Annotated in this window: 60 protein-coding genes, 3 tRNA genes, 2 rRNA genes, 1 pseudogene and 1 other annotated feature (1 of these 67 only partly in view); of the genes and pseudogenes, 51 read left to right on the plus strand and 15 right to left on the minus strand. The window is 38.2% G+C overall.

Annotation, left to right across the window (positions count from 1 at the left end):
- The 4 genes from OZZ83_RS03540 to OZZ83_RS03555 form a co-directional block, all read left to right on the plus strand.
- Positions 1-99 (plus strand): 23S ribosomal RNA (locus OZZ83_RS03540); the annotation flags it as partial.
- 95 nt (positions 100-194) lie between these two features.
- Positions 195-310 (plus strand): 5S ribosomal RNA (gene rrf / locus OZZ83_RS03545).
- 9 nt (positions 311-319) lie between these two features.
- Positions 320-393: transfer RNA gene (locus OZZ83_RS03550), tRNA-Asn, on the plus strand.
- A gap of 126 nt (positions 394-519) precedes the next feature.
- Complete coding sequence (locus OZZ83_RS03555; protein ID WP_002310873.1) at positions 520-894, plus strand: iron-sulfur cluster biosynthesis family protein; 375 nt, start codon at positions 520-522, stop codon at positions 892-894.
- A gap of 143 nt (positions 895-1,037) precedes the next feature.
- Here OZZ83_RS03555 and OZZ83_RS03560 read toward each other — a convergent pair.
- Together OZZ83_RS03560 and OZZ83_RS03565 are read right to left on the minus strand one after the other, a co-directional pair.
- A pseudogene (locus tag OZZ83_RS03560) lies at positions 1,038-1,373 on the minus strand (alpha/beta fold hydrolase); the annotation flags it as partial.
- Between the two features lie 325 nt (positions 1,374-1,698).
- On the minus strand, positions 1,699-1,929 hold the full coding sequence (locus OZZ83_RS03565; protein ID WP_002310198.1) for a hypothetical protein: 231 nt from the start codon (positions 1,927-1,929) through the stop codon (positions 1,699-1,701).
- A gap of 292 nt (positions 1,930-2,221) precedes the next feature.
- On the opposite strand from OZZ83_RS03565, the gene OZZ83_RS14720 reads away from it, so the two are divergent.
- Positions 2,222-2,461 carry a DUF5626 family protein gene (locus OZZ83_RS14720; RefSeq protein ID WP_160298796.1) on the plus strand — a complete coding sequence of 80 codons (240 nt, stop codon included), beginning with the start codon at positions 2,222-2,224 and terminating at the stop codon, positions 2,459-2,461.
- A 267-nt stretch (positions 2,462-2,728) separates the two neighbouring features.
- On the opposite strand, the gene OZZ83_RS03570 is transcribed toward OZZ83_RS14720, so the two are convergent.
- Positions 2,729-2,801 (minus strand) — tRNA-Thr (locus tag OZZ83_RS03570).
- Between the two features lie 215 nt (positions 2,802-3,016).
- Between OZZ83_RS03570 and OZZ83_RS03575 the strand changes: the two genes are divergently transcribed.
- A tRNA-Asn gene (locus OZZ83_RS03575) sits at positions 3,017-3,090 on the plus strand.
- Positions 3,091-3,227: 137 nt separating this feature from the next.
- Here the strand turns inward: OZZ83_RS03575 and OZZ83_RS03580 are convergent.
- Positions 3,228-3,392 carry a hypothetical protein gene (locus OZZ83_RS03580; RefSeq protein WP_002320198.1) on the minus strand — a complete coding sequence of 55 codons (165 nt, stop codon included), beginning with the start codon at positions 3,390-3,392 and terminating at the stop codon, positions 3,228-3,230.
- Between the two features lie 295 nt (positions 3,393-3,687).
- On the opposite strand from OZZ83_RS03580, the gene OZZ83_RS03585 reads away from it, so the two are divergent.
- From OZZ83_RS03585 to OZZ83_RS03595, 3 genes are all read left to right on the plus strand, one after another.
- The gene (locus OZZ83_RS03585) at positions 3,688-5,016 is read left to right on the plus strand and encodes an aminopeptidase C (protein WP_002310204.1); all 1,329 of its coding nucleotides are present in this window, start codon (positions 3,688-3,690) and stop codon (positions 5,014-5,016) included.
- Positions 5,017-5,219: 203 nt separating this feature from the next.
- Positions 5,220-6,053, plus strand: coding sequence for a fructosamine kinase family protein (locus OZZ83_RS03590; RefSeq protein WP_325066010.1), 834 nt, complete (start codon positions 5,220-5,222; stop codon positions 6,051-6,053).
- Positions 6,054-6,068: 15 nt separating this feature from the next.
- Entirely contained in the window at positions 6,069-6,806 is a 738-nt protein-coding gene (locus tag OZZ83_RS03595; RefSeq protein WP_002310206.1) for an acyl-ACP thioesterase domain-containing protein, read from the plus strand.
- Positions 6,807-6,960: 154 nt separating this feature from the next.
- Here OZZ83_RS03595 and OZZ83_RS03600 read toward each other — a convergent pair whose 3' ends face one another.
- Entirely contained in the window at positions 6,961-7,929 is a 969-nt protein-coding gene (locus OZZ83_RS03600; protein WP_002314249.1) for an asparaginase, read from the minus strand.
- A 230-nt stretch (positions 7,930-8,159) separates the two neighbouring features.
- On the opposite strand from OZZ83_RS03600, the gene OZZ83_RS03605 reads away from it, so the two are divergent.
- From OZZ83_RS03605 to OZZ83_RS03660, 12 genes are all read left to right on the plus strand, one after another.
- On the plus strand, positions 8,160-8,993 hold the full coding sequence (locus OZZ83_RS03605) for a DUF72 domain-containing protein (RefSeq protein WP_002310208.1): 834 nt from the start codon (positions 8,160-8,162) through the stop codon (positions 8,991-8,993).
- A 33-nt stretch (positions 8,994-9,026) separates the two neighbouring features.
- Complete coding sequence (locus tag OZZ83_RS03610) at positions 9,027-9,866, plus strand: Cof-type HAD-IIB family hydrolase (RefSeq protein WP_002310209.1); 840 nt, start codon at positions 9,027-9,029, stop codon at positions 9,864-9,866.
- Positions 9,867-9,891: 25 nt separating this feature from the next.
- The gene (locus OZZ83_RS03615; RefSeq protein WP_002310210.1) at positions 9,892-10,452 is read left to right on the plus strand and encodes a haloacid dehalogenase; all 561 of its coding nucleotides are present in this window, start codon (positions 9,892-9,894) and stop codon (positions 10,450-10,452) included.
- Positions 10,453-10,650: 198 nt separating this feature from the next.
- The gene (locus OZZ83_RS03620; protein WP_002310211.1) at positions 10,651-12,372 is read left to right on the plus strand and encodes a septation ring formation regulator EzrA; all 1,722 of its coding nucleotides are present in this window, start codon (positions 10,651-10,653) and stop codon (positions 12,370-12,372) included.
- Between the two features lie 166 nt (positions 12,373-12,538).
- Positions 12,539-13,681: a cysteine desulfurase family protein gene (locus tag OZZ83_RS03625; protein ID WP_002314246.1), complete on the plus strand. Its 1,143-nt coding sequence runs from the start codon at positions 12,539-12,541 to the stop codon at positions 13,679-13,681.
- A 15-nt stretch (positions 13,682-13,696) separates the two neighbouring features.
- Entirely contained in the window at positions 13,697-14,908 is a 1,212-nt protein-coding gene (gene thiI, locus OZZ83_RS03630; RefSeq protein ID WP_002310213.1) for a tRNA uracil 4-sulfurtransferase ThiI, read from the plus strand.
- A 205-nt stretch (positions 14,909-15,113) separates the two neighbouring features.
- Positions 15,114-15,761, plus strand: a complete 648-nt coding sequence (locus tag OZZ83_RS03635) for a redox-sensing transcriptional repressor Rex (protein WP_002287954.1) — start codon at positions 15,114-15,116, stop codon at positions 15,759-15,761.
- A gap of 128 nt (positions 15,762-15,889) precedes the next feature.
- Positions 15,890-16,106, plus strand: a binding site (T-box leader).
- Between the two features lie 47 nt (positions 16,107-16,153).
- On the plus strand, positions 16,154-18,799 hold the full coding sequence (locus OZZ83_RS03640; protein WP_002345562.1) for a valine--tRNA ligase: 2,646 nt from the start codon (positions 16,154-16,156) through the stop codon (positions 18,797-18,799).
- A 196-nt stretch (positions 18,800-18,995) separates the two neighbouring features.
- Positions 18,996-20,309 carry a bifunctional folylpolyglutamate synthase/dihydrofolate synthase gene (locus OZZ83_RS03645; protein ID WP_002320195.1) on the plus strand — a complete coding sequence of 438 codons (1,314 nt, stop codon included), beginning with the start codon at positions 18,996-18,998 and terminating at the stop codon, positions 20,307-20,309.
- On the plus strand, positions 20,299-20,952 hold the full coding sequence (locus OZZ83_RS03650; RefSeq protein ID WP_002310216.1) for an HAD family hydrolase: 654 nt from the start codon (positions 20,299-20,301) through the stop codon (positions 20,950-20,952). Before OZZ83_RS03645 ends, OZZ83_RS03650 begins: the two co-directional genes overlap by 11 nt.
- A 54-nt stretch (positions 20,953-21,006) precedes the next feature.
- The gene (gene radC / locus OZZ83_RS03655; protein ID WP_002314243.1) at positions 21,007-21,699 is read left to right on the plus strand and encodes a RadC family protein; all 693 of its coding nucleotides are present in this window, start codon (positions 21,007-21,009) and stop codon (positions 21,697-21,699) included.
- Between the two features lie 149 nt (positions 21,700-21,848).
- Entirely contained in the window at positions 21,849-22,049 is a 201-nt protein-coding gene (locus tag OZZ83_RS03660) for a cold-shock protein (RefSeq protein ID WP_002294067.1), read from the plus strand.
- A 256-nt stretch (positions 22,050-22,305) separates the two neighbouring features.
- On the opposite strand, the gene rnjA is transcribed toward OZZ83_RS03660, so the two are convergent.
- Both rnjA and OZZ83_RS03670 read right to left on the minus strand, forming a co-directional pair.
- Positions 22,306-23,985, minus strand: a complete 1,680-nt coding sequence (gene rnjA / locus OZZ83_RS03665; RefSeq protein ID WP_002310218.1) for a ribonuclease J1 — start codon at positions 23,983-23,985, stop codon at positions 22,306-22,308.
- A gap of 1 nt (position 23,986) precedes the next feature.
- On the minus strand, positions 23,987-24,199 hold the full coding sequence (locus OZZ83_RS03670) for a DNA-directed RNA polymerase subunit epsilon (protein ID WP_002287947.1): 213 nt from the start codon (positions 24,197-24,199) through the stop codon (positions 23,987-23,989).
- A 392-nt stretch (positions 24,200-24,591) separates the two neighbouring features.
- Between OZZ83_RS03670 and efrA the strand changes: the two genes are divergently transcribed.
- From efrA to OZZ83_RS03690, 4 genes are all read left to right on the plus strand, one after another.
- The gene (efrA, locus tag OZZ83_RS03675; RefSeq protein ID WP_002314241.1) at positions 24,592-26,322 is read left to right on the plus strand and encodes a multidrug efflux ABC transporter subunit EfrA; all 1,731 of its coding nucleotides are present in this window, start codon (positions 24,592-24,594) and stop codon (positions 26,320-26,322) included.
- Complete coding sequence (gene efrB / locus OZZ83_RS03680) at positions 26,319-28,079, plus strand: multidrug efflux ABC transporter subunit EfrB (RefSeq protein WP_002310221.1); 1,761 nt, start codon at positions 26,319-26,321, stop codon at positions 28,077-28,079. The genes efrA and efrB overlap by 4 nt, the downstream gene beginning before the upstream one ends.
- A gap of 93 nt (positions 28,080-28,172) precedes the next feature.
- Complete coding sequence (locus OZZ83_RS03685; protein ID WP_002310222.1) at positions 28,173-28,370, plus strand: hypothetical protein; 198 nt, start codon at positions 28,173-28,175, stop codon at positions 28,368-28,370.
- A 149-nt stretch (positions 28,371-28,519) separates the two neighbouring features.
- The gene (locus OZZ83_RS03690; protein WP_002310223.1) at positions 28,520-29,005 is read left to right on the plus strand and encodes a gamma carbonic anhydrase family protein; all 486 of its coding nucleotides are present in this window, start codon (positions 28,520-28,522) and stop codon (positions 29,003-29,005) included.
- Between the two features lie 101 nt (positions 29,006-29,106).
- Here OZZ83_RS03690 and clpP read toward each other — a convergent pair whose 3' ends face one another.
- On the minus strand, positions 29,107-29,700 hold the full coding sequence (gene clpP, locus OZZ83_RS03695; protein ID WP_002289402.1) for an ATP-dependent Clp endopeptidase proteolytic subunit ClpP: 594 nt from the start codon (positions 29,698-29,700) through the stop codon (positions 29,107-29,109).
- Between the two features lie 179 nt (positions 29,701-29,879).
- Between clpP and OZZ83_RS03700 the strand changes: the two genes are divergently transcribed.
- The 7 genes from OZZ83_RS03700 to OZZ83_RS03730 all read left to right on the plus strand — a co-directional run bounded on the left by OZZ83_RS03700 (position 29,880) and on the right by OZZ83_RS03730 (position 37,643).
- On the plus strand, positions 29,880-30,407 hold the full coding sequence (locus OZZ83_RS03700) for a hypothetical protein (RefSeq protein ID WP_002289403.1): 528 nt from the start codon (positions 29,880-29,882) through the stop codon (positions 30,405-30,407).
- Positions 30,408-30,497: 90 nt separating this feature from the next.
- Complete coding sequence (locus tag OZZ83_RS03705; RefSeq protein ID WP_002290344.1) at positions 30,498-31,235, plus strand: glycerophosphodiester phosphodiesterase; 738 nt, start codon at positions 30,498-30,500, stop codon at positions 31,233-31,235.
- A gap of 3 nt (positions 31,236-31,238) precedes the next feature.
- The gene (miaA, locus tag OZZ83_RS03710) at positions 31,239-32,156 is read left to right on the plus strand and encodes a tRNA (adenosine(37)-N6)-dimethylallyltransferase MiaA (protein ID WP_002310224.1); all 918 of its coding nucleotides are present in this window, start codon (positions 31,239-31,241) and stop codon (positions 32,154-32,156) included.
- Position 32,157: 1 nt separating this feature from the next.
- Entirely contained in the window at positions 32,158-33,387 is a 1,230-nt protein-coding gene (gene hflX, locus OZZ83_RS03715) for a GTPase HflX (RefSeq protein WP_123861053.1), read from the plus strand.
- A gap of 228 nt (positions 33,388-33,615) precedes the next feature.
- A complete protein-coding gene (locus tag OZZ83_RS03720; RefSeq protein WP_325066011.1) occupies positions 33,616-34,008 on the plus strand; it encodes a MerR family transcriptional regulator in 393 nt (130 codons plus the stop codon).
- 27 nt (positions 34,009-34,035) lie between these two features.
- Positions 34,036-35,376, plus strand: coding sequence for a type I glutamate--ammonia ligase (gene glnA / locus OZZ83_RS03725; RefSeq protein ID WP_002287001.1), 1,341 nt, complete (start codon positions 34,036-34,038; stop codon positions 35,374-35,376).
- Between the two features lie 656 nt (positions 35,377-36,032).
- On the plus strand, positions 36,033-37,643 hold the full coding sequence (locus OZZ83_RS03730) for a CTP synthase (RefSeq protein WP_002310226.1): 1,611 nt from the start codon (positions 36,033-36,035) through the stop codon (positions 37,641-37,643).
- Here OZZ83_RS03730 and OZZ83_RS03735 read toward each other — a convergent pair.
- Positions 37,620-37,832: a hypothetical protein gene (locus OZZ83_RS03735; protein WP_002316919.1), complete on the minus strand. Its 213-nt coding sequence runs from the start codon at positions 37,830-37,832 to the stop codon at positions 37,620-37,622. The two genes, OZZ83_RS03730 and OZZ83_RS03735, sit on opposite strands and share 24 nt — an antisense overlap.
- A 102-nt stretch (positions 37,833-37,934) precedes the next feature.
- Here OZZ83_RS03735 and OZZ83_RS03740 point away from each other — a divergent pair, with 102 nt between their 5' ends.
- From OZZ83_RS03740 to OZZ83_RS03755, 4 genes are all read left to right on the plus strand, one after another.
- Positions 37,935-38,804, plus strand: a complete 870-nt coding sequence (locus tag OZZ83_RS03740; protein WP_002290335.1) for a class II fructose-bisphosphate aldolase — start codon at positions 37,935-37,937, stop codon at positions 38,802-38,804.
- Positions 38,805-38,968: 164 nt separating this feature from the next.
- A complete protein-coding gene (locus OZZ83_RS03745) occupies positions 38,969-40,240 on the plus strand; it encodes a UDP-N-acetylglucosamine 1-carboxyvinyltransferase (protein ID WP_002290334.1) in 1,272 nt (423 codons plus the stop codon).
- Positions 40,237-41,532 (plus strand): transcription termination factor Rho, encoded by a 1,296-nt coding sequence (gene rho, locus OZZ83_RS03750; protein ID WP_002290332.1) that lies wholly within the window; start codon positions 40,237-40,239, stop codon positions 41,530-41,532. The genes OZZ83_RS03745 and rho overlap by 4 nt, the downstream gene beginning before the upstream one ends.
- A gap of 98 nt (positions 41,533-41,630) precedes the next feature.
- Positions 41,631-41,894: a type B 50S ribosomal protein L31 gene (locus tag OZZ83_RS03755; RefSeq protein WP_002290330.1), complete on the plus strand. Its 264-nt coding sequence runs from the start codon at positions 41,631-41,633 to the stop codon at positions 41,892-41,894.
- Positions 41,895-41,986: 92 nt separating this feature from the next.
- On the opposite strand, the gene OZZ83_RS03760 is transcribed toward OZZ83_RS03755, so the two are convergent.
- Positions 41,987-42,883, minus strand: coding sequence for a helix-turn-helix domain-containing protein (locus OZZ83_RS03760; RefSeq protein ID WP_252711160.1), 897 nt, complete (start codon positions 42,881-42,883; stop codon positions 41,987-41,989).
- A 377-nt stretch (positions 42,884-43,260) separates the two neighbouring features.
- Here OZZ83_RS03760 and OZZ83_RS03765 point away from each other — a divergent pair, with 377 nt between their 5' ends.
- The 7 genes from OZZ83_RS03765 to OZZ83_RS03795 all read left to right on the plus strand — a co-directional run bounded on the left by OZZ83_RS03765 (position 43,261) and on the right by OZZ83_RS03795 (position 46,406).
- Positions 43,261-43,575: a hypothetical protein gene (locus OZZ83_RS03765; RefSeq protein ID WP_002310229.1), complete on the plus strand. Its 315-nt coding sequence runs from the start codon at positions 43,261-43,263 to the stop codon at positions 43,573-43,575.
- A gap of 333 nt (positions 43,576-43,908) precedes the next feature.
- Positions 43,909-44,271, plus strand: a complete 363-nt coding sequence (locus OZZ83_RS03770) for a thioredoxin family protein (protein ID WP_278023455.1) — start codon at positions 43,909-43,911, stop codon at positions 44,269-44,271.
- Positions 44,272-44,437: 166 nt separating this feature from the next.
- Positions 44,438-44,764, plus strand: coding sequence for a hypothetical protein (locus OZZ83_RS03775; protein ID WP_002347886.1), 327 nt, complete (start codon positions 44,438-44,440; stop codon positions 44,762-44,764).
- Between the two features lie 138 nt (positions 44,765-44,902).
- Positions 44,903-45,151: a hypothetical protein gene (locus tag OZZ83_RS03780; RefSeq protein WP_002347887.1), complete on the plus strand. Its 249-nt coding sequence runs from the start codon at positions 44,903-44,905 to the stop codon at positions 45,149-45,151.
- 21 nt (positions 45,152-45,172) lie between these two features.
- On the plus strand, positions 45,173-45,574 hold the full coding sequence (locus OZZ83_RS03785) for a hypothetical protein (protein ID WP_002320697.1): 402 nt from the start codon (positions 45,173-45,175) through the stop codon (positions 45,572-45,574).
- A gap of 54 nt (positions 45,575-45,628) precedes the next feature.
- Complete coding sequence (locus OZZ83_RS03790; protein ID WP_325066016.1) at positions 45,629-45,874, plus strand: hypothetical protein; 246 nt, start codon at positions 45,629-45,631, stop codon at positions 45,872-45,874.
- Between the two features lie 166 nt (positions 45,875-46,040).
- Positions 46,041-46,406, plus strand: a complete 366-nt coding sequence (locus OZZ83_RS03795; protein ID WP_002289228.1) for a DUF2512 family protein — start codon at positions 46,041-46,043, stop codon at positions 46,404-46,406.
- Positions 46,407-46,552: 146 nt separating this feature from the next.
- Here OZZ83_RS03795 and OZZ83_RS03800 read toward each other — a convergent pair whose 3' ends face one another.
- On the minus strand, positions 46,553-47,761 hold the full coding sequence (locus OZZ83_RS03800) for an MFS transporter (protein ID WP_002290321.1): 1,209 nt from the start codon (positions 47,759-47,761) through the stop codon (positions 46,553-46,555).
- A gap of 18 nt (positions 47,762-47,779) precedes the next feature.
- Complete coding sequence (locus OZZ83_RS03805) at positions 47,780-48,058, minus strand: hypothetical protein (protein ID WP_002289230.1); 279 nt, start codon at positions 48,056-48,058, stop codon at positions 47,780-47,782.
- A 192-nt stretch (positions 48,059-48,250) separates the two neighbouring features.
- On the opposite strand from OZZ83_RS03805, the gene OZZ83_RS03810 reads away from it, so the two are divergent.
- A complete protein-coding gene (locus OZZ83_RS03810; protein ID WP_002289231.1) occupies positions 48,251-48,907 on the plus strand; it encodes a Crp/Fnr family transcriptional regulator in 657 nt (218 codons plus the stop codon).
- Between the two features lie 383 nt (positions 48,908-49,290).
- Here the strand turns inward: OZZ83_RS03810 and OZZ83_RS03815 are convergent, their stop codons facing one another.
- From OZZ83_RS03815 to OZZ83_RS03825, 3 genes are read right to left on the minus strand one after another with little or no spacing between them, the layout of a single operon-like run.
- The gene (locus OZZ83_RS03815; protein ID WP_002292333.1) at positions 49,291-50,088 is read right to left on the minus strand and encodes a TPM domain-containing protein; all 798 of its coding nucleotides are present in this window, start codon (positions 50,086-50,088) and stop codon (positions 49,291-49,293) included.
- Positions 50,085-51,269, minus strand: coding sequence for a hypothetical protein (locus tag OZZ83_RS03820; RefSeq protein WP_002292334.1), 1,185 nt, complete (start codon positions 51,267-51,269; stop codon positions 50,085-50,087). Before OZZ83_RS03820 ends, OZZ83_RS03815 begins: the two co-directional genes overlap by 4 nt.
- Positions 51,270-51,293: 24 nt before the next feature.
- Positions 51,294-52,541, minus strand: coding sequence for an SPFH domain-containing protein (locus OZZ83_RS03825; protein WP_002315432.1), 1,248 nt, complete (start codon positions 52,539-52,541; stop codon positions 51,294-51,296).
- Between the two features lie 214 nt (positions 52,542-52,755).
- Between OZZ83_RS03825 and dnaX the strand changes: the two genes are divergently transcribed.
- The 7 genes from dnaX to OZZ83_RS03860 all read left to right on the plus strand — a co-directional run.
- Positions 52,756-54,501: a DNA polymerase III subunit gamma/tau gene (gene dnaX / locus OZZ83_RS03830; RefSeq protein ID WP_002292336.1), complete on the plus strand. Its 1,746-nt coding sequence runs from the start codon at positions 52,756-52,758 to the stop codon at positions 54,499-54,501.
- Between the two features lie 20 nt (positions 54,502-54,521).
- Positions 54,522-54,836: a YbaB/EbfC family nucleoid-associated protein gene (locus OZZ83_RS03835; RefSeq protein ID WP_002292337.1), complete on the plus strand. Its 315-nt coding sequence runs from the start codon at positions 54,522-54,524 to the stop codon at positions 54,834-54,836.
- A 24-nt stretch (positions 54,837-54,860) separates the two neighbouring features.
- Positions 54,861-55,457: a recombination mediator RecR gene (recR, locus tag OZZ83_RS03840; RefSeq protein ID WP_002292338.1), complete on the plus strand. Its 597-nt coding sequence runs from the start codon at positions 54,861-54,863 to the stop codon at positions 55,455-55,457.
- Positions 55,458-55,520: 63 nt separating this feature from the next.
- Entirely contained in the window at positions 55,521-56,165 is a 645-nt protein-coding gene (gene tmk, locus OZZ83_RS03845) for a dTMP kinase (RefSeq protein ID WP_002345571.1), read from the plus strand.
- Positions 56,166-56,179: 14 nt separating this feature from the next.
- Complete coding sequence (locus OZZ83_RS03850) at positions 56,180-56,509, plus strand: cyclic-di-AMP receptor (RefSeq protein ID WP_002292340.1); 330 nt, start codon at positions 56,180-56,182, stop codon at positions 56,507-56,509.
- 13 nt (positions 56,510-56,522) lie between these two features.
- Positions 56,523-57,461: a DNA polymerase III subunit delta' gene (gene holB, locus OZZ83_RS03855; RefSeq protein WP_002292342.1), complete on the plus strand. Its 939-nt coding sequence runs from the start codon at positions 56,523-56,525 to the stop codon at positions 57,459-57,461.
- 35 nt (positions 57,462-57,496) lie between these two features.
- On the plus strand, positions 57,497-57,531 hold the 5' portion of the coding sequence (locus OZZ83_RS03860) for a PSP1 domain-containing protein (protein WP_002335412.1). 790 nt of this gene lie beyond the right edge of the window; the window shows 35 of its 825 coding nt (coding positions 1-35); the start codon lies at positions 57,497-57,499; its stop codon lies off the right edge, out of view.

Genomic DNA, 57,531 nt, shown 5'->3' on the forward strand with positions numbered 1-57,531 from the left:
AAGTAAGATCCCTGAGAGATGATCAGGTAGATAGGTCAGGAGTGGAAGTACAGTGATGTATGGAGCGGACTGATACTAATCGATCGAGGACTTAACCAATAGGTTAAAAAGAAAAGAACTCGGCAAAAAACTTATATGACTTCAAATCCAGTTTTGAGTGAACAAAATTTACTCAATAAAAGATAACACCACAGTGTGGTGGCGATAGCGAGAAGGATACACCTGTAACCATGCCGAACACAGAAGTTAAGCTTCTTAGCGCCGATTGTAGTGAGGGGTTGCCCCTTGTGAGAGTAGGACGTCGCCACGCTGATGTTATTCCGGCATAGCTCAGTTGGTAGTAGCGCATGACTGTTAATCATGATGTCGTAGGTTCGAGTCCTACTGCCGGAGTAAAAGTAGATGTAAGAAATATCAAAAGATATTTCTTACATCTTTTTGTTTTGAGCAGGACTTTAGATAATTTTATTAATATATGCTAGCATGCTTTTGTAAATAAAAAAAAGAGGGCGTTTGAATATGTATCTTAAAATTACAGATCAAGCACAAGAAAGATTACAAAAATATATTGATGAAGGCGCGACAGTTATTTTAGATTTAGATGATGGCGTGGGCGAATATTCTAAAATGGGTGTGTGCTCTTTAGATACTAGTTTCCGTTTACTTCTTCTTGATAAAGAACAAGGAAAAAATGATTATAAACTACAATTAGATAGTGATATTGGGGAAGTTTATATCAAAGATTATTCAAAAATGTACATGGATGAACACATGACCCTTTCTTTAGATCCACGTCTAGGTGTATTTACTCTTGAAAGTCCAAGTGGTTCTTTAGACAGCCATGTACAATTAGTCGATTTACGACCAGAAAAATTCTCTGGCATGAAACAATAATTTTCTCTTCATTGATCCATGATCCATAAAACTAGTCTCAATCGAGCTACATTGAAAAACATGACAACATTCTTAACTTGGTAAATAAAAAAGACGACACATTTTGTCGTCTTTTTTATTGATTAGCTATTTTCGATAAATGATCACATAGCTTGTGCTATTATTTCTGGCTTTTCTCTATTCAATTCATGTTTTCCGTTTTCGATAAACAGGAGACGGCTATTAGTTGAAACTTTATATAACCGTTTTGCTCCAGGCTTATTTGCATAATCTTTTGTACCGCATAAAATCAATTTAGGAAGTCGTGATGTATGAAGCTGTTTTTTGCAATCTAATGTTTTAAGTAAACGAAGTAGGGTAAGGCTTTGCTTTTTAGACAAACCTAATTTTTTAAACATTTTAAAAGGTACGCATTAAAAATAAACATTCTGGAAAATAAGCAATAAGCGATCAGGAAATTCAAATTGTGGATCAGTTAAATCAATAGAGTACTCGGGGGCACTGAAACATCCATAAAGCAAGTAGCTCCGCTATCGGTTGTCAACAGGGACACTTACTTTAATGTGATTCCATTAATTTGGAGAATAAATGGACTTTCACTCTACTACGATGGTCATCTTGAAAGAATTATCAACCATCGGAAGACCTAACATTTCCTTTTCCAAACCAAATTGATACACAACAAACTCATAACTTCCCGGATCACTTGGCGCTTTGAAAGAAATCTTTCCATTTTGTGGAGTAATTTTATTGGTTTTAGAATCTTTCGATAACCGAATAGGGAAGTTAGAAAGACCATTTAGTTCAATTTGCTTGTTTCCTAATAAGGCAACAAGGACGTATTCCTCCTAATGACACTTCATAATTGCCAACTATCAAGATATCTTCATCCGAACTTTGACTTAATCTTTCAGCTTTTTCGATCAATCTCAGAGTTGCTTGATCAGTACCACCATATTCAGTAGTCGCATTTGCCGTGATACTTAACCCAAAGCTTCCCAATACAATTGTACATAGAACTAATTTTTTAATCATTATGTTCCCTCCTATAAAAAATTTATATTGTTACTAACGTAATTATCTCAGAACATGCCTTTCTTGATAAGAACTCACCAGGTTACATCAATGTAAATCATTGGCTTCGTTAAGGTAACTAGCAGTTGATTTTGGGAGTACATGACTTTTATTAACAAAAATATTTAGAAGGAATTGGATCCAAAGAAGAAGTAAAAGCTCAGGAAAAAATAAGCTCAACTGTACTTGAGCTCGTATTATCAGATAGTATGGACATGAAGGAGCTGACCTATATTAATGAGGAGGAGAGGAAATACATTTAATAGTTGAAGAAATTGAGCGTCTGGGTAGAGTTGGTGCTAGAACTTATCGTTTCTCTAAAGCTTCTTCTGGAAATTGGCCCGTTTCCTATGACGTTCGTGTAAATGGCAGACAGCATATTATATCTACCTCGGATTTAAGTATTTCAGTACCTAGAGGGAATATTATTTCTAGAACTTTAACCCATAATAATAAACGGATGATTTCTAATGGTCAACTAGTTGTAAACTAAACAAGAGGTAATGATTATGGAATTAGCAGTGAAATTAAAGTATTCATAGAAAAAAGAGAGGGGTTTTTCAAGAAGATGTTGCAGAGCCGTTAAATATTACGCGACAATAAGAGTCGAGCAATCGATTGGATGAATTTTTTTATTCGCAGACTAACTGAAAAATTCTTTTTTTGTTTAAAATAAAAACAGTTTTGTGGGATTTTCGTGGCATAAAATAAAAAACAGCGCAGACACATGGTTAAACCAACATGTTGCACTGTTTAAGGAAGCCACTTGCCGGGCTTGAACCGGCGACCTCTTCCTTACCATGGAAGCGCTCTACCAGCTGAGCTAAAGCGGCATTATCATTAATACAAATAATAGGATAACGAATATTAATGTATTTGTCAATATATTTTTTATCAAAAAAATGTGTTTTTGTACTAATGAAACAATTCTTAGAAAAAAGTAAAAATAACAAAAAATGCTAACGGTTTCTTCGAGAATATAGTAAAAAATTTTAAAAAAAGTATTGCGTTATTTGAAAGAAATTGATATTATATTCATGTACTTGATTCCGGCATAGCTCAGTTGGTAGTAGCGCATGACTGTTAATCATGATGTCGTAGGTTCGAGTCCTACTGCCGGAGTAAATAAAGCTTATGCAAAGAAAAAGAAATCCAATCACTTGGGTTTCTTTTTCTTTTATTATTATGATGAATCAATCTTTCTGTTTTTGTCACGTATGTTGTAATCTTTACGAAAGAGTAGAGTTGGCTACTCATAATCAACCATACTTCCCATCATCGCTAAATACGAAATAAATCAGCATTCCTACACCAATCAAAGCACAAACTGCACCAAGAAAAGGAATGACATTCCCAAAGTTATCTGTATTCATAAGTATGCCACCACCCACAAACAAAAAGCCGCCAGCAATCAGGTTTTTCATTTTATTCATTCTCCTTTCTTACGTTATAGTATTTCCTTCTTTCAATGAGTATTTTGAAAGCTATCTTATTGTATGATGTTCTTCTAGACCTTTTCTTTATTATACAGTCCATTTTCGTTATCTCATAGGAATATTCTTTTTTATTTGAAAATTATTGTATACCGTATGACATTTTTCTTCATGAAGTTGTAAGTATATTCTCATTCAAATGAAAATTTCATCATAGAAGAGATTGTATTTCTAAATTCTTAAGAGTAAAATACGAAGTGTAACTTGGATTTGGAAGGATGATTGGATGAAAGCTATTACACCGGATATGACAACAAAATTTGACAAACAGTTTCAAGCAAATAACAAACAGCAGGCGTTGCAGCGGGCTGTCGTGAAGAACGGGATTACTGCTTCTGCTGAAAATATTTCAGCACATGTGGCGAATACACCAGTATTTTCTATTGATTTAGCTACAGGCAAAGTGGCTAATCAGATGCAATCGGGTCGTTGTTGGATGTTTGCTGCATTGAATACGTTCCGTCACAAAATGCTGAATCAATTCCATTTAAAAGAGTTTGAATTATCACAAAATTACACTTTTTTCTGGGATAAATATGAAAAGGCAAATTACTTCTATGAAAACATTATTGCAACTGGAAAAGAGGCTATTGATAGCCGAAAAGTGGCTTTCTTGCTAACTACTCCTCAACAAGATGGCGGTCAATGGGATATGATCGTTTCATTATTCCAAAAATACGGTGTTGTGCCTAAATCGGTAATGCCGGAAAGTGCGAATAGTTCAAATTCTCGAGATTTGAATAACTACTTGAACAAACTACTGCGTAAAGATGCAGTTGTGTTACGCGAAATGGTTGCTCAAGGAGAAACATTAGACGCTATTGAAGAAAAAAAAGAAGAAATGCTAGAAAGTATTTATAACTTCTTAGCCATCTCATTAGGAACACCTCCAAAAGAATTCGATTTTGAGTACCGCGATGAAGAACAAAACTATCATCTTGACCGAGGACTGACGCCACAAATTTTTTATGATAAATACATCGGTGTAAAATTAGATGATTATATTAGTGTGATCAATGCACCAACAAAAGACAAACCATTCAATCGTTCTTATACAGTAGAGATGCTAGGGAATGTCGTTGACGGGAAAGAAGTTAAATACCTGAATGTTGATATGGAAACTTTCAAAAAATTAGCGATTGCTCAGCTTGAACAAGGAGAATCTGTATGGTTTGGTTGTGATGTAGGACAATCTTCTACTAGAACCAGTGGCATCATGGCCTTAGATGCTTATTCGATGGATGATCTATTCGATACGGATTTCACAATGACTAAAGCTGAACGTTTGGATTTTGGTGAAAGTTTGATGACCCATGCGATGGTATTGACTGGCGTTGATTTAGTGGACGGACAATCAACAAAATGGAAAGTCGAAAACAGCTGGGGCGAAAAAGTTGGAAAGAACGGTTTCTTCGTTATGAGTGATGCTTGGATGGACGAATATACGTACCAAATCGTTGTCAGAAAAGATTTGTTGACGAAAGAGCAACTAAATGCGTTCAATGAAGAACCAATTATGCTAGCTCCATGGGATCCAATGGGTGCTTTAGCATAGGTAAATAGTTCAATAAAGAGTATGCTATAGATAAAAAGAGCTGGCTTAAGTCAGCTCTTTTTTATCTATAAAGTCCATCTCCTGATTTTTATGATCCCTGTGCTATAATTCTAAATAAAGGGATAAGGATTGGAAATAATCCTTTTATCATGAAACAAGTAGGATGACAAAATAGAATAAAATTGGGAGTAGGGGGAAAAGTCATGGATATCCAAACTGTTTTATCTGATCTGAAACTAAATGGGAAAGTGATTCCAGTTGTTGGCGGCGATGTGAATCAAACTTATCGTATAAAAACAGATCAACGTGCTTATTTTTTGAAAATCCATCCGAATGTAAAAAAAGATTTTTTTGAAGCAGAAGTAGATGGGTTAAAAGAGCTAGCTACATTCGTACGTGTACCAGATACCTACATGCTGGGTGAAACAAGTGAAGGCGCTTATTTGTTAATGGAATGGATCGAGCCGGGAAAAGGAGATCAACGAGATCTTGCTGTAGCTTTAGCTAAACTCCATCAGCAAACAGCGCCACAATTTGGTTTTCGAAAAGATAACTATCTAGGTACACTTATTCAGAAAAATTCTTTTGAAGAAGATTGGTGGATTTTTTTCTTTAAAAATCGGCTTGAAGCCCAGATTTCTTTAGCGGAAGAAACGAATCGTTGGAATGTACAGCGGCAAGAAAAGTATCTGCAATTTAAAGAACGAGTATTGAAATCGGTTGAACCCAAAAAGATCACTCCACGCCTCTTGCATGGAGACCTGTGGAGTGGTAATGTGTTCTTTGACCAGCAAGGACATCCAATTTTTGTCGATCCGGCTGTTTCTTATGGGAATCGGGAACAAGACATTGCAATGATTCAGTTATTCGGCGGTTTCCGACCGGAATTTTTAGATGCCTATCAAACTATATTTCCATTAGAAGAGGGATGGGAAGATCGACTACCGATTTACCAGTTATATTATCTTTTGGCACATTTGAATATGTTTGGAGAAAGTTACGGTTCCCAAGTAGATCAATTACTAGAAAGTTTTTAAGAGGAGGGCGTGTTTTTGGCAAAGAAATATACCAAAAAGCATGAAGTTTCATATTATGAGTGTGACATCAATCAAACGATGACATTTCCTTCGATGTTAGGAGTAGTTATCAAAACATCTGAAGATCAAAGCGACCAGTTGGGAAGAGGCAGTGAATTCGTCAATAGCTTTGGACTGACTTGGGTCATCACGAATTATTCTATGGAGATTAATCGTCTGCCTAGAGTCGGTGAAGTAATTTCAGTAACGACTCAAGCCATGGAGTACAATAAGTTTTTCTGTTATCGGAACTTCTGGATCCATGATGAAGATGGGGAAGAATTAGTCAAAATAGAATCTGTTTTTGTATTGATGGATTTTGTGAATCGAAAAATGAGCAGTGTTAATGAAGAAATCATTGCTCCTTTTGAGAGTGAGAAGATCAAAAAAATCAAGCGTCAGGAAAAAATTGAAAAGATTGATTCGGGCTTCATGTTGCCATATCGTGTTCGTTTTTATGATATCGATAGTAATCAGCATGTTAATAATGCGATGTATTTTAATTGGATCATTGATGTATTGGGATATGACTTTTTGACTACGCATGTTCCAGAAAAAGTAATTATTCGATTTGATAAAGAAGTAGAGTACGGGAATGAGATCGAAAGCCATTTTGAACAAGTCCCAACCGAAAATGGTATCAAAACAAAACATGAAATCCGAATGCAAGAACAGCTGTATTGTGAAGCCAATATTCTATGGAAAAATAAATAAAAAAGAGGTTGTGACAGAAGTGGTCAGCTTCAAGAAATAAGAAGAAATTTACGGAAATTGTTTCTCAAATTTTTGTGAAATTTCGGCTTAGTTTTCGAAGAAGCTACTTTTGTCACAGCCTCTCTTTTTAAGTTTAGCTATCAGATATTGATGGTTAGTTTTGGATAAACGAAATCAATTCTTCGCCCGTCAAACCATAGTTTACGGCAATCAATAGTTTTAAACGTGCTTTTTGACTATTGATGCTGTTGCAGAAAATAATCCCCATTTCTTCTAGTTCTTTTCCTCCGCCTTCATAATCATAAACAGGCTCTGCGATTCCATTGAAACAACGAGAAACAAGTACTACAGGAATTTTTTGGACAAGAAGCTTTTCTAAAGCTGCTAAGGCTTGAGGAGGGAGATTTCCGGCACCTAAAGCTTCAATGACTAGACCGTCTACTTTCGTATGGGCGATTGCTTCCAATAAGTCTCCTTGCATCCCAGCATATGCTTTAACAATTGGGATAGTCCCATTTACAGCGGAAATATCCAGCCGCTTTGTTTCTAAAAGTTCTTGTAAGAATAAGATTCGATTCTTAGTTACTAAACCGATTGGTCCCAATGTAGGCGTTCGGAAAGTAGCAACATTTGTGGTGTGGGTCTTTGTCACGTAGCGTGCAGAATGAATCTCATCGTTCATGACCACTAATACACCCTTATCTACCGCTTCTTCACAGCTTGCGACGCGAATAGCACTTTCAAAATTATAGAGGCCGTCACTTCCAAGTTCGTTACTTGAACGCATTGCCCCAGTCAAAACAATTGGTAATTTGTCACCAATCGTTGTATCAAGAAAAAAGGCAGTTTCTTCTAATGTATCCGTACCGTGTGTAATCACCACTCCGAATATACCTGATTCATAAGCGGACAAGATACGTTCTTTTAATACCAACATGTGAGAAGGCATGATGTGTGGTGAGGGAAGATTGAAGATATCTTCAACTAAGAGTTCCACATGCTCAGGTATCGTGATTTCTGCATCTAATAACGGGTTTGCCACATCAGGACTAACACCGCCAGTGAGCATGTTTTCTTTCATGGCGATCGTTCCGCCGGTGTGCAGTACAAGTATTTTTTTCATTTTACAGACTTCCTTACGAATAATTTTGCATAGCCGTTAAATCTTATTGTATACTATATAAAAGAGTTTTGCTATCAGTGAAGAATAACAATAGCCAGACTTATTATAAAAAAGCTACTCTTACTTAAACGAAGAAGACTCGACCTTGACCTCTTAATGCACGGAGTATTTGGTTGAGTTTCTTTTACAAAAAAGTAGTCAAGAGAAAACAATTACGAAGGTGGTCGAAAATGATCAGAATCGGATTAACATCGTTTAAAGAACATGACAAATTAACTGGCAAAAAGAATAACACTCTGTATGAATATGCCGGATTTCTACCCTTAGTGGAATTAGATACTGCTTATTATGGGATTCCTCGAAAGTCCTCTGTTGAGAATTGGATAAACGAAGTACCTGAATCTTTTCGCTTTGTAGTCAAAGTCTATCAAGGGATCAGCGGTCAAGGAGATTGGAAGCCTTATTATCAGACAGAAGAAGAGATGATTACGCATTTTTTAGATGTCATGTCGCCAATGGTAGAAGCTGGAAAGCTTTTTTGCTTTTTAATTCAATTCCCCTCTTCATTCAAGTGTACAAAAGAAAATGTCCAATACTTGCGCAAACTTAGAAAGTGGTTTGAGGGTTATCCTGTTGCTGTAGAATTGCGGGACTATTCTTGGTATAGCGATGAATTTCTTGAACGTACGAGAAACTTTATGTCTCGAGCCGCTTTTTCTTTAGCCATCATTGATGAGCCGCAGCTGCTGAATACAACGATCCCTTTTGATCCATTTGTAACCAATCCGAACTTTGCTCTTTTTCGATTTCATGGCAGGAATGCTCAGGGATGGCAAGCAAATGATAAAGATTGGCGCAAAAAAAGAACATTGTATCGTTATTCAGAAAAAGAACTACAAGAACTAGCATGTGAAGTCAAAGCAGTTGATTCTAAGACAAAAGAGATAGGTGTGATTTTTAATAACAATTCTGGCGGGGATGCGGCTGAAAATGCATTAGCACTGCAAAAAATATTAAATATCCAGCCGGATGGACTTAATCCAACTCAAATGGATCTGTTTTAAGGGCTTATTTTATTCATGAAAGGGGCGAAGTCTATGATCAAAGCTATTTTTTTTGATATTGACGGAACATTGGTCACCAATCGTTCAAAAGCATTGGAATCAACAAAACAAGCAATTAACTATGCTCGGAAAAACGGCATTTTATGCGGTGTAGCAACGGGGCGCAGCCCAATAAAGATCAAAGAAATCATTGATGATTTGGAATTAGATATGTATGTCGTGTATAATGGTCAACTGGTTTTTACTGCAGATCGAACGATTATCGACCACCCTTTTGAACAAAAAGTATTGGAACATATTGTTGAATTTGCAGATGCTAACCATCGACAAATCGTTTTTGGTGCGAGAAATCGGCTAGATGGATCAACAACGATGCTATTAGGACAATCGATTTTTATCAAGCGGCTAGTCAGCTTTTTACCGCGTAAATTCCCGGTACGTCTGATGAAAAAAGTCCTCCAGCTTTTTAGCCCTCATCGGCAAAAGGACCGTTATGAAACATTAGAGATATTAAAAGAACCAATTTACCAATGTATACTGCTTAGTCCGGAGTCAGAACAGAAAAAGTTAGAACATCTATTTCCCGAGTGTACCTTCCAACGTTCAAATACGTATACTGTAGATATCATCCCAAAAGGTGGTTCAAAATTGCTAGGCATCCAAGCTTTCGCAAATGCTGTCGGAATTGAGATGGAAGAAATCATGGCATTCGGCGACCATTACAATGATATCGAGATGCTGAAAGGTGTAGGAATTGGAGTGGCTATGGGAAATGCTCAGATTGAAGTAAAACATGCCGCAGATTTTGTGACCCAATCAAATGAAGAAGATGGCATATACGAAGGACTGAAACACTTTGGTCTGATTTATTAGTCAATGAAAGAAGGAAAACATTAGTATGGAATCAGAGACACCTTTTCAAAAAGTAGAAGCATTTCACAAAATTTTTGATCCAAGAAGACCAGAAATCCCCACAGCTTTTACTGCGATGGAGGCTCATACACGTGCTGCATTCAAAATAGAAGAACTTGTTGAATTTGTTGCAGCTACCTCACCAAGTAAAGAACAACTACATGAAGCTGTTACTCTGCTACACGAAGCATTAGATAAAGCAGAAGAAAAAATACTTGATAAAACAGAGTGGGGAAGTGACCCACTGATTGAACAAGTAGATGCACTGACAGATATCCTTTACTTTACTTACGGTTCTTTTTCATTATTGGGAATAGCGCCTGATCGAATATTTGATATCGTCCATCAGGCAAATATGGGAAAATTGTTTCCAGATGGAAAACCTCATTATGATCCTGTAACAAATAAAGTATTGAAACCTGAGAACTGGCAGATGGAGTACGCGCCAGAGCCTAAAATCGCGGCAGAAATCCAACGACAGATTCAAGAAGCTCTTGCTAGGAAAAGCTCTGCTGATAGGAGTGCATGCACAAACGAAACAGAGTGATCAGTACGTCACTATTTTTGTTATCTTTATACGATGAAAAACAAAAGATTTTCGTTTAAGTTAGTGAATGCATGAAAATAGTATGCTATAATCTAGAATAGATGTCTTTTGCACGAGAGACGTATTATTTGGATTTATGCCAAGCAGAACGCCATCTGTTGCATAAAAAGATGCATACTGAAAACGGAGGAACCATAAATGGGAAATAATGTTATCATCGGAATCGTCATTGCAATCATTATAGTCGCCATTGTCGTCTTTTTGGTTAGTTACTTGATGAAGAAAAAAAACCAAGATCGATTGGATGCCTTAGAAAAACGCAAGGAAGAATTATTTGACTTGCCAGTGATTGAAGAAGTCGATGATGTTAAAAAAATGCATCTGGTTGGGCAAAGCCAAAATACCTTTCGTGAATGGAGTCAAAAGTGGAATGACATATCTACTTCCTCATTCGCTGAATTAGAAAGTCAAATTTTTGAAGTGGAAAACCTCAATGAAAGTTTTCGGTTCTTAAAAGGAAAAAAAGCAGTTGTTGAAGCAGAAGCAACAATGGACCAAATGGAGAAACAAGTAACGGAAATCCGTGAAGGTCTGAAGGAATTGCGAGAAACAGAAGAACGCAACTCATTAGCTGTCCAGCAGGCGCTTGATGTCTATGAAGAACTGAAAGAAAAAGTCAGAGAAGACGAGCATGAATATGGACCAGCTCTTTTTGAATTGCAAAAACAGATCAAGATGATCGAAAAAGAATTTACGCAATTCGTGACTTTAAATACTTCCGGCGATCCTGTAGAGGCCCGCGAGGTTTTAGATAAAGCAGAAAAACATACGTATGAAGTGGAAGCTCTGATGAAAAAAATTCCACCACTGTATGAAGATCTCCATACGACTTTCCCTGAACAACTTGAAGAAATCAGTGATACTTATGAGAAATTAATGGAAGAACAATATGTATTCCCTGAAGAAGATCTTGCTGAAGATATCGCAAAAGTAAGTCGAAGAATTGAAAATTCATTAGCCAATCTTGAAAAAACAGAAGTTGAAACGGTCGAATTCGAAAACCGAGAAACAGCTGATTTGATTGATTCGCTATATGACATCTTAGAACGAGAAATGGAAGCTCAGAGATATGTAAAAACTAACCAATCAACGATTGCAGAGTATATCAAACATACAACGAAGAATAACCGTCAATTATTGATTGAGTTGGATCACACCGCTCAAAGCTATACATTGAATCACAATGAAATTGGTCGTGTACGAGGTTTCCAAACTGAAGTGGAAGAAATGGAACGTCAAAATGAACAGATGATTCCACAGATCCGCCAACACGAAATCCCTTATTCAGAAGTGCGTACGTTCTATAAAACAGTCTTCAAGGTCTTAGAAGATATCGAAACGCAACAAGTAGAGATCGACGACTCATTACATGAATTGAGAAAAGGCGAAAAAGAAGCGCAAGAAAAGATCGATACATTCGAATTTAAATTGCGTAGTTTGAAACGTTTTGTAGAGAAACAACGTTTGCCTGGCTTGCCGAATGATTACCTAGAATTCTTTTTTGTTGCTACTGATCGTATTGAAGAACTAAGTGTTGTCTTGAATAAAATTCGAGTAAACATGGAGGAAGTCAATCGTTTAGTTGCTCTATGCGAAGAAGATCTAGAATTATTAGATAAGAAGACACATGATCTAGTAGATGCAGCAGCACTAACGGAGCAAATGCTCCAATATGCAAACCGTTATCGTCATACACACGAAGAAGTTCGAGAAGCGATTGATAAAAGTTACTATTTATTCAATAAAGAATATCATTATCAAGAAGCATTAGACGAAATTGGTACAGCATTAGAGCGAGTAGAACCAGGTGCTTTCAAACGCATCGAAGATTTTTATTTTAATCATCCAGACTTAGTATAAAGCAAAAAAGTAGCAATCATGCAAGAACAAGACAACCATCCGTCTTGTTCTTGTCTTTTTTTTATGTCTATCTGAAAGAGGAAACAAGTGAAAATTCCACCTGCTCTTGAAAGCACCTTGGACAACCGTTATAATAGAAAAGAATTTCAAAAAAGAGGGGTTTCTTATGATATATTTTGATAACAGTGCAACGACCCCAATCTTTCCGCAAAGCTTAGATGCATATGTAAAAACCAGTCAGCGGATTATTGGGAATCCATCAAGTCTTCATGATTTGGGCAATCAAGCTAATCGGTTGTTGCAGCAAGCAAGAAAGCAGATCGCTGATTTGATCCATGCAGAGCCAGAAGAAATCTTTTTTACTTCAGGAGGAACAGAAGGAGATAACTGGGTATTAAAAGGAACGATGATTGAAAAAAGAGAGTATGGGAATCATATGATCATTTCAGGAATCGAACATCCGGCAGTCAGTGAGACGGCCGAACAATTAAAAGAATTAGGAATCGAAGTAAGTATCGCCCCAGTAGATAAACGCGGATTTGTACGTGTTGACGAATTGAAAAAATTAATAAGAAAAGAGACAGTTTTGGTCTCTGTTATGGCTGTGAATAATGAAGTAGGATCGATTCAGCCCATCCAGGAAATCAGTGATCTTTTGGATGATTTCCCTAAAATTCATTTCCATGTAGATGCTGTTCAGGCAATCGGAAAAGTACCATTCTCGCAATGGTTGACAGGGAGAGTGGATTTTGCAACATTTTCAGCCCATAAATTCCATGGCCCACGGGGAACTGGTTTCATTTATTGGAAAAAGGGTCGTCGTTTAGCACCATTACTGACAGGTGGAGGTCAGGAAAGAAATCAACGAAGTGGGACAGAAAATGTTCCAGGTATTGTGGCTATGGCTAAAGCTTTACGTTTATCATTAGAGATAAAGGAACAAAAACCTGAGCAGACACAACGCTTAAAAGAAGCTTTAATCAATGCGTTGAAGTCGTATGATAAAGTGACGATCTTTTCAGAAGGAACCGACTATGCGCCGCACATTTTATGTTTTGCTCTAAAAGGAATTCGTGGTGAAGTTCTCGTCCATGCTTTAGAGGAAAAACAAATATTTGTTTCTACTACTAGTGCCTGCTCCTCACGTAAACATATGGCAAGCAGTACATTGCACGCGATGCATGTACCAAATGATTTGGCTACATCTGCTATTCGAATCAGCCTAGATGAAAATAATTCATTAGCAGAAGTGGAGCAATTTATGATTATTTTCAAGCAGCTTTATAAGAAATTTTCTGTAATCAATTAAAAGAGGAGTGTTCTTGTGAAATACAGTGAAATTATGGTCCGTTATGGAGAGCTTTCGACAAAAGGAAAGAATCGAAAAAGCTTTATCATGCAACTAGCACAAAATGTCAGACAAGCTTTGAAAGAATTTCCAGAAATCAAAATCCATGCTGATCGCGACCGGATGCATCTTTTGTTGAATGGTGCAGACAGTCAGCTAGTTATTCCAAAACTAGCAAAAATATTTGGGATCCAAAATTTTTCTCCGAGTATTCGGGTAGAAAAAGATGTTGAAGTTTTGAAACAAGCTGTTCAAGACATCATGAAAGAAATTTATACAGGGAAAGAAACATTTAAAATTATCGCTAAAAGAAGCGATCACCAATTTGAATTGACAAGTAATGAATTGAATCAAACATTAGGCAATGCTGTTTTTGATATTTTCCCTCATATCCAAGTTCAAATGCGTCAGCCCGATATTCCATTACGTGTAGAGATTCGTCGTGACGGCGCTTATCTGTCGTATGAAACGATCAAAGGAGCTGGCGGGTTGCCTGTAGGAACAAGCGGAAAAGGAATGCTCATGCTTTCTGGCGGGATTGATTCTCCTGTTGCAGGATATTTTGCAATGAAGCGGGGAGTGGAAATCGAAGCTGTTCATTTTGCTAGTCCGCCGTATACAAGTGAACAAGCACTGCAAAAAGCAAAAGACTTAACAGCGAAACTAGCGCCTTATGTAGGAACAATCCATTTTATTGAAGTGCCATTTACCGAGATTCAAGAAGAAATCAAAAAATCAGTGCCACAAGGATATTGGATGACGATCACTCGTCGAATGATGTTGCGGTTGACCGATGAAATTCGCCGTATTCGTCATGGTCTAGTTATTTTGAATGGCGAATCATTAGGTCAAGTGGCTTCGCAAACCTTGCAAAGTATGGTGGCTATCAATGAAGTAACGAATACGCCAATCATTCGGCCTGTAGCGACAATGGATAAACTTGAAATCATTGAAGTAGCGGAACAGATCGATACATTTAATCTTTCTATCCAACCTTTTGAAGACTGCTGTACGATTTTTGCGCCTCCACAGCCAAAAACACGCCCTCAACTGGAAAAGGTCCATCAATATGAAGAGCGTTTAGCAATAGATGAAATGATCCAACGTGCATTAGCTGGTTTGAAGATGGAAGAGATACAAGCAGAATCTTCTAATGAAAAAACTGAAGAATTTTCAGAATTGCTATAAGTGGTTGTGAAATTAGTGTTTTGAACTAATGTCGAAGATTAGCTGATAAATGATAAAAAAATTTCCCATGAAATAGCGACCCAAATAGTTAATTTTTGGGTCGTTTTATTTGTCTCACACCCTTTTCCTTCCTACCTGTAACCTTGCTCCCGTGTTAGAAACATGTTACACTAAATATGTGAAATTATTAACAAGGAGCGTCGTTATGCGAGAAAAAACAGATACACTGCCAAAAGCAACTGCGAAAAGGTTACCTTTATATTTACGCTACTTAAAGATGCTGGATGACTCAGGCATAAGTAGAATCAAATCAAATGAGTTCAGCGAAATCACCCAAATTCCTTCTGCAACGATCCGCAGAGACTTCTCGCAATTAGGCGAGCTAGGCAGAAGCGGATATGGCTATGATGTCCCTTTCCTTATCGATGTATTCAATAATATCCTTAATACTAAAGAAGAAAAACGAATCGCATTAGTTGGATACGGAAATCTTGGCAAAGCATTGAAACACAACAATTTTAGAAGAAATGAAAATCTAAATATCGTGTGCGTCTTTGATAATGATCCAGCACTGATCAATCGAGTCATTGATGGAGAAATGATCTATCCGATTGATCGTTTCGCAGAGATAGCCAAAGCAAAAAATGTGACAGTAGCAATCTCTACGGTACCAAGTAAATATTCACAATCTGCTATTGATGAAATTGTCAAAGGGAATGTAACCGCTATCCTTAACTTTGCACCTGACCGAGTAACTGTCCCAGCTTATGTCAATGTTCAATACATTGATTTGACAACCGAGTTACAGACGCTTATTTACTTTGATGAGAATTACTCAGAAGTTTTTTCTTAGGAAAATTTGAGTAGGCTTATTGATCTTGCAAGGATCCGTCGTAATTCTTTCAAAAATTTTTTAATACTAAATGAAGTGGTTTTTTCACGACCACTTGTTGACTAAAAAAAAAAACCATTGTAGAATGAAGCATAACGCTGAACAAGAGGAGTAACTGGCACATTCATTCTTAGAGAGAGAACTATCTGCTGAAAGGTTCTCAATGACAACCAGTGAAGGTAGCTTGGGAGTTTCTGTCTTGAATGGAGTAGAGATAGACGAGTCGTGATCGTTAACTCACTTGAGAGGCAATAATGATTGATTATTGCAATTTAGGTGGTACCGCGTAAATCATACGTCCTAAAATACGAAAGTATTTTAGGACGTTTTTTAGTTTAAAGGAGGAAAACAGCATGACGGAAGAAAATAATCTATCAACAAAATATAACCCGCAAGAAGTTGAAGCTGGACGTTATCAGCATTGGTTAGAACAAGATTTGTTTAAACCGAGTGGAGATAAAAAAGCAAAACCTTATTCAATCGTGATCCCACCCCCAAATGTTACCGGAAAACTTCATTTAGGGCATGCTTGGGATACGACCTTGCAAGATATGCTGATTCGTCAAAAGAGAATGCAAGGATATGATACTTTATGGTTGCCTGGTATGGACCATGCAGGAATCGCGACACAAGCAAAGGTAGAAGCAAAGCTTAGAGAGCAAGGAATTTCTCGCTATGATCTAGGTCGTGAAAAGTTCATCGATCAAGTGTGGGAATGGAAAGAAGAGTATGCAAGTCATATCCGTGAACAGTGGGCTAAAATGGGATTATCTTTAGATTACAGCAGAGAACGTTTTACATTAGATGACGGATTATCTGAAGCAGTACGTAAAGTTTTTGTTACCTTATATGAAAAAGGGTTGATCTATCGCGGTGAATACATCATCAATTGGGACCCTCAAGCACGAACAGCTCTATCTGATATCGAAGTCATTCATAAAGACATTGAAGGCGCCTTTTACCATATGAGCTATGAACTGGCAGATGGATCAGGCGTAGTAGAAATTGCGACGACCCGGCCAGAAACGATGTTGGGAGATACGGCGATTGCTGTTCACCCAGAAGACGAGCGTTATCAAGCGCTGATCGGCAAAAAAGTGATTCTACCTTTAGTCAATAAAGAAATCCCAATCATTGCAGATGAATATGTAGATATGGAGTTTGGGACAGGTGTAGTAAAAATCACTCCAGCACATGATCCAAACGACTTTGAGGTAGGTAATCGTCATGATCTCCCACGAGTGAATGTGATGGATGATGATGGCACGATGAATGAACTAGCAGGAAAATATGCTGGAATGGATCGTTTTGCTGCTCGTAAAGCAATCGTGCAAGATCTAAAAGAAATCGGCCGATTGATCAAAATCGATACGATGGTCCATAGTGTGGGACATTCCGAGCGGACAGGTGTCGTTGTCGAACCTCGATTGTCTACTCAATGGTTTGTAAAAATGGCGCCGTTAGCAAAAAAAGCCATTGATAACCAAGAAACAGATCAAGCAGTGGAATTCTTCCCTCCAAGATTCAATCAAACATTTTTACGTTGGATGGAAAATGTCCATGACTGGGTAATTTCACGACAATTATGGTGGGGACATCAAATCCCTGCATGGTATCACAAAGAAACAGGCGAAATGTATGTAGGAATGGAAGCACCAGCTGATAGTGAAAACTGGGTCCAAGATCCGGATGTTTTAGACACTTGGTTTAGTTCAGCATTGTGGCCTTTTTCAACGATGGGCTGGCCAGACACGGAAAGCGAAGATTATAAGCGGTACTTCCCTACTAGCACCTTAGTAACTGGTTATGACATCATTTTCTTCTGGGTAAGCCGAATGATCTTCCAAAGTTTGGAATTTACTGGCGAACGACCATTTGAGAATGTCTTGATCCATGGATTGATTCGTGACGAACAAGGGCGGAAGATGAGTAAATCATTAGGTAATGGGATCGATCCGATGGAAGTAATCGAAAAGTATGGAGCAGATGCTCTTCGTTGGTTCTTATCGAATGGTTCTGCACCAGGACAAGATGTTCGCTTCAGCTATGAAAAAATGGATGCTTCATGGAACTTTATCAATAAAATCTGGAATGCTTCACGTTTCGTTATCATGAATATCAAAGGTATGACCGTAGAAGAGATCGATTTATCTGGAGAAAAATCAGTGGCTGACCGTTGGATTCTTACACGTTTGAACGAAACAGTCGCACGTGTAACTGAATTATTTGATCGTTTTGAATTTGGTGAAGCCGGTAGACAACTGTATAACTTTATCTGGGATGATTTTTGTGACTGGTATATCGAAATGAGCAAAGAAGTACTTTATGGAGATGATGCTGTTTCAAAACAAACAACACGTAGTATCCTAGTCCATACCTTGGATCAGATTTTGCGTTTGTTGCATCCAATCATGCCATTCGTCACAGAAGAAATATGGGAACATATTCCTCATCAAGGAAATTCTCTAGTAGTAGCAGAATATCCTGTGGTACGTCCAGAGTTTGACGATGAAACTGCTTCTAAAGGAATGGAAGTATTGAAGGAATTGATTCGAGCCGTTCGAAATATTCGTTCAGAAGTGAATACACCATTGTCTAAACCAATTACGCTATTAATCAAAACAAACGATGCTAAAATCGATCAATTTTTAGTTGAAAATACAAGCTACATCGAACGCTTCTGCAACCCAGAAGAGTTGACGATATCAAGTGAGATCACTGCACCAGATCTAGCGATGTCAGCTGTTCTGACAGGTGCAGAAATCTTCTTGCCGTTAGCAGGATTAATCAATATCGAAGAGGAAATCAAACGATTAGAAAAAGAACTGGAAAAATGGACAAGCGAAGTGAAACGTGTCCAAGGAAAACTTTCTAATGAACGGTTTGTTTCTAATGCGCCGGAAGAAGTAGTAGAGGCAGAACGTGCAAAAGAAAAAGATTATTTAGAGAAGCAAACGGCTGTCAAAGAACGAATCGAAAGTTTGCGTACTATTCAATAAAAGCGGGGAATACCACTTATTCCGAATAAGGGGATGTGACATGATTATTGTCGCATCCTCTTTTTTAGTCTACTCTGATTACTTAGAAAAAAGAGCGATTTATCATGTATCCGGAGCAGATTTTTTTCTCTATCGTCCTTTTATTTTTCTTATGTCTTCTATTTGTTATAATAAAAGAGAAATGGGGGAATTGTTGATGACGATTGAAGAAGCAATAGAATGGATCCATAGTCGATTACCATTTGGTTCACGTCCTGGTCTTGACCGAGTCGAAGCTTTATTAGAAGTGGTAGGTCATCCGGAGAGGAAAGTAAAAACGATCCATATCGCTGGAACAAACGGAAAAGGGTCTACTGTAGCCTATTTGAGAAGCCTATTAGAAGAAGCTGGTCTGATAGTTGGAACGTTTACTTCACCTTATATCGAAACGTTCAATGAACGGATTGCAATCAATGGCAAAAGTATCCCAGACAATGACTTGATCCAGCTTGTAAAAAAATATCAGCCGCTGATCAAACAACTTGATCAATTTGAAGCAGTAGCTGGTATCACTGAATTTGAGACATTAACAGCAATGGCATTTGATTATTTTTTGATGAAGAAAGTAGACGTAGCGATTATTGAAGTGGGCTTAGGTGGCTTATTGGATTCTACCAATGTAGCTGTACCGATGCTAACTGGAATAACAACGATTGGGCTTGATCATACCGAGATACTTGGAGAGACGATTGGAGAAATCGCTGCGCAAAAAGCAGGAATCATCAAACAAGGCGTTCCAGTTGTCACAGGAAACATCGGCCCAGAAGCTTTTAATGTCATCAAACAAACAGCTAAAGAAAAAAATGCGATGCTTTATGTATACGGGGAAAATTATAAAATAAACTATCTGCATCCTGATGAGACTTGGGGAGAAGTATTTGAATTCTTTAATGAAGCAGGGAAAATCCCTCAACTAACCACGCCGCTTTTAGGGCAACATCAAGCTGAAAATGCAGGAGTAGCCATCGAATTGTATTTTGTTTACTGTCAATTGGAAAAGCTGCCTTTCCGAGAAAAAGATGTTTTGAAGGGGTTGAAGAAATCTCGATGGCCAGGAAGAATGGAGCGTTTGAGTAACGAGCCATTAGTTGTTTTAGATGGTGCCCATAATACGCATGCAATGAACCGGCTTGTTGAGAATTTGAAAAAAGAATTCAAAGGATATCAAATCAACATTTTGTTTTCCGCCTTACGGACTAAAAATGTTAGAGAAATGCTAGAACGATTGCAGCAAGTACCAAATGTCCATATTTATTTGACGACCTTTGAACATCCAAAAGCCATCGAATTAAGTGAAGTATCAGATTTAGCAAGTGAAAGAGTATCAATTGTTTCATTGTGGCAATTCGGATTAGCAGATATATTGGAAAAGATGACAAATGAAGATGTATTAGTTGTGACCGGTTCGCTTTATTTCATTTCAGAAGTTCGTCATTTATTAATACAATTAGGAGGAGACCATGAAGTATAATGCAGTGATTTTTGATATGGATGGTTTATTGTTTGACACAGAGTTAGTATATTACGAGGCTTCACAAGTAGTAGCAGATAGGATGGGTTTTCCATATGATAAAGACCTGTATTTAAAATTCTTAGGTGTTTCCGATGAAGAAGTGTGGGCGAATTATCATATGATTTTTGCGGAATTCGGCAAAACAAGCGTACAAAGATTTATAGATGATTCATACCAGGAAACGCTTGAGCGCTTTTCACAAGGAGCTGTACAAATGAAGCCAGGGGTGTTGGAACTCCTCTCTTTTTTAGAAGAACATCAGATTCCCAAAGTTGTCGCTTCCAGTAACCAACGAGCTGTCATTGAACTTTTATTGAAGAAGAACAATCTGTTTGAACGATTTGAGACGATTATTTCCGCAGAGAATGTCCAACGAGCAAAACCAGATCCGGAAATTTTTTTATTAGCCAATCAGAAATTAGGTACAGCTAAGAAAGAAACATTGATTTTAGAAGATTCACAAAATGGTATTTTAGCAGCTTCTGCGGCTGAGATCCCTGTAGTCATGGTGCCAGATTTGCTTCCGCCTTCCCAAGAATTGATCAAAAAAACGGCTGGGGTCGTTTCTTCTTTGCATGAAATCCCTGCATTGATAAAATAAAAATCCATCTCTTTTCGTATCTTATTTTAGAAAAGATAGAAAGGAGATGTTTTTTTGGAAAAACGATTGATGAAAGAAGTACCAACTAGCTCTTTACCAAGAGAACGTATGGAAATTTATGGAGCTGAAGCTTTATCGGATCAGGAGCTTTTAGCCATTTTACTGCGTACTGGTCAACACCCTCATAGTGTGATGTCGATTGCTGGCAATCTGTTAAAAACGTTTGGTGGATTGGCTTCTTTACGACAGGCGACTTTGCATGAGTTAGAAGAGATTCGAGGGATAGGACGTGTGAAAGCAATCGAAATCAAAGCCTTGATCGAGTTAGGCCGCCGCATTCAGACGGACCAAGAAAGAGCAGCTCCGGCCATTCGTACTAGCCATGAACTGGCACAACAATTGATTCTGGAAATGAAAGATTACAAACAGGAACATTTGATTTGTATTTATTTGGACACGAAGAATCAAGTGATCTTAAAAAAGACAGTGTTCATCGGTTCGCTGAATCAGTCAGTCGCTCATCCTAGAGAAATATTTCATTATGCTGTACGTTATTGCGCGGCAAGAATCGTTTTAGCACATAATCATCCGTCTGGTAATGTTATTCCATCACAACAGGATATGAATTTTACTAAAAGGATACAAAAGTGTGGAGAAATGATGGGTATCACTGTACTGGATCATTTGATCATCGGACGTAAACGATATTTTAGTTTGAGAGAAGAAGGATTAATGGAAGAGAAGTAAGTTGCTTTCTTGCAAAAAAAATGAAGCAAGTGTACAATTATATTGTAATTTTGTTTGGGAATAGAAGTTGAAACATCTGTTGCACCTCTATCGTACACGAGCAATGTTACAATTTAAATAAGTGCTTTTGGCACGAGGAGGATATTATTATGGAAAACGGAACAGTAAAATGGTTCAACGCTGAAAAAGGATTTGGATTTATCTCACGTGAAGATGGAAGCGACGTATTCGTTCACTTCTCTGCTATCCAAGGTGACGGATTCAAAACATTAGAAGAAGGTCAAGCAGTGACTTTCGACGTTGAAGAATCAGACCGTGGCCCACAAGCTGCAAACGTTGTAAAAGCTTAATTTTATCTGTAAATCAAATTGATGGTAGGCATCAATTTTTACGAGAGAACAAAGCGAGTAACAAAAATACCTGCCACAAGAGGAAATTTCTCTTGTGGCAGGTATTTTTGTATGAAAAAGTAAATAAATTTTAAGAGGTTGTGAAAAAGCTGCCCTGTATCAAGCAATAAGAACAGCCAAATAAAAACAACTTGTCCTGTTTTCCGTTTGGTTTCTCTTATACTCAGGTCAGGGCACTAATTTCACAACCTCTTACTTATTCTTCATCTGGTGTCATGACCATCGGTAAAATCATTGGATGCCTTTCTGTACGTTCGAATAAGAATGGCTGAAGCGCGCCAGTCATCGCTTCTTTCAATTTATATTCTGAACAGTCAGGTCCATTTAAACATTCTCTTAAAGCATGGAATAAGATTCGCTGAGCTTCATTGATCATTTCTCCTGATTCTCGCATGTAAACAAATCCACGAGAGAGAATATCTGGACCAGCTAAGATTTCTTTTTTCTTGATATCTACTGTTGCAACAGCTAATACAAGACCTTCTTCTGAAAGCAAGTGACGGTCACGTAAAACGACATTACCGATATCACCGATTCCGCTACCATCGATATACACATCTCCAGCCACAAAATGCCCAGCAGGACGTGCAGAATCGCTAGTTAACGCTAAAACATCGCCATTTTCCATGATGAAGCAGTTTTCTGCAGGAACACCTACATCTTGTGCTAGAGAAGCATGGACTTTCAGCATGCGGAATTCTCCATGGACAGGGATAAAATATTTTGGTTTCATCAAGCGAAGCATCAATTTTTGTTCTTCTTGTCCACCGTGACCAGAAGTATGGATGTTATTGATTTTTCCATGGATTACTTCTGCGCCAGCTTCAGACAGCAAGTTGATCAAATGATTGACACTTGTCGTATTACCAGGGATAGGTGAACTTGAAAAGATCACTGTATCGTCTGGCTGGATTTGGATTTGACGGTGGGTACCATTTGCAATACGGCTCAAAGCGGCCATCGCTTCCCCTTGAGAACCTGTACATAGGATCATCGTTTCGTTAGCAGGCAAGCGATTGATTTCATGTGCATCTACAAATGTGCCGTCTGGAACTTTGATATATCCTAAACGTTGGCCATTGACAATGGCATTTTCCATGCTACGTCCGAAAACAGCGATTTTACGACCAGTCGCCACAGCGGCATCTGCTGCTTGCTGCAAACGGAAGATATTAGAAGCAAAGCTGGCAAAAATAATACGACCTTCGATTTTTGAAAAGATCTTCAAGATAGAATGACCAATCGTTTTTTCTGATTTAGTAAATGTTGGAATCTCAGCATTTGTACTATCAGATAAAAGGCACAAGACACCTTCTTCCCCGATACGAGCCATTTTATGCAAGTTTGCTGGTTCGCCAACGGGAGTGAAATCAAACTTGAAGTCTCCAGTCGCTACGATATTACCAGAAGGTGTTTTCACCACGATTCCTAATGCGTCTGGGATACTATGAGTCGTTCTGAAAAAGCTGACAGAAGTTTTTCTAAAACGAATGATCGTATCTTCATTGATTTCATGAAGCTCTGCCTCTCGAAGCAAGCCATGCTCATCTAATTTGTTCGTGATCAACGCTAATGCGAGAGGACCAGCATAGATAGGAATATTTGCTTGTTTTAGCAAGTAGGGTATTCCGCCGATGTGGTCTTCGTGCCCGTGAGTAATCACTAGGGCTTTTACTTTGTGCAAGTTTTGTATGATGTAGCTGTAGTCGGGAATGACATAGTCAATTCCAAGTAGATCGTCTTCCGGGAACTTGATCCCGGCATCAATCAAAATGATTTCATCTTGGAATTGTACCCCATACGTATTTTTCCCGATTTCACCTAATCCACCAATAGCAAAGACGCCTGTCTCATTATTTTTGATGGAAAGTTTCATATTAAAACTCCACTAATGAGAAATCAGCATTTTCTTTTTCGTATTCTAGATGACTTCCTTCTAGAAGTTGAACGAATTCAATATTGTATGGGGTATTTTCTTCCACACGTTGGCGAGCGTCTACATCGCTTTTTGCCTCAATGTAAAGAGATTTTGTTTCTTCCCGTTTAGGGTTACGTACTTTTGTTTCTTGATAATAAACTTTATAGATCATTGTTTTGTCTCCTTTATCTGCGTAAAGCAGTGATTTAGCTAGTTGATTTTTTTAGACAACACAAAACGAGGGGACAAGCCACCTAGTTTTTCATATGCTTTGACTAGAATACTGGATTCGAGTCAAAGAGACAAGCCTCGTTTTTGCTCATCTGTTCGGATATTTTTTCAACCGTACCTTCTGTATAAAAAATATACAACAATTAATTGTTATTCTAGCATAAAACAGCAAATAAGTATAGAAATCAACTAGATTGAAAGAAAAAATCAACGTTTATCATTTTACTATAATTATAATGACTTTTTTATGAGAGAAGTGTTCTATTAATAGGTTCGTTGTGCTATCATTTTTAGTAATGAAAATGTAACAAAAGATTAAAAGGAGATGAGAAAGTGAAACTAATGTGGCATTATACCATGCGTTATAAGAAATTCTTGTTTTTCAATTTCATATGCGTATTCGGTTTTATTTTGATTGAATTAGGACTTCCTACGATTTTAGCACGTATGATTGATGTAGGAATCCGCAATGATGATTTTGATTATGTGAAACAGCAAGGGATATTTATGATCGTTATTACCGTAATCGGTATTATTTTGAATATCTTGTTAGGTTATTTTGGTTCGAGGATCACGACCAATATCGTAGCAGATATTCGAGATGATTTGTTCGAAAAGATCCAAAGCTATTCGCATCAGGAGTACGAAAATTTAGGCGTATCTTCCTTGATTACTCGTACAACAAATGATGCTTATCAGATCATGTTGTTCCTGCAAAATATTTTGCGTATCGGTTTCATGGCGCCGATGATGTTCGTTGTCAGTTTGTACATGGTCATGCGTACAAGTGTGACACTCAGCTTGTATGTAGTAGGCGCATTGCCTTTGCTATTATTGGCGGTCGTAGCGATTGCTAAGGTGTCTGAGCCGTTATCTAAAAAACAACAAAAAAACTTAGATAAAATCAATAGTATCTTGCGGGAAAACCTTTCAGGATTGCGTGTGATTCGTGCATTCGTTAATGAAAAGTTTGAAGAAAAACGCTTTGCTGTAGTCAACGAGAATTATGCTGCTAGTTCGAAAAGCTTGTTCCGTTTGATGGCTGTTGCACAACCAGGTTTTTATTTCTTATTTAATATCGTGATGGTATTGATCATTTGGAGCGGGGCAGTGCAAATCGATGCTGGCGAACTTCGGGTAGGAGATTTGATTGCATTTATCGAGTATATATTCCATGCCTTATTCTCATTCATGTTATTTGCCAGTGTGTTCATGATGTATCCAAGAGCAGCCGTTTCAGCTGGACGTATCCAAGAGGCACTAGATGCCAAACCTTCGATTGTAGAAGATCCAAATGGTATATCGGATACGAAGACTAAAGGGTATATCGAATTTCAAAATGTAACATTTGCTTATCCAGGCCATTCGCAAGAGCCAGTGATTCGAAATGTCAGTTTTACAGCCTCTCCAGGAGAAACCGTTGCTTTTATTGGAAGTACCGGTAGCGGAAAATCTACGTTGATTCAATTGATTCCTCGCTTTTATGATGTGAGTGAAGGAAAGATCTTGGTCGATGGAGTAGACGTGAGAGATTATCGGTTAAGCAAGTTGCGAGATAAGATTGGGTTTATTCCGCAAAAAGCGCTGCTATTTACTGGAACGATTGCCGATAATTTGCGATACGGGAAAGAAGATGCCACACAAGAAGAAATGGAACGTGCAGCTGAGATTGCTCAAGCTTCAGAATTCATTTCTCGAAAACCAGATGGATTTGACGAACATTTATCAGAAGGTGGTTCCAATTTTTCAGGTGGACAAAAACAACGATTGGCAATAGCCAGAGCCATCATACGCCGTCCGGAAATCTATATTTTTGATGACAGCTTTTCTGCATTAGATTATCAAACGGATGCGAAGTTACGTGCTCGTCTGAAAAAAGAAACAACAGAGTCTACTGTGTTGATCGTAGCACAACGTGTGGGAACGATCATGCATGCAGATAAGATCATCGTATTAAATGAAGGAGAAGTCGTCGGTATGGGGACACATCGGGAGTTGTTGGAAAAATGCCCGATTTATTATGATATTGCCGCTTCTCAATTATCAAAGGAGGAACTAGCATGAAAAAAACCTTTTCTTCCTTAAAACGTTTAGCTCGATATATCAGACCGTATCGTGGGACATTTCTTCTAGTGATCCTATTTACAGTTCTGACAGTGGCTTTCAACGTGGCTTTGCCATATGTTACAGGACTTCCTACTACAGAAATCAGTCGTAATATTGCCAATGGCGAATCAATCAATTTTTCTTATATATTCAAATGTCTTATTTGGATCACAGTGGTCGGAATAGGGTATTGTATTTCGCAATTGCTTTCTGGGGTTTTGATGACAAATGTCGTTCAAAGTGCCATGCATGATTTGCGAAGAGACATAGAAGAAAAAATCAATCGCCTTCCGGTTTCTTATTTCGATAAAAACCAACAAGGAAATATTTTGTCTCGTGTGACGAATGATGTAGATGCAGTCAGCGGTGCTTTACAACAAGCTTTTATTGGAATCGTAAATGCGATATTGGGAATTACGTTGGCTGCAGCAATGATGTTTTATATCCAGCCGATGATGGCGCTGATCTCTATGATCATGATTCCAACATCGATCTGGATCTCCAAACGAGTAATCAATGCTTCGCAGAAATATTTTCAAAGCATGCAGAATTCGCTTGGTGAGCTAAACGGCTACGTTCAAGAAAATATGACAGGTTTCAGTGTATTGAAAGTATACGGACGCGAAAAAGAAACATTGGAAGGATTCAAAAAAGTAAATCACAGCTTGAAATACTTTGGGTTCCGCGCAGCGTTCATTTCTGGGTTGATGATGCCATTAGTTCAACTAACTGCCTATGCTACTTATATTGGTATGGCTGTTCTAGGAAGTTTCTATGTTATTACTGGGGCGATCGTTGTTGGTCAACTTCAGGCATTCATCCAATATATTTGGCAAATCAGCCAGCCGATGGGGAACGTGACCCAATTGTCTTCTGTTTTGCAAAGTGCATCAGCGGCAACAAAACGTGTATTCGAGATTTTAGATGAGCCAGAAGAAAAAGAAAACAAAGTAGATGTTTCACTGCCAGAAACGATTTTAGGAGATGTGACATTCGATCATGTCGATTTTGCGTATGATCCGAAGAAACCATTGATTCAAGATTTGAACTTTGAAGTGAAAGCAGGTCAAACCGTGGCTGTCGTCGGTCCGACCGGTGCCGGCAAGACGACCTTGATCAATCTATTGATGCGTTTTTACGACGTAGACAAAGGAGCTATCAGGATCGACGGGATTGATACCAAATCAATGAGCCGCAGTGACGTCCGTTCGCTATTTGGTATGGTCTTACAAGATGCATGGCTCTATCAAGGAACGATTGCCGATAATATCCGTTTCGGAAAGCTTGATGCGACAGATTATGAAGTAGTAGATGCTGCAAAAACAGCAAACGTAGACCATTTTATCCGGACAATGCCAGATGGATATGAGATGCCCATAAATGCTGAGGGAGACAATGTGTCTTTAGGACAAAAACAGTTACTCACGATTGCCCGAGCAGTGGTTTCAGATCCTAAAATTTTGATTTTGGATGAAGCGACAAGTTCAGTAGACACTCGTTTAGAAGCGTTGATTCAAAAAGCGATGGATCGCGTGATGGAGGGGCGGACAAGTTTTGTCATTGCTCACCGTTTATCGACGATACGCGATGCAGATCTGATTCTAGTGATGGATCAAGGTCAGATCATTGAAAAAGGAACACATGAGAGTTTATTGGCACAAGGCGGATTTTATGAAAAACTGTATAACAGCCAATTTGCTGAGGAAGCAGGATAAATCATAGAAGGATAAAACAGTTTGAAACTTATTTTTTGTTCTCCTTTCTTGATAATGGTAAAGTAAGTTATCAAAAAAAGTGAGGGCACGGAGATGGAACAGTTTTTAAATGAAAAAATCACTGAAGCCAAAAGAGAAATTGATCGTTTAACGCACGTCTGTCAGACAAAACCACTTGATTCAGCTGATTTTTTTGAAAATGAGTTTCAAATCGAACGCTTGGCAGCACAAATCGAAGTGTACGAATTAGTTTTGAAGAAAGTAATAGAAGAAAATATAGAGGTACAATAAACAGGTAAAACGTCAGTTTACCAGATAGCGCAAATAGGCATCTGGACTGAGCAGGTTTTACCTGTTTTTTTCTTATAAAATAAATATATGCTATGATACATTTATTCAATAGGATTAGTTTCTACAAAAAACGAAAGGAGAAAATAGAGATGGAACGGTTTATAGCATCAAATGCTACAGTGATTGGTGACGTGACATTGTCAGAAGATGTGACGATCTGGTATCAAGCAGTTTTACGCGGGGACAGTAATTGGATAAAAGTAGGACAAAGAACGAATATCCAAGATGGTACAATCGTCCATGTCGATCATGATGCACCTGTGGATATTGCGGAGAATGTGACGGTAGGACATCAGTGCATGCTACATGGCTGTACAATCGAAAAAGGGGCACTGATCGGGATGGGAACCACGATATTGAATCATGCGGTTATTGGTGAGAATAGTTTGATTGGTGCTGGATCATTAGTAACAGAAGGAAAAGTTATTCCTCCTAATGTCTTGGCGTTTGGTCGCCCAGCTAAAGTGATCCGACCTTTAACAAAAGAAGAAATCCAAAAAAACAAAGAAAACATCCAGCATTATGTCGAAATAGGTCGGATGCATGCGCAAGGAAAATTCAAGGAGCAAAGATAGGCAGTAGCATCCATAAAAATAAAAAAAGGATGGTCAGTTTGAGCTGGCCATCCTTTTTTTGGTTTAGATAAGAGAGCTTAAAAAGCTTCCTTTGAAACAGATTAATTTAATGAAGAACTGTTTTCCATGACTTCATCAATCAATCCATATGCTTTTGCTTGTTCAGCTGTCATATAGTTGTCACGGTCTGTATCTTTTTCAATCACTTCAAGCGGTTGGCCAGTGCGTTCAGCTAAAATTTTGTTTAAGCGTTCGCGTGTTTGTAAAATATGACGTGCCGCAATTTCGATTTCGGTTGCTTGACCTTGAGCGCCGCCAAGAGGTTGATGGATCATAATCTCAGCATTTGGTAAAGCAAATCGTTTCCCTTTTGTACCAGCTGTCAGCAAGAAGCTTCCCATTGAAGCAGCCATACCCATAACGATTGTTTGGACATCAGCTTTGACAAAGTTCATTGTGTCGTAGATAGCCATACCTGCTGTAACTGAACCACCAGGAGAATTGATATAAAGATAGATATCTTTTTCAGAATCTTGAGCATCTAAGAAAAGCAATTGGGCGATGATCGAATTAGCAAGATCATCAGTTACTTGGCCGCTTAACATGATGATACGGTCTTTCAATAAACGTGAGTAGATATCATAAGCTCTTTCGCCTCGTGATGATTGTTCAATGACTGTAGGAATTAAATTCATAATAGAGTTCCTCCTTGGTTTCGTTTAGAAATAGTGTACCATAATTTAGTTTCTAATACCTAAAAAGTAGTATACATTTTTGGTCAAAAAAGGTCAAATAAAAAACTTAGGCAAATTAGTCGCATAAACCTGCTTTATGGTATGATAAGCAGAGAAGCAAAACAAGGAGGAACAACAGATTGATAGTTGGTATTACCGGTCTTATCGGCGTGTTGACGGGTGCTGTAGTTGTCTATATCGGCATGATACTGCAAATGCGTCACTTGGAAAATAAAGAACAGCGTAGACGTGAATTGGAATTGAAAGTCAAAGAAATCGAGACGCTGAACCAATTAAATAAAAAGATCAACGAGATCTTGCAAAAACGGACGACGCTGATGGAAGAATATGTCAGCTTTGATGCATTCGATGATTGTTATATCACGATTGACGATTTTGCATATCTCCAATCATTTTCAGCGCAGAATAGTTTTTATCTGCCAAATTATATTTTAGACGAGCTGTTTAAGAACATCTCCCATCGAAAAGTGATTTTATCTCCAGATGAAACAATGAAGATTGGTGGATATGCTTATAAAGGCGGACGCGTGATTTTAGAGAATTTTACGGATAGTTTGACTGAAATGATCAATGAAAAAAAAGCACAGTTGAAGACTATGACGCGCCAGCCGATTGGTTTCTTCTCGAAAGATGATGTTTGGAGCTGATATTTTGAAGTATTGCCGTTGCACATGAGAGCGTGGCAATGCTTTCTTTTTTTCTTAATGATACAATAGAATTGAACGGAGTGAAGAAAGATGTTACAAATCTATGCTCATCGCGGAAGCAGCGGTACCCACCCAGAAAATACGCTTCCTGCATTTGCAGAAGCTGTACGAGTGGGTGCAGATGGTATCGAACTAGATGTTCATCTAAGCAAAGATGGTTATTTGATCGTTATGCATGATGAAGAAGTGGATCGGACGACTAACGGTAAAGGGCTGATTCGAGAAAAAACATTGGAAGAACTCAAAAAATTGAATGCAGGAGGCAAATTCAGCAAAGAATTTCCAGCAGCTAAAGTCCCTGAATTGAAAGAAGTTTTAGGACTGCTTCTCCAAAAAAATTACCGAGGGATGCTAATGATTGAAATTAAAACTGATCAGTATGAATATCCCGGTATCGAAGAAAAATTAGCCGAAACATTAAAAAGCAGAGATTGGCCTTTTCAACATGCATATTGCAGCTTTCATTTGGCTTCTTTGGAAAAAATCGCGTTATTGGAACCAGAGATACAGCTGGACTTATTGATGAGTACTTCTGATAAAAAGATCCAACTAGCAGCAGAAACCCCTTATATAGAAGGAGTACATCCAAAAAATACTTGGTTGTTCGAACATCCTGTCCAGGCAGCTGATTTTCCAAAAGCAATTCGTGCATGGACGATCAATGATGAAGAAGAAATGGCCAAATGTCAAGAACTCAAAATAGATGGAATAATAACTGATTTTCCGGAGAAAGCTCTTCGGTGGAAACAATCAACGAAAAGTAGGTAAAATATGGAAAAAGTATTAGTGATCGTCGGTCCGACAGCAGTCGGTAAAACAGCGCTAAGTGTGGAACTCGCACAACTATTTAGAGGAGAGATCATCAGCGGTGATTCATTGCAAATCTATAAAAATCTGGATATCGGTACAGCAAAAATCAAAGAAGAAGAGATGAATGATGTTCCGCATCATTTGATTGATGTGATCGAACCTACTCAACATTACTCAGCCGCTGATTTTCAGCGTTCAGGTCGACAATTGATTACTGAGATTGCGAACCGAGAGCATCTACCTATCATAGCTGGTGGCACGGGTCTGTATATCCAATCTCTTCTATACGATTACCAGTTAGGGGCGACAGAAGAAGCGAATCCTGAGATTAGAAAAAAGTATGAAACGTTAGCCGAGACAATTGGTTCCCAAGCGTTATGGAATCAGTTGAAAGAAAAAGATCCGGCAGCTGCTGAGAAAATCCACTGGAACAATCAACGCAAAGTGATAAGAGCTCTGGAAGTTTTGGAGACGACAGGGCATAGTATCACGGCACCTAAAGAAGAGCCAAAGCGATTATATGATTACCTCATGATTGGGTTAGATACGAAGCGTGATATCCTGTATGATCGAATCAATCACAGAGTCGATTTGATGCTAGCAGAAGGCTTGGTAGCAGAAGCACGTAAGGTATATGAGCTTGGAGAAGTCCAAGCCAGTCAAGGGATTGGATATAAAGAATTTTTTCCTTATTTTGAAGGGAAAGAAACATTGGAAGAAGCAACAGAACAAGTCAAACTACATTCGAGAAGATACGCGAAACGTCAGTTAACGTGGTTTCGGAACCGTTTGGATGCACAGTGGTTTGATCTTATAAGTGAGCCAAATCAAAAAAGTCAGATTGAGCAAACAATCAAAAAATGGCTGGAGGCGGAATAAAATGGAAGAAAAAGTAATCATCGTAGGGGTAGAAACCGAAGCAAACCAGCGTTACTTTTCAGAGTCAATGGAAGAGCTAGTTCAGCTGACGAACACCGCATCAGGAGAAGTCGTATTCACAATTACACAGAAGAGACCACAAGTAGATCGGCAAACGATTATCGGGAAAGGGAAATTACAAGAATTAGTTCAAAAAGCAGATGCGCATGAAGCAGATTTGATCATCTTTAATCATGAACTGACTCCGAGACAGAGTCAACTGATTACGGATGCTGTTGGCCTTCCGGTGATTGATCGAGTACAGCTGATCCTAGATATTTTTGCGATGCGTGCTCGTTCGAAAGAAGGAAAGCTGCAAGTTGAACTTGCTCAGTTAGAATATCTTCTGCCTCGTTTAGTGGGGAAAGGGAAAACATTGTCTCGTCTTGGTGGTGGGATTGGAACAAGAGGACCAGGTGAAACAAAGTTAGAAACAGACCGCCGACATATACGGAATAAAATTTTTGCTGTTAAGAAAGAATTGAAAGAAGTAGAAGCCCATCGAGAGCGCAATCGTCAAAAAAGAAAAAACAGTGAGATTTTTCAGATTGGTCTTATAGGCTACACGAATGCTGGAAAATCAACCATCTTGAATTTATTGACACAAGCGGATACTTATTCAAAAGATCAGTTGTTTGCAACGTTAGATCCATTGACTAAAAGATGGCGTTTTGCTGAAGGATTTGAGATTACAGTAACAGATACCGTCGGGTTCATCCAAGATCTGCCTACGCAACTGATCGATGCTTTCCATTCTACGCTAGAAGAAAGTCAGAATATGGATCTTTTGTTGCATGTAGTCGATGCCAGTTCTCCAGATCGCATTTTACAGGAGCAGACTGTACTAAAATTGATGGATGAATTGAATATGAAAGAAATGCCGATACTGACTGTTTACAATAAGGCAGACCAGATTGATCCAGCGATGTTTACGCCCACATTATTCCCTAATGTCTTGATTTCTGCTCAAACGAAAGAAGGGAAGACGGCATTGATCGAAGCAATCAAGCGTCAACTGATGGAACTGATGACACCTTATACACTGTCTGTGCCAAGCAATGAAGGACAGAAATTAAGTGAGTTGAGAAGACAAACGATGGTTTTGGACGAAGCCTACATGGAAGAATCAAACGAGTATGAAGTGAGAGGCTTTGCAAAAAATGATTCAAAATGGTTGAGAAAAAGCAAATAAAATTTTGTTTTTTTACAATAAAAATCACTGAGAAAGAATAGCATAGTACAATAAAAGTAAAAGGTATCTGGTACGAAAATCAACTAGATACCTTTTTTTGCTTTCATGTTTTTTGTTATTTTATAAAAAAATAGAGGTCTCATGTTAGAAAACCTAACATATGCAGTTGACAATATTTTTTTTAATTGGTACACTTTAGCCAACTTATAAAACGAAAGGGGACGTCTGATGGGAGAAAAGGAATTGCGCCGATCTATGTCCGTATTTCCAATTGGTACAGTTATGAAGCTGACTGATTTATCTGCTCGGCAAATTCGCTACTATGAAGAACAAGATTTAGTTCATCCGGAACGAAGTGAAGGAAATCGCCGCATGTATTCGTTGAATGATATCGATATGCTGCTTGAGATCAAAGATTATCTTTCAGACGGGTTAAACATGGCTGGGATCAAACGTGTATACGAAATGGCACAGGCGAAAAAACAAGAAGCAAAAAGCAAGAAGCCGTTGACAGATCATGACGTTCGACAAATTTTTCGTGATGAGATTTTTGCGCAAGGTGGGTTAAGCAAAACAGGTCATTATCAGTCGCAAGGATTGCAAAGACAATTCTTTGACTGAATAAATTAAAAAAGGAAGAGGGATACCATGGTAAAGAAACAGATAACAGGTGAAGAGATCAAACGAATCATTGAGGAAGAAAATGTACGATTTTTACGATTGATGTTCACAGACATCTTAGGTACGATTAAAAATGTAGAAGTTCCAGTGAGCCAGATCGACAAAGTGTTAGAAAACAAAATGATGTTTGACGGTTCTTCGATTGAAGGATTTGTTCGAATTGAAGAAAGCGATATGTATTTGTATCCAGATCTCTCCACTTGGATGATCTTCCCATGGGAAAGTGCTCATGGAAAAGTTGCTCGTTTAATTTGTGATATCTATAATCCAGATGGGACACCATTTGCCGGTGATCCTCGTGGGAATTTGAAACGAGCATTGAAAGACATGCGCGACCTTGGTTTTACCTCTTTCAATTTAGGACCTGAACCAGAATTTTTCTTATTTAAATTAGACGAAGACGGTGGGATCACAACGACCTTGAATGATAAAGGTGGTTATTTTGATTTTGCACCAACAGATTTAGGTGAAAATTGCCGCCGTGACATCGTGTTGGAATTAGAAAGCTTAGGCTTTGAAGTAGAAGCTTCACATCATGAAGTAGCGCCAGGACAGCATGAAATTGACTTTAAATATGCGGATGTAGTAGATGCTTGTGATAATATCCAAACCTTCAAGCTCGTTGTCAAAACGATTGCACGCAAGCACGGACTTCACGCAACTTTCATGCCGAAACCGTTATTTGGAATCAATGGTTCTGGTATGCATTGCAATATGTCTTTATTCAATGATGAAGGAAATGTCTTCTATGATAAAGACGGTGAATTGGAACTAAGTGAAACAGCGTATCATTTCTTAGGCGGTTTGCTGAAACATGCTCGTGCCTATACAGCCGTTTGCAATCCAACAGTCAATTCTTATAAACGTCTCGTTCCAGGTTATGAAGCGCCTGTTTATGTCGCATGGAGCGGTCGTAATCGTTCGCCATTAGTACGTGTACCAGAATCTCGCGGTTTGTCCACACGTCTGGAATTGCGTTCAGTTGATCCATCTGCAAACCCATACTTGGCAATGGCAGTATTATTGCAAGCAGGACTAGACGGTATCCGTAATCAGATCACACCGCCAGCCGCTGTTGACCGTAACATTTATGTCATGGATGAGGAAGAAAGAGAAGCTGCACATATCCAAGACTTACCTTCAACTATCCATAATGCTATCAAGGAATTACGTAAGGATAATGTAATGATTGATGCATTAGGACAACATATCTTCTCAAATTTTGTTGAAGCAAAACGTCTCGAATGGGCGGCATTCAGACAAACTGTTTCCGAGTGGGAAAGAGAACAATATCTAGAACTTTATTAAAAGAGGAATGCCGTGAATTAGAGGTTGTGAAATCAGCGGTTTGACCTGAGTATTAGAGAAACAAACGGCAAAATAGTTCCTCATATTTTGCCGTTTTTTGAGCTAATACCGAGGGTCAGCTGATTGAACACCGTTTATCAAGAGGTTGTGAAAAAGACGTTTAGTTTCGAGTATTAAGAAAAATTTTGTGAAAATGGTTCCTCAAATTTTTGCATAAATTTGGCTTAATACCGAGAAACTGGCTTTTGAACACCGTTTATTTAGAAATAAAGGGGGCACGACGTTTGTCGCACCTCCTTATTTTTTATCTATTGTTTCACTTAAAATTTTTCAGTAAAGATTTCCTGATTTGCTTAAGTTTAACGTTAGCTATGTTTATCTAAAGCCTATTATGTGGGTTAAATTTTTTTGCACTCATAAAGGACTTAAGAAATAATTTCTCAAAGGATATCGAAAAAGAAAAATTGTAAGCGGATAGCCTTCATTTGAGTACTTGACTTTCCCTCAGTCAGCTTGTATTATACACCTTGGGCACCCTTTTATAGGGTCAGAAGTTTACAGAAATTTCGGCTCCCTATTCTTATTGAAGAATAGGGAGCTTTGTTTATTTTCTGAGACTTTTCCTGCACATAAATTAAAAAGGAGTTTTTGAACTTATGACAAAATATATTTTTGTGACCGGCGGTGTCGTTTCATCAATCGGAAAAGGGATTGTTGCAGCTTCTTTAGGACGCTTATTGAAAAACCGCGGCTTAAAAGTAACTATCCAAAAATTTGATCCATACATCAATGTGGATCCAGGGACGATGAGCCCATATCAGCACGGAGAAGTATTCGTAACAGATGATGGTGCTGAAACAGATTTGGATCTGGGCCACTACGAACGTTTTATTGACATCAATTTGAACAAATACTCCAACGTGACGACAGGAAAAATCTATTCTGAAGTTTTGCGTAAAGAACGTAAGGGCGAATACTTGGGAGCAACAGTTCAAGTTATTCCTCATATTACAAATGAGATCAAAGAAAAAATCATGCGAGCAGCTAAAATGACTGATTCAGATGTGATCATTACAGAAGTAGGAGGAACAGTAGGGGATATAGAATCTTTGCCATTCCTTGAAGCACTTCGTCAAATGAAGGCAGATGTCGGTACAGATAATGTTATGTATATCCATACAACATTGATCCCTTACTTGAAAGCTGCTGGAGAAATGAAAACTAAACCAACGCAGCACAGTGTAAAAGAGCTACGCGGTTTAGGTATCCAACCGAATATTTTGGTGGTACGTACAGAGCAACCTGTTTCTCAAAGCGTGAAAAACAAATTGGCACAATTTTGTGATGTCGAGCCAGAAGCAGTCATCGAGTCGCCAGATGTAGATACACTTTACTCCATCCCGTTAGTTTTACAAGCACAAGGAATGGATCAAATCGTTTGCGACCATTTAAAATTAGATACACCAGAAGCAGACATGACAGAATGGAAAGAATTAGAAGAACGTGTCTTGAACTTGAAGAAAAAAGTACGGATCGCACTTGTCGGTAAATACGTCGAGTTACCAGATGCATATATCTCAGTAGTTGAAGCATTGAAACATTCTGGATTCGCCTATAATTCAGATATCGAGATCGATTGGATCAAAGCACAAGAATTAACGAGAGAAAATGTAGAAGAACGTTTGAAAGATGCAGATGGAATCTTAGTTCCTGGCGGTTTCGGCGATCGCGGAGTAGAAGGGAAAATCGAAGCAATTCGTTATGCTCGCGAAAATGACGTTCCATTTTTAGGGATTTGTCTTGGTATGCAGATGGCTTGTGTCGAATTTGCACGTAACGTCGTTGGGTTGGAAGATGCGGCATCAGCTGAAACGAATCCAGATACAGCAAACAACATTATTGATTTAATGGCTGATCAGGAAAACATCGAGAATTTGGGTGGAACTTTACGCCTTGGATTATACCCATGTAAAATCAAAAAAGGAACGAAGACGGCTGAAGCATATGATGGAGCTGATGTTGTGCAAGAACGTCACCGTCACCGCTATGAGTTCAACAACAAATATCGTCAAATGTTTGAAGAACAAGGACTAGTCTTTTCAGGTGTCTCACCAGACAACCGTTTAGTAGAAATCGTAGAACTGCCAGAGAAGAAATTCTTTGTGGGATGCCAATTCCACCCAGAATTGATTTCTCGTCCAAATCGTCCGCAAAAATTAATCAAAGCATTTGTCGGAGCATCATTAGCAGATCATGAAACAAAATAATTTTTTAGCTTGATAGAAAGAGAAAAGTAGCAAGAGAAGGGGATAAGCAATTTTCTTGTTACTTTTCTCTTTTTCTGATTTGTTATTATTTATAGGAAAAAAGATAGGAAGTAAAAGACTTTTTTTGAGTAAAGAGCGATTAAGCATTTTATTTTTTGCAAAAAACTTCTTGAAAATTTTCATTTTCATTGATTTTAGTAGAAAACTACCGAAATGTTTGGTAAAATAGGGTCGTTGGTTAAGAATTGTCTTAACAAATTTAGTTTTACAAAACTTAGGAGGAATTTTATTATGCCAGTAGTATCAGGAGCTGAATTTTTAAAAGCTGCTCGTAAAGGCGGTTACGCTGTCGGCGGGTTCAACACAAACAACTTGGAATGGACTCAAGCAATTCTTGAAGCGGCTGAAGCAAAACAAGCACCAGTACTTATCCAAACATCAATGGGTGCAGCTAAATACATGGGTGGTTACAAAATCTGTAAAGATTTGATCACTGATTTAGTTGAAGCAATGAACATCACTGTTCCAGTTGCTATCCACTTAGACCATGGTGACTACGAAGCTGCTTTGGAATGTATCGAACTAGGCTATACTTCAGTAATGTTCGATGGTTCACATCTACCATTCGAAGAAAACTTGAAATTAGCTAAAGACGTTGTTGAAAAAGCACACGCAAAAGGTATCTCAGTTGAATGTGAAGTTGGTTCAATCGGCGGAGAAGAAGACGGAATCATTGGTAACGGCGAATTAGCTGACATCGAAGAATGCAAACAAATGGTTGCTACAGGTATCGACTACTTAGCTTGCGGTATCGGTAACATCCACGGTCAATATCCAGAAAACTGGAAAGGATTAGCATTTGACCACTTACAAGCAATTGCTGATGCTGTAGGTCCAGACATGCCTTTAGTATTACATGGCGGATCAGGTATTCCTCAAGATCAAATCGAAAAAGCTATCTCAATGGGTATCTCAAAAGTAAATGTTAACACTGAATTCCAGTTATCATTTGCTGCAGCTACTCGTAAATATATCGAAGCTGGTAAAGATAAAGAAGGTAAAGGATTCGACCCTCGTAAATTATTAGCTCCAGGTAAAGCAGCAATCGTTGAAGATGCGAAAGCTCATATCGACTGGTTTGGTTCAGCTAACAAAGCGTAAGCATCCACATAACAGATACGATGTATAGGAATGGAGAACGACTTTTGAAGTCGTTCTCCATTCTTTTTTACTTAAAACGGCAGACCATGCTCGTTTCTTTTTTTTATCTATGATAAAATACAAGCATATCCATGAAAAAAGATTAATAAACAAGGTGGAAACAGATGAAAAAAATCGTAATCAAAGGAAACCGACCTTTAGCTGGCGAAGTAACGATCAGCGGTGCAAAAAATAGTGCAGTCGCATTGATTCCAGCTGCAATCTTAGCTGATTCCCCAGTGATCTTGGAAGGTGTGCCGGACATACAAGATGTTCATTCATTAATTGAAATTTTAGAGATTATGGGCGCAACGGTCCATTTTTCCAACAACATACTAGAAATTGACCCTCGAGAAATCGTATCGGTTCCGATGCCGCACGGAAAAATCAATAGTTTGCGTGCGTCTTATTATTTTATGGGAACACTGCTTGGTAAATTTGGGGAAGCGGTGGTAGGCCTGCCAGGAGGCTGTTATTTAGGTCCTAGACCGATTGATCTACACGTCAAAGGATTTGAAGCTCTAGGTGCTGAAGTGACAAATGAACATGGTGCCATGTATTTACGGACAGAAAATGAAGGGTTGCATGGCAATCGGATTTTTATGGACGTGGTTTCAGTCGGAGCTACAATCAATGTGATGTTAGCTGCTGTAAAAGCAAAGGGACAGACAGTAATTGAAAACGCTGCACGAGAACCGGAAATCATCGATGTGGCAACTTTACTGAATAATATGGGGGCAAAAGTTCGAGGAGCGGGTACAGATGTGATCCGTATCGAAGGAGTCGAAGCATTACATGGCTGTCGTCATTTCATGATTCCTGACCGTATCGAAGCAGGAACCTATCTGGCATTAGCAGCTGCAGCAGGAAAAGGTATCAAAGTGAAAAATGTGATTTTTGAACATTTGGAAAGTTTTATAGCAAAATTGCAGGAAATTGGCGTCCATATGAAAATCAGCGAAGATGAAATCGAAGTTTACCCCTCAAAAGAATTAAAAGCCGCAAATATCATGACCTATCCTTATCCAGGATTTGCCACAGATCTGCAGCAACCACTCACTGCGTTGCTATTGATGACCGCAGGCACTTCAGAAATCATCGATACGATCTATGCGAAACGGGTGAATCACGTGCCTGAATTAGCTCGAATGGGCGCTGATATTACCGTGGAAGGAAATATGATCATCGTGAATGGTCCAAATAAACTTCACGGAACAGAAGTCGTGGCTTCCGATCTTCGGGCAGGTGCTTGTTTAGTGATTGCCGGACTATTAGCAGAAGGAACAACGACGATTTATAACGTAGATTATATCTTACGCGGTTATGATCATATTATCGAGAAACTAACAGCCTTAGGGGCATCAATCGAAATGATAGAGGAAGTGGGAGCTGAATGAGCGATTATTTGACAATGGCAGAACTAGAGAACAAAACGTTAAAAGAAGTTTATAGTTATGCCAAAGAATTTAAAATTCCTTATTACAGTAAGATGAACAAAAAGGAATTATCTCTAGCTGTGATTCGTGCACAAGCTGAGAAACAAGGATTTTATTATATGGAAGGGATATTAGATATCGTTGGTCAAGATGGTTACGGTTTTTTACGGCCAATTAATTATGGACCAAGTGCAGAAGATATCTATATTTCTGCCTCACAAATCAGACGATTCAGTTTGAGAAATGGGGACAAAGTGGCAGGAAAAGCCCGTCCGCCTAAAGAATCGGAACGTTATTATGGTTTGATGCACGTGGAAAGCGTTAATGGAAAAGATCCGGAAGAAGCAAAAGAACGTCCGCATTTTCCAGCCTTAACACCTCTTTATCCGCAAAGACAGCTTCAACTGGAAACAACACCGCAAAGACTATCTACCCGAATGATCGATATCTTCTCTCCAATCGGTTTTGGTCAGCGTGGATTGATCGTCGCACCACCAAAAGCAGGGAAAACTTCTGTATTAAAAGAAATCGCAAATGGTATCACCGAAAACTATCCGGAAGTAGAATTGATCGTTCTGCTGATTGATGAACGTCCGGAAGAAGTAACGGATTTAGAACGAAGCGTGAAAGGCGACGTGGTATCTTCTACATTTGATCTGCAGCCGCAAAACCATACTCGAGTTTCTGAATTAGTATTGGAACGTGCAATGCGTTTAGTCGAAGATAAACGAGATGTCGTTATCTTGATGGATAGTATTACTAGACTTGCTCGGGCCTATAACTTAGTCGTTCCACCAAGCGGACGTACATTGAGTGGCGGGATTGACCCAGCCGCATTGTATAAACCTAAGAAATTTTTCGGGGCGGCAAGAAACATCGAAGAAGGTGGCAGTTTGACGATTTTAGCGACCGCTTTAGTCGATACAGGAAGCCGCATGGATGACGTGATCTATGAAGAATTCAAAGGAACTGGAAATCTAGAATTACAACTTTCACGCGAGTTATCCGAACGTCGGATCTTCCCAGCCATCGATATCAAAAAATCAGGTACCCGAAAAGAAGAATTATTGATGCCAAGTGAAGAACTAGAAGAAATTTGGAAACTTCGAAAAAATATGACTGGAGATTCATTAGAATATACGGAACAACTGATCCGCTTTTTGCGTAAAACAAAAAACAATCAGCAATTTTTCAAAGAATTTCAAGATGTCTCCTTTGGTAAAAAAAATCCGACCAGAAATCTGAAAAGATAATTGCAACCTTGACTGAAACATGTTAAGATGTTAATGTTGTAAATCGACAAATCAACTCTGGTTCAGCAAATGGAGCAGGGCAAAGGAGCGAAAAAATCATGAAAGAAAACATCCATCCAGATTACCACCCAGTAGTATTCATGGATTCAACAACTGGTTTCAAATTCTTGTCAGGTTCAACAAAAACTTCACAAGAAACAGTTGAATGGGAAGACGGTAATACATACCCAGTCATCCGTGTCGAAGTAACTTCTGACTCACATCCATTCTACACTGGACGTCAAAAATTCACACAAGCAGACGGACGTGTGGACCGTTTCAACAAAAAATACGGTCTCAAAGACGCAAACGCTGCGGAATAATAAAAACGCTGATAATTCAACGTTTAGCAGACTATCCGATAGGGATAGTCTGTTTTTTTTCGTTTTTGACCATAATGAATAGATGGATATCGTTACTCAAAAATGGGTGGGATACAGTAAATTTTTTCGAATTTTATTAAATCAAATTTAAATTCATTGATTAAACTATCCATCTCTAATAATTCTAGTCCTTGTAAAATTTTCATTATTCGTTTTCGTCCTTTGATGCTATCTCCTTCTATATGACAGATTAATGCCTTATAAAATTGAATGGATATCTGAGTATCTTTTGCAAACAATAATCTATGATGAGTAGCTTCAAATTTTTGTAAGTATTGTTTAGAAAAGTGAATATTTTTGCGTTCTAACATTAAAAGAAAAGCATTATTATAAAGACTGGATAATATCGGATGAAATATTTCAAAATCGTTGTATTTTTCAATTTTGCGTTCGATTTCTGTAAGCCTTTGGGAAATATAGTTTGTATCAAAAAGAAATAGTAATGAGCTAAAACTGATCATTTCAAATCTTCCCCACTCATTTACTTTTTCTAAATAATTGGCAAAGTGATCCAAGTGTTTTTTATCATTTTTATTCAGCTTACGTTTTTCTATGGGCAGAGTATACCAATCAAAAGTTTTTATGATTAAATAGTTGCGAATATCAACAATGTCTCGTGTAGTATTTGCTTTTTTTCGAATGATTTCTAAAGTATACTTCCGTGATCCTCTATTCTCTCTAGTAGCTTTAATAAAATCTTTTATCTTTTTATTTTTCTTTCGTATGCTATCAAATTCTAGATATAAGACAAATTCATCCATGGTTATATTCAATTTATCAAGAAATTCCAATAAAATAACAAAAGTTATGCTATTTTTTTCAGTTTCATATCTAGATAATGTATTTCTTGTTGTTATATTGTGAGCTAAATTTTTTTGAGAGATACCTCTTTCTACACGCAACTTCTTAAGCAATTCCCCGCTATCCATATCACCGCTCCGTTCTTTTATAATTGTTATGCGCAAATTAATCATAAAATGAAAATAATACGTATTTTTAATCATAATAACATAGTAGATAAAATAAAAACACGGGAGGTGTGTATTTAATATTGAAAATCGGGGATAGGTTGTTATTTGGGTGGTGGATAGATTGTCGATCGATTATTTATCCCAGTTCTAAATGTTTCTGCAAGCAAAGTAGTTAATTCTAAGACAACAAATGAAAAAATGATTTCAGATTTTACGGATGAAAAATTAGATATATTCACGAAGTTGTTTGATATTACGGAAACTACAAAGTTAGTAAGCACAATAGTAACTAATGATATGAAGTCAAGATTTCAAATGAATTACGCAATAGAAATATGATTATTCATGTACCAAAAAGCTCATTGGATTTAACAAACGCAAAAGTTCTACAAGTTACAGAAAATTCAAAGGATTTTTATACGATCACGGTGCCCATAGTAGATGATGATTATAATTTATTTAGTAATTTGACGGTTACTTACAGTCAGAATGGAGAAAATGAAGGATATCAAGAAACTATTATTAGTCGAGGGTTGAACAATAAAATTCAAATTGAATCTTATGTAAACGGTAAATTGATGAAATCTGATTTACTTAATGAAGAGTTTTTATCTAACGAGCAAATTAAGAAGGACATGCAAAATGTATAAAAGCAAGGAGTTTTGTTACCTCAGAGTAGAGGTGTTGCTGCTAAAATTGCTTGTATTGTTGTTGTTCTTGGTATTAGTAAATACGTTGCGACTATCATTGCAGGAGCTTGTGTTGGTTCGTGCCCAGCTATACCAGTTATTTGTGCTGCTTGTATTGGAGGTTTCGTAGCTTTAGGCACTGGGACGATGAGTTCTGTAGTGGCTTGTTTTAAACTTTGATTGGATTGATGAGATGTGAAAAAGTCGATTAAAACTAGCAGAATAATTATATCGTTTCTATGTCTCTTTGTAGTAGCATTCTCGTTGGTTTTTTTTCAAACGGGCAGATTTGGTATGAATAATATTCTACCTGAGATAAAGACAGAAGTGTTAAAATTAAAGCTTGAAGGTTCTGATACTTTCTTATTATATGTAGGTAGACCGACTTGCATTCAATGCCAAGAAATTGAACCTACCCTTCGAAACATATTAAAAAGTGTAGGAGTAAAAGCCAGCTACTATAGAACTGATATAGCTCGAAACGAAGATGAAAAGAGCTTAGAGGAAGTAGCTAAAAAGCTTGATTTAACTGTAGTACCCTCATTATTAATGATTTCTAAAGGTGTTTTAGTTGATAGATTAGATGGTGTTTACACTGAAAAAGCTATTTCTGAATTTTTAGAAAATAATAAAACTATTTTTGAGGAGGATGCATAGTTGTTTATCCCTATATATAGCATGATACTTCTAGGCTTATTTTTAGTATTTTGTCTTTACGCTCTGAAAATACTTCAAAAAAATAATGATGATACGCGACGACAAATAGCACAATTAAGAAAAGATATTGAGTTGATCTTGGAAAAAATTAGGGAAAATAATTAAAATGGTGGATTTACGTTACTTAGAGAATTATTCTAAGCAAGTGCTTTTGTTAGCGGTTTCGTTTGCCTATGGATACTTTGTCAGTCCTAGCGAATTAAAATTAAGTAATTTCAATTTTCGTACATTGACAAATGAGTGCGAGAACAAATTTATTTTTAGCTTATCTACGGATAGTCAAACTATTGATAGGTTATCCAAAGCATATGGACAAAAGTATCTAAACTTGGATTTTCTTGAAAATCAAGGGAAAACTTCATGGTGTGCAGCATACGCTACTACAGCTATTATCCGTTATCAAACCAAGAAAAGTTTTCCTACTGCACGATAGATGATGTCAACCTTGTATCCAAGTTCATCCAATTTAGCAGATGAATCTGCCTCAAATATCCAATGTATTAGCTAGGCTAATTCTTATGGATTTCATAGTATTTCAAATAGATGGGGGACAGCTACAGCAGAAGGAACGATGCTTGAAATTAATGCGAATCGGCCATATTGGGTATCTGCGCTAAAACAAACTAGAGGGAAGGATAGGCATGCGCTTGTTGTTAGAGGGTACGCTAACTTTGATTTTTATAAAACGATTTCCGTATGGAATCCATGGAGTAATTCAAGCTATGGATATGATCTACTGGACCCTTCCAGTCATTTGATTAGTACTCATGGGGTGGTATTCAAACAAGATTCAGGATTATTTTCTTGGCATTATCTATAAATAGCATTAGGGGTGTTAGGAGTGAAGTATAAAAAAATTTCTTCTCTTATTCTAGTAACAATATTATTATGTACGGCTTGTTCTTCTCCCGCTAGTCAACCGAAGAAAAAAGAACTAGAATTATCAAAGGAAGAATGGGAGCAGCTAACTTTTTTTTGTGGAGAATGGGTATATACGGGAGATGAATCAATGTGGACAATCAACATTGATAAACATTCAATAGACATTTCGTATGATAAACACCAGTTTAATGGTGCTTTCACAGGCATAAAAGTAAATGATGGGTTGACGATATATTGTGAAGATAATCAATGGGCCTACACATTGGATAAGAGAGATGATGAGCGTATATTCGTTATACGCAGTAAGCTAGATTCTGGAACGACTTCAAATGCTATGGGAATAGAGTTAATAAAAAAGTAAAGAAATTAGAATAATTATAAATGAGAGCAAATTCAAGAGTTTGCTATAAGACAAGTGATAAAAACACCTTATATTAACAAAATGAAGAGGGGTTATTTCGAAGTAAAAAACCATTTACCTAAAAATAGAAAACAAGCAGACCGGCTTGCCTTTTTAGTTACACAGCAAAAAATCGCACATAAATTCATGCATCAAGCCATTGCTTTTCATGAAATCGATTATCTGGTGACAAGTAACGAACTGGCAAAAGAACAGTATGAGAAAGTAAAGGAACACCATATCGAATGTCTGTATGGATGAATTATTGCGTGAATATTCTAAGGTGTTTTCCCATTTTTTCATTTTCTTAGATAGGACCTTATCTTTGCTCGCTTCTCTTAGCCGATGGTATAATATGGTATAATAACGAAAAGGTTATCTTGTTAGATAACCTTACTTTTTTATCCAGAAGAAAGGAGTGCAGAAAATGAAACATGTGAAGGCGTTGGTAGTGAAGGCAATCATGATCTGGGCAATTCTTTGGGTCGTGCTGACCGGTTTATACGGTGTTAGCTTTATGGATTCAACGATTGTTGGGGTAATTATCGTAGTGATGATCTATGTGCTAGGGGATCTGTTGATCTTACGTAAAGTAGGAAACATCGCAGCAACGATCGCAGATGCTGGTTCAGCTGCAGTTATCTTGTGGCTCTATCTATACTTTATGAATGATACAGTCGATATTTGGATGAAAGTCTTGATTCCTGCTCTATTGATTGGTGTGGCAGAATGGTTCTTCCACAAGTGGTTGTTAAGTCAAGGAATCGTACCAGATGAACGGAAAATGGAATAAATCAACAGTTAAACTATTCTTATCGATAAATGAAAGCTTTAAAAATAAATAGATGTTTAATTAAGAATAATCATAAACTATTTTTACTCAAAAAACCGCTCAGATCATTTTCAGATCTGAACGGTTTTTTTATCTATTCATCAAGATCAAATTTCATTTTTCAATGATTCAATCAATTCGCCCTCTGCTTCATGACTATGTTTTCGGCCATTAACAAGATAGAGTGCTGTACATACCAATGGAATGACTCCGGCAATCACATACAATCCTCTAAATGAAGTAAGAGATTTTAGCATCCCCATCAAATAAGGACCAACGCCTAAGCCTAGGTCTAAACCAATAAAGTAGGTAGACAAAGCAATACTGATGCGGTGTTCTTTTACGATCTTCAAACAGACAGCTTGTCCATTTGACATGAACGTACCATAACCTAAACCGACTAATGCTCCAGAAATAAGCAATGTCACACTATTCGTCGTTACACTCAGTAAAAATAATCCTGCTGTTAAGAATAAATAGCTAGGATACATCACGTATTGTTCTCCTTTGACATCGAAAATCCTTCCAGTCAATGGACGTGTAAATGTGATGACCAAAGCATATACGACGAAGAAAAATGACCCAGCAGCAACTAAGTGGATTACTTTTGTATAAGAAGATAAAAATGATAAAACACTTGAATAAGAAAGACCCATCAAAAAGGCGATTCCTGTAATGAAAAGTGCTTTCTTTTCAATAAAACTATTGATATTCCATGAACGAAGAGATGTTTTTTGTTCTTCAGATAATGGAATATTTTTTACAGGAAAGACAAGGCAGGCAATTGTAACAAAGAAGACCAGTACAATTGAAAACCAAATAATGAAACGAAAGTCAGTCATATTCAGCAAAATCATTCCTAAAAATGGTCCAACAGCGGCAGCTAAACTAGTACTTAATCCGTAATAATTGATGCCTTCCCCTTTTTTAGATGCAGGGATATATGCAGTAACAATAGCATTTGTAGCTGTAGAAACTGTACCGTAACCAAATCCATTCAAGAATCGAACTAAATACAATGCCCCGATAGTTGGTGTATAAAGATAAGCTAATGTTGTCAGAAGATAGAAAATCGCGCCGCCTCTTAAGGTAAACTTCCGACCAAATAGTTCTAACTGTTTCCCCATGAATAAGCGTGCCAGCAATGTTCCGATGATATATATTCCAGAAGCAAAACCTGCTTGGCTCAAGCTGGCGTGTAATGTGTCTTGCGCAATGACTGCCATGATGACCATCAACAGATAATAAATCAGGTAGACAATAAAATTGATCAATGTGATTCCGATAAAATATTTATTAAATAATTTCTTTTCCATGTATGTTATACATTCCCCTTAAGCTGAATATGCTTTTAATTTTTGTATTTGAACTTCTACATCGTGATAATTGGATGGATAGCGATCAACAAGTTGGCGAATAAATAAATCCCGTGTAGACATAAACAGGTTTAAAAATTCTTCGCATTCGTTTGTTGGATTCTCATCCACTGCTTTGATCAATTCGATCGAGTTTTGATACGCATCATTTAAAAAGACTAAAGAAGCTTTCATGTCAAATCTTGTTTGATATGCTGTTTCTAATCGATTAATGATTGTGTTCATCCAGTAATTCATGTTTTTTCCCTCTATTCTTAAAAAATTTTACTTCTGCAGTATAACGAATAAAAAAAAGGAAAAAAATCGCATAAGTGATGGAAAAAGGTACTTAACAAATGTTAATATCATTAGTAAAATACCTTTGGACTTTAAAAAGTTTTAAAGTACTGTATGATCTTTTTAGATGAAAGTTTGGATGGGGGAGCATCATTGGATAGTAGAGTCTTAAAGGAATATTTGGATAAAAATGATTTTCCGATTATACGCAAAGGATATCATAAATATTTGACATTCGAAGGGATGGAAGATTCCCATACGTATATCTTGAAAGAGGGAACGGTAAAAGCAAGTGTTATTTCAAATGATGGGAGAGAATTTAACCTTCGCTATATCAAAGATCTTGAAATCGTCTCTCTTTTAAAAGACGAATATTCACAATTCATCGATTCGCCGTATAATATTCGAGTTGAATCAGAATATGCAGAGTTTTATCGAATCAATCGTGTGAGATTTTGGCAAAATATCAACCAAGATCCAAAGCTACAACACTATGTAAAAGAGTATTACCGCTATCGCTTGCTTTATTCGATGAAAAAAATGCAACAAATGCTGTTAAATGGAAAACTGGGAGCTGTTTGTACGCAACTTTACGAATTATATGATTTATTCGGTGTGCGAACAGAAGAGGGGATGCTGATCGATTTTTCGATCACAAATGAAGAAATCGCCAAATTTTGTGGTATTTCAACTGCTAGCAGTGTGAACAGAATTTTAAAGCAGTTGAAAAAAGATGGTATTATCACAGTGAAAGATCATCATATCGTTATTTTGAATATGGACTTGTTAGAAGACAATATTATCTTTTGATGAACAAAGAGGTTGTGACAGAAGTGGGCAGCTTCAAGAAACAAGAAGGAATTTCCGAAAATTGTTACTCAAATTTTTTGACAAATTTCGGCTTATTTTCGAAGAAGCTACTTCTGGAACACCGTGAATAAGAGGTTGTGAAATCAGCGTTTTGAGCTAATACCGAGGGTCAGCTGATTGAACACCGTTTACCAAGAGGTTGTAAAAAAGCTGTTCTGCATCAAGTAATAAGAACAGCCAAGTAAAAACAGCTCCTAATGTTTTTAACTTGGCTGGACTTATTACCGCAGATGTAAGCTTTTGAACACCGTTTATTCGCAACAAAAGGGCTGTGACACGATTTTTGTCACAGCCTCTTTTTGCGAACTTTCATTTAGCTATTTTTAGAAACTTCTTCCGCCACCGCCAAAAGTCCCGCCACCGCTAGAGTGGGTAGTACTTCCGCCACCGCCGCTTCCAGGAGGTGGGCTTTTGGGGATTCTTCTTGTCGTGACAAAAGAATTTGTCAGACGATCGGTTTTTTCAGTTAATTTGATACTGGATTTTTCTCGGAACGGATATTTGTAGATGCCTGATTTCAATTGATAACGCGAAACAGTCACAAAATAAAAGACAAGACTAAGGATAAGAGCCAAAACAACAGCAATGATGATTTCCACTGTCGTCAAAACTTTATAGCGTGTGATTTTGCCAGTTTCTTCATCTACACGATAATGACCTCCTGGAACTCCGTCTTCCACATATGTGGCTGATTTAGACAAGTACGCTTTTGCAGCATCGTAGTAGGCAGCATTCGTCATCTGATCATAAACATCATCTAAGATCGAATCGATTCTACTGTCAGTCAAATAATCGATCATATTACCAGAAGTCGAAATGTAGATTTCACGCTGCCCCATATCCAATAGCAAAACTGAGCCATTTTGATCATTTCCGACTGCCTTTCTTAAGTAATTATCGGCAAAGTCTCTTGGTTCTTCTGAATTAGAAGTAGTTGTGACGATTAAGACACGTCCCTTGATTTTTTCATTCAGTTTTTCTGCCTGTTGTTCCAAAGAGTGGATTTGATCTGTAGTGAACAACCCAGCCTCGTCATTTACCGTTGCTGTATCCGCATGAGTAGCCACCGGCCAACTAACACTTACTAGCAAAAGAAAGAACAAAAAGAATTTTTTCATCATATCAAGTAACCTCCGATCAGAAAGAGGATCGCTAGTCCAGCGAAAATCCCAAGAGCAGTCAGTCCTAATTTTTTCTGGCTAATCGGCAGGACACCGCTGACTTTTCCTGTTTGTCCATTCATTGCATAGTAGTAGACTTTTTTACTTGAGTCATTGCTTCGATAAGTAACGAGCCATACCGGCAACAATACGTAATTATTTACTTCATTTGTGATTGAAGCAGAGGTTCGGACACCTGTCAATGTTGTATACCCATTGGCAGTATCTTTTAACAGCTTCTCTGAATAGTCTTTTAATTCAGACTGAATTTGCGATTTGATTGCCTCGTATTCGATATCTCTTTTTTCTGCTTGGAACCCGGCTAAATACTGGCTTTTAAAATCAATTGCTTTATCTAACGGGAAAGGTTGCACGCCTTCGACCATCTTTTGTTGCGTATTTTTTGATAAGGCATTTTTTACTAGTTCTTTAAAAGAAAGCTTGCCTGCTCTTGAAACAGCAAATTGCTTCGTTTCTGTGTATTCGATGTCACCTATTCGCCAAATGCGGATAACGGTGCCGTTTGCCTGCATTGTGCCATCTACTTCAGCATCTGTAGCCCAATAAGGGAAATATACACCCGTCAACTTATCGATTTGATCCTTATTGAAAAAAGCTTTTGGAACAAACCATTTTTTCTTGGTCCAAGCGAGAAATCTATTGATTGCTTCTTCTTTCTCGACAGCAAAAGGAAGTACTTTATTTGGCAAGAATTCTCCGCTTAAACGTCCCGATAGTACAACGGGATTATGGCAGTAGTAACAATAAGTCGCAGCAGTGGTCGCATCGGTCACAATCTCTGCACCACAGTTGGGACAAAGGAAAAGATCCATCGATACAGTATTACCTGCAGCTTCGTCCGCTGTATCTGAAAAACCGCCTGCCTCGTCAAACGCTTTGCGCTCGGCTTCACTCATGTTGGTAAGCTGTTCTTGGGCTGTAAAAGTAAAATCTTCTGTAGACGAAGGTTCTTCTTTGCTCTCTTCGCCAGCCATACGCGCTTCTTTTTGCTTCTGCTCATATTGGCTGACTTCTTCTTCGGTATAAATATTCAGGCAGTATTCGCAATGAAATTTTTGGTCTTTAGGATCAAAAGTCAACGGACCGCCGCAATTAGGACATTTATGTGTAAGAACATCCATCAGCTGCACACCTTTCTCAATAAATTAATCAACGGGGATTCCTTTAAACGGTTTGCCGCAGTTTGGACAGAATTTAGGGATGCCGTTGGAAAGATCCACAATCTCGTTGCATTCGCTGCAACGCATCTGTAGCTTAGGCTGAGCGTTTTCTACTGGTTTGGCAGCGCCACAGTTGGAACAGAATTTTCCGGAATTTTCTGTCCCACAGACTGGACACGTCCAAGTATCTGCATTCCCTTGTGCGGCTTGTTGATTTTGTTTTTCAGCTTGTTGCTTGATTTGTTCTTGGTTGTTTTGAGCCGCTTGGGAAAGGTAAGAGCCATTTGCATTCATTCCCATACCTACGCCCATAAAGCCAGTCATTGCTCCTGCTTCATTTTTTCCAGCTGCTTCCATTCCACGGGCAATGGAACCTTGCACGTATCCTTCACGTACGCTAGGATCACCTAGCATCGCCCCTTCGTTACGCATATTGATTAGTTTCACAGAATCATCTGTGTAAGAAATGCTGGCCACAGCGACAGAGACGATCTCCATCCCTCGCAACTCGCGCCAAGAATCATCCAATGCAGTATCCATGTATTTGCTTAACTCCAAACTCTTAGATGGGACATAAGAAATCCGTTGTCCATCCGCAGACATCTGATTGATTGCTGATTGCAATGCTGTTAGGAATTCAGCTAAGTATTGCTCATTGATATCATTGATTTCTACTTGTGTTTTGTTTTTAGGAATTGCGTTTGTATAAAATAAAATCGGGTCAACGACATGAATAGAATAAGTGCCATGTGCCCGTAAGAATAATTCTGCGTTATAGAAATTATCAAAGTAGTTCAATGGCGCACTCGTACCGAATTTGATTCCCTTTATTTCTTGGAGATTGATATAAAAAACTTGTTGTTTCTGCGGTGTAACGCCACCAAATTTAAATCGGTCAAATGTTTCAGCAATTGCTTCTTTCAGTGTTCCGTTGAACATGGAAGGAGCTGCGTCATTTTTAATGGTGTAATAACCTTCCTCAGCGGTATAATCGATGATTTTTCCACCATCGACCAAAAGCATCATCATGTTTGGATAGACATGGACGACTGTTCCGTCTGTCAAAACATCTTCTGTTCCTTTACGATTGGAGCCACGTTTGTCATCTTTACGAACTTTGACACCTTTCGTCATAACCGTTGTATCACTCATATTGTCTGGTTCGATGACTTCTAGCCATTGATCTGCCAGACCGCCGCCGACCATACTTGTTGCTGCTTTGATAAGACCCATAAAAAATTCCTCCTCTGATTCAGCTAATGCCAAACAATTATTGTTTATTTATTATACCATAGGAAGAAGTGAAACTTCTCGGACTAGAGACGGAATTGAAATGGAAACTTGCGTATTGATTAAATACCTGAAAAAGCCGAGAAGGATAGTAGTTTTTTTACCCAATATCACGTATAATAAGAGATAGTGAATTTTTTAAAAAAGGGGGATCCTTATGGCATATCAAGCACTTTATCGAGTCTGGCGTTCGCAGCGTTTCGAAGACATCGTTGGACAAAAAGCTGTGACACAGACACTAAAAAATGCTATTGTTTCCCACAAGACCTCACATGCCTATTTGTTTACAGGACCCAGAGGAACCGGAAAGACAAGTGCAGCGAAGATTTTCGCAAAAGCAATCAACTGTCCGAACAGTAAAGACGGTGAACCATGCAACGAATGCGAAATGTGTCGATCAATCACTGCTGGTACGCAAGAAGATGTGATCGAAATCGATGCTGCCAGCAATAACGGAGTCGAAGAAATCCGATTTATCCGTGATCGGGCAAACTATGCGCCTACAAAGGCAGCGTACAAAGTGTACATTATTGATGAGGTACATATGCTTTCAACAGGAGCTTTCAATGCCTTGTTGAAAACATTGGAAGAGCCAAAAGAAAGTGTCATATTCATCTTAGCAACGACCGAACCTCACAAAATACCAGCTACGATCATTTCACGAACCCAACGATTTGATTTTAAACGGATCAATACGGCAGATATTGTCGAACATCTTGAATTTATCTTAAAAGAATCGACTATCAACTATGAACCAGCTGCATTGAATGTGATTGCCCGTTCCGCAGAAGGCGGGATGCGGGATGCATTGAGTATTCTTGATCAGGCAATCTCATTTAGTGAAGGAACGATTACTTTAGATGATGCCATGCAAGTAACAGGCAGCTTGACAGACGAAATGATGGACAGCTACTTGAGTGCTTGCGTGAAAAAAGAAGTACCAGAAGCATTGGAAGCGTTGAATCAAATTCTCGCAGCCGGCAAAGAATCACGTCGCTTTCTAGAGGATATGTTACAATACTGCCGTGATCTGCTGATGTATCAGCAAGCGCCCAATCTAGTTGAAGAACAATCAAGTACGATCAGAAGTACATTTACGGAATTGGCACAAACTGTTTCAGCGGATCAGCTATTTTCAATGATAAAGATTTTGAGCGATACACAAAATGAAATCCGATTTACTAATAGTGCCGCTATTTATTTGGAAGTCGCTACAGTCAAACTCGCACAGCTACCTTCTGCTTCTGTTCCTTCAGCAAAAATGGCATTAGCAGATGATCAGATAGTAAAACAGCTGCAACAAGAGATCAAGGAACTGAGAAACGAAATCAAAGAACTTCGCAGTAACACAGGAACTGTGAATACAAAAGTACAGCCAGTACAGCAGACGAATCACAAAAAACAAACAAGTACGTATCGGGTACCGACGGAACGGGTATATAAAGTTCTGCGGGAAGCGACAAGACAGCATCTGAACCAAGTAAAAGAAGTATGGGAAGATTTGCTGATGAGCCTCTCTGTCACTCAGCGGGCAATGCTTAAAGCAAGTGAACCAGTTGCAGCTGGCCCTACAGGATTAGTGATTGCATTTGATTATGAGATTGTTTGTCAAAGAGCAGCAAACGACGAAGAACTGCAGCTTTCGGTACACAATAATTTAAGCCGAATGATCAAAGACTATGCGCCTGATCCGGTTTATATCACAAGAGAAAGTTGGCCGGAACTTCGAAAAAATTATTTGACGCAAGCACAAGAAGAGGGAGCAGAAAATTCTTTTGCTTCTGAAGAGTCAGAAGGAGAAATCGAATTACTCCCTCAAGAACAGGAAGTACCAGAAGAAACACTTGTAGTAAAAGCAGAGGAATTTTTTGGTTCCGAGGCTGTTACAGTAGTAGATGATTAAGAAAAAAGGAGTAGATAATTATGATGCGTGGAATGGGCAATATGCAAGGCATGATGAAACAAGTACAAAAAATGCAAAAAGAAATGGCGGAAGCACAAGAGCTGCTAAATAAAACAGAATTTACAGGTAAAGCCACTAATGAATTGGTCAAAGCCGTATTTACAGGTGATCGCCGTATGAAGGACATCCAAATCAATGAAGAAGTCGTTGATCCTGATGATATTGAGATGCTTCAAGATCTTGTCGTAATGGCAGTCAATGACGCAATCGCACAAATTGATGTGGAAACTGAGAAAAAATTAGGGAAATACGCAAAAGGTTTACCAGGATTTTAGTTTTAAACTGAAGGAGTAATGAATATGCAATATCCAGAACCAATTGCGAAACTGATCGACAGCTATATGAAACTTCCAGGAATCGGTCAGAAAACAGCGACAAGACTCGCGTTTTATACAATCGATATGAAAGATGAAGTAGTGAATGAATTTGCTAAATCTTTGTTAAGTGTAAAACGAGATTTACACTTTTGCAGTATCTGCGGAAATATCACAGAAGAAGATCCTTGTGAAATATGTAGAAATCCTTCACGTGATCGCAGCATTATCCTAGTGGTCGAAGAGCCGAAAGATGTAATGGCGATGGAAAAAATGCGGGAATATCACGGACTTTATCATGTACTCCATGGTGTGTTATCACCGATGGAAGGGACAGGTCCAGAAGATATCAATATTTCTTCGCTGCTGCAGCGGCTGCATGATGCAGATGTAAAAGAAGTGATCATCGCAACAAATGCGACAACAGAAGGAGAAGCAACAGCAATGTATCTCTCACGTCTAATTAAACCAGCCGGTATCAAAGTAACACGTTTAGCACATGGGTTGTCTGTAGGCTCTGATATCGAGTACGCAGATGAAGTCACGTTATTGAAAGCTGTCGAAGGAAGACGCGAGTTATAAATTTCTAATTAAAAGTTTTTTCAGATACAATATAGAAGCAGCATAAGAGATGGGGGCAACAATGTGAACGGACTATTTATTACAATTGAGGGGCCTGATGGTGCAGGAAAAACCAGCATCTTGAATGAACTTTTCCCTCTTTTGAAAGAAGTAGCAAAAACAGAAATCATTCAAACAAGAGAACCGGGAGGCATCCCGATTGCTGAAGAGATTCGAGCGGTAATCCTGGATCCAAAAAATGATCGGATGGATGAACGCACGGAAGCACTACTTTATGCGGCGGCAAGAAGACAGCATCTAGTCGAAAAGGTCTTACCTGCTCTGGCAAAAGGGAAAATCGTTTTATGCGATAGATTTGTCGACAGTTCTCTTGCTTATCAAGGTGCAGGCCGACGCATCGGCGTTACCGAGATTGCTCGGTTGAATGAGTTTGCTACAGAAGGTACTACGCCAGATTTTACCCTTTATCTTGACGTAGATTCAGACACCGGATTAAGAAGAATCAAGAAAAACAGACAAAACCAAATCGACCGTTTAGATTCGGAAGGTTTGGAATTCCACCAGCGTGTACGACATGCTTACTTAAAGCTGGCAGAAGAGAATCCGGAAAGAATCCACAAAGTTGATGCAAGAAAAAGCTTTGAAGAAGTGCTGCAAACAAGTTATCATACAATTATTGAACAATATCCGCAATTTTTTGGAAACTAGGAAGGTGAACGTTTATGAAAATTATTTTAGCGATTATCCAAGACAAAGACAGCAACCGTTTATCAAATGAATTGATTGATGCAAATATCCGTGCCACAAAATTATCATCGACAGGCGGCTTCCTTAAGGCTGGAAACAGCACGTTTATCGTGGGTATTGAAGATGATCGAGTAGAAGAAGCATTGGAAATCATCAAAAAAACATGTGAATCAAGAAAACAATTTGTATCTACACCTGTGACATTGGATATTTCGATGGATGGGGGCGTTCCTTATCCAGTAGAAGTAGAAGTAGGCGGCGCAACAGTCTTCGTCTTACCTGTTGAAGGATTCCATCAATTTTAGGAGGAGCTGAGCTATGAATCAAGAAATAAACTTGGCTCAAATGCAACCGATCGTGTATCAGCAGCTTCAACGGAGTTTTGAGCATGGGCGTCTCGCTCATGCTTATCTTTTTGAAGGAGAAAAAGGAACAGGAAAACATGAAGTAGGTGTGTGGCTCGCACAGCATCTGTTCTGTACCCAAATGGAAGACAATCAGCCTTGCGGAAAATGCAACAATTGTCAGCGAATCGAAAAGAAAGAACATCCGGATGTTCTGGTTATCGAACCGGACGGACAAACAATCAAAGTTGATCAGATCAGACGTTTGCAGACGGAATTCAGTCGCAGCGGATATGAATCAAGAAAAAAGGTTTTTTTGATTAAAGAAGCTGAAAAAATGAATAGCAGTGCGGCAAACAGTCTGTTGAAATTTTTGGAAGAACCACCGGGAGACTTTTTAGCGGTATTAGAGACAGATGCAGTAGGAAGGATTCTCCCTACTATTCAATCCCGTTGTCAAGTGCTGCATTTTCAAGAACTTTCGAAAGAAGCATTGATCCATCGATTGCAAGAAGAGCAGATTCCATTAGAAAAATCAAAACTTTTGGCTTTCTTAACAAACAGTTTAGGAAAAGCAGTTGAAATCTCTCAAGATGAATGGTTTAATGATGCTAAGGACTTGATTTATCAATGGTTCGTTTACTTGCAAAAGCAAGACACTCAAGCCTTTATCTATGTCCAAAAAAAATTAGTGAAATCATTTAAAGAAAAAACACAGCAGTTTACAGGATTATCTGTCCTGATGTTTTATTATCAGGAAGCACAACGTCAAGCAGTAGCGAAAGGCGAATATGGCAAAGTAAAACAGATAAACCAGATAATTGAACGAATATTGATCGCAGAGCAGAAACTACGTAGCAATGTCGGTTTTCAAGCTGTTGCGGAACAGTTCGTTTTGCAGACGATTTTTTAGCTTGCCGCAGAGGACGATAATCAAGGAGGATGGAAATGGTAGAAGTAGTAGGTGTCCGATATAGAGATGC

The organism is Enterococcus sp. E5-162, from assembly GCF_035725965.1.
GTDB lineage: Bacteria > Bacillota > Bacilli > Lactobacillales > Enterococcaceae > Enterococcus_B > Enterococcus_B lactis.

Coding starts and splice junctions, on each gene's coding strand:
- OZZ83_RS03555 (WP_002310873.1), top strand. CDS start 520: ATGTATCTTAAAATTACAGATCAAGCACAAGAAAGATTACAAAAATAT.
- OZZ83_RS03565 (WP_002310198.1), bottom strand. CDS start 1,929: ATGATTAAAAAATTAGTTCTATGTACAATTGTATTGGGAAGCTTTGGG.
- OZZ83_RS03580 (WP_002320198.1), bottom strand. CDS start 3,392: ATGAAAAACCTGATTGCTGGCGGCTTTTTGTTTGTGGGTGGTGGCATA.
- OZZ83_RS03585 (WP_002310204.1), top strand. CDS start 3,688: ATGAAAGCTATTACACCGGATATGACAACAAAATTTGACAAACAGTTT.
- OZZ83_RS03590 (WP_325066010.1), top strand. CDS start 5,220: ATGGATATCCAAACTGTTTTATCTGATCTGAAACTAAATGGGAAAGTG.
- OZZ83_RS03600 (WP_002314249.1), bottom strand. CDS start 7,929: ATGAAAAAAATACTTGTACTGCACACCGGCGGAACGATCGCCATGAAA.
- OZZ83_RS03605 (WP_002310208.1), top strand. CDS start 8,160: ATGATCAGAATCGGATTAACATCGTTTAAAGAACATGACAAATTAACT.
- OZZ83_RS03610 (WP_002310209.1), top strand. CDS start 9,027: ATGATCAAAGCTATTTTTTTTGATATTGACGGAACATTGGTCACCAAT.
- OZZ83_RS03615 (WP_002310210.1), top strand. CDS start 9,892: ATGGAATCAGAGACACCTTTTCAAAAAGTAGAAGCATTTCACAAAATT.
- OZZ83_RS03620 (WP_002310211.1), top strand. CDS start 10,651: ATGGGAAATAATGTTATCATCGGAATCGTCATTGCAATCATTATAGTC.
- OZZ83_RS03625 (WP_002314246.1), top strand. CDS start 12,539: ATGATATATTTTGATAACAGTGCAACGACCCCAATCTTTCCGCAAAGC.
- OZZ83_RS03635 (WP_002287954.1), top strand. CDS start 15,114: ATGCGAGAAAAAACAGATACACTGCCAAAAGCAACTGCGAAAAGGTTA.
- OZZ83_RS03640 (WP_002345562.1), top strand. CDS start 16,154: ATGACGGAAGAAAATAATCTATCAACAAAATATAACCCGCAAGAAGTT.
- OZZ83_RS03645 (WP_002320195.1), top strand. CDS start 18,996: ATGACGATTGAAGAAGCAATAGAATGGATCCATAGTCGATTACCATTT.
- OZZ83_RS03650 (WP_002310216.1), top strand. CDS start 20,299: ATGAAGTATAATGCAGTGATTTTTGATATGGATGGTTTATTGTTTGAC.
- OZZ83_RS03660 (WP_002294067.1), top strand. CDS start 21,849: ATGGAAAACGGAACAGTAAAATGGTTCAACGCTGAAAAAGGATTTGGA.
- rnjA (WP_002310218.1), bottom strand. CDS start 23,985: ATGAAACTTTCCATCAAAAATAATGAGACAGGCGTCTTTGCTATTGGT.
- OZZ83_RS03670 (WP_002287947.1), bottom strand. CDS start 24,199: ATGATCTATAAAGTTTATTATCAAGAAACAAAAGTACGTAACCCTAAA.
- efrB (WP_002310221.1), top strand. CDS start 26,319: ATGAAAAAAACCTTTTCTTCCTTAAAACGTTTAGCTCGATATATCAGA.
- OZZ83_RS03685 (WP_002310222.1), top strand. CDS start 28,173: ATGGAACAGTTTTTAAATGAAAAAATCACTGAAGCCAAAAGAGAAATT.
- OZZ83_RS03690 (WP_002310223.1), top strand. CDS start 28,520: ATGGAACGGTTTATAGCATCAAATGCTACAGTGATTGGTGACGTGACA.
- clpP (WP_002289402.1), bottom strand. CDS start 29,700: ATGAATTTAATTCCTACAGTCATTGAACAATCATCACGAGGCGAAAGA.
- OZZ83_RS03705 (WP_002290344.1), top strand. CDS start 30,498: ATGTTACAAATCTATGCTCATCGCGGAAGCAGCGGTACCCACCCAGAA.
- miaA (WP_002310224.1), top strand. CDS start 31,239: ATGGAAAAAGTATTAGTGATCGTCGGTCCGACAGCAGTCGGTAAAACA.
- hflX (WP_123861053.1), top strand. CDS start 32,158: ATGGAAGAAAAAGTAATCATCGTAGGGGTAGAAACCGAAGCAAACCAG.
- OZZ83_RS03720 (WP_325066011.1), top strand. CDS start 33,616: ATGGGAGAAAAGGAATTGCGCCGATCTATGTCCGTATTTCCAATTGGT.
- glnA (WP_002287001.1), top strand. CDS start 34,036: ATGGTAAAGAAACAGATAACAGGTGAAGAGATCAAACGAATCATTGAG.
- OZZ83_RS03730 (WP_002310226.1), top strand. CDS start 36,033: ATGACAAAATATATTTTTGTGACCGGCGGTGTCGTTTCATCAATCGGA.
- OZZ83_RS03735 (WP_002316919.1), bottom strand. CDS start 37,832: ATGAAAATGAAAATTTTCAAGAAGTTTTTTGCAAAAAATAAAATGCTT.
- OZZ83_RS03740 (WP_002290335.1), top strand. CDS start 37,935: ATGCCAGTAGTATCAGGAGCTGAATTTTTAAAAGCTGCTCGTAAAGGC.
- OZZ83_RS03745 (WP_002290334.1), top strand. CDS start 38,969: ATGAAAAAAATCGTAATCAAAGGAAACCGACCTTTAGCTGGCGAAGTA.
- rho (WP_002290332.1), top strand. CDS start 40,237: ATGAGCGATTATTTGACAATGGCAGAACTAGAGAACAAAACGTTAAAA.
- OZZ83_RS03755 (WP_002290330.1), top strand. CDS start 41,631: ATGAAAGAAAACATCCATCCAGATTACCACCCAGTAGTATTCATGGAT.
- OZZ83_RS03760 (WP_252711160.1), bottom strand. CDS start 42,883: ATGGATAGCGGGGAATTGCTTAAGAAGTTGCGTGTAGAAAGAGGTATC.
- OZZ83_RS03765 (WP_002310229.1), top strand. CDS start 43,261: ATGATTATTCATGTACCAAAAAGCTCATTGGATTTAACAAACGCAAAA.
- OZZ83_RS03770 (WP_278023455.1), top strand. CDS start 43,909: ATGAATAATATTCTACCTGAGATAAAGACAGAAGTGTTAAAATTAAAG.
- OZZ83_RS03775 (WP_002347886.1), top strand. CDS start 44,438: ATGGTGGATTTACGTTACTTAGAGAATTATTCTAAGCAAGTGCTTTTG.
- OZZ83_RS03780 (WP_002347887.1), top strand. CDS start 44,903: ATGCTTGAAATTAATGCGAATCGGCCATATTGGGTATCTGCGCTAAAA.
- OZZ83_RS03795 (WP_002289228.1), top strand. CDS start 46,041: ATGAAACATGTGAAGGCGTTGGTAGTGAAGGCAATCATGATCTGGGCA.
- OZZ83_RS03800 (WP_002290321.1), bottom strand. CDS start 47,761: ATGGAAAAGAAATTATTTAATAAATATTTTATCGGAATCACATTGATC.
- OZZ83_RS03805 (WP_002289230.1), bottom strand. CDS start 48,058: ATGAATTACTGGATGAACACAATCATTAATCGATTAGAAACAGCATAT.
- OZZ83_RS03815 (WP_002292333.1), bottom strand. CDS start 50,088: ATGATGAAAAAATTCTTTTTGTTCTTTCTTTTGCTAGTAAGTGTTAGT.
- OZZ83_RS03820 (WP_002292334.1), bottom strand. CDS start 51,269: ATGGATGTTCTTACACATAAATGTCCTAATTGCGGCGGTCCGTTGACT.
- OZZ83_RS03825 (WP_002315432.1), bottom strand. CDS start 52,541: ATGGGTCTTATCAAAGCAGCAACAAGTATGGTCGGCGGCGGTCTGGCA.
- dnaX (WP_002292336.1), top strand. CDS start 52,756: ATGGCATATCAAGCACTTTATCGAGTCTGGCGTTCGCAGCGTTTCGAA.
- OZZ83_RS03835 (WP_002292337.1), top strand. CDS start 54,522: ATGATGCGTGGAATGGGCAATATGCAAGGCATGATGAAACAAGTACAA.
- recR (WP_002292338.1), top strand. CDS start 54,861: ATGCAATATCCAGAACCAATTGCGAAACTGATCGACAGCTATATGAAA.
- OZZ83_RS03850 (WP_002292340.1), top strand. CDS start 56,180: ATGAAAATTATTTTAGCGATTATCCAAGACAAAGACAGCAACCGTTTA.
- holB (WP_002292342.1), top strand. CDS start 56,523: ATGAATCAAGAAATAAACTTGGCTCAAATGCAACCGATCGTGTATCAG.